Source organism: Burkholderia sp. Bp9012 (assembly GCF_003853825.1).
GTDB classification, from domain to species: domain Bacteria; phylum Pseudomonadota; class Gammaproteobacteria; order Burkholderiales; family Burkholderiaceae; genus Burkholderia; species Burkholderia diffusa.
This window is the reverse complement of sequence record NZ_QTQA01000012.1, coordinates 1-56083: the sequence shown is the minus strand read 5'-3', so window position 1 is coordinate 56083 and position 56083 is coordinate 1. Positions and strand designations below refer to the sequence as shown.

Annotated in this window: 59 protein-coding genes, 1 tRNA gene and 5 pseudogenes (1 of these 65 cut by a window edge); 17 read left to right on the top strand and 48 right to left on the bottom strand. The window is 60.4% G+C overall.

The annotated features are described in order from the left end of the window. Both DIE11_RS18105 and DIE11_RS18100 read left to right on the top strand, forming a co-directional pair. Window positions 1-167: the end of a helix-turn-helix domain-containing protein gene (locus tag DIE11_RS18105; protein ID WP_059606626.1), read on the top strand. It extends 316 nt beyond the left edge of the window; 167 of the gene's 483 nt are visible here — the last part of the coding sequence; its start codon lies off the left edge, out of view; the stop codon is at window positions 165-167. 206 nt (window positions 168-373) lie between these two features. Next, window positions 374-997, top strand: coding sequence for a phospholipase D family protein (locus DIE11_RS18100; RefSeq protein ID WP_059606624.1), 624 nt, complete (start codon window positions 374-376; stop codon window positions 995-997). Window positions 998-1179: 182 nt separating this feature from the next. On the opposite strand, the gene DIE11_RS18095 is transcribed toward DIE11_RS18100, so the two are convergent. After that, the gene (locus DIE11_RS18095) at window positions 1180-1398 is read right to left on the bottom strand and encodes a hypothetical protein (RefSeq protein ID WP_059606621.1); all 219 of its coding nucleotides are present in this window, start codon (window positions 1396-1398) and stop codon (window positions 1180-1182) included. A 293-nt stretch (window positions 1399-1691) separates the two neighbouring features. Here DIE11_RS18095 and DIE11_RS18090 point away from each other — a divergent pair, with 293 nt between their 5' ends. Further along, window positions 1692-2663: a diguanylate cyclase gene (locus tag DIE11_RS18090; RefSeq protein WP_124626092.1), complete on the top strand. Its 972-nt coding sequence runs from the start codon at window positions 1692-1694 to the stop codon at window positions 2661-2663. A gap of 73 nt (window positions 2664-2736) precedes the next feature. On the opposite strand, the gene DIE11_RS18085 is transcribed toward DIE11_RS18090, so the two are convergent. After that, the gene (locus DIE11_RS18085) at window positions 2737-3210 is read right to left on the bottom strand and encodes a VOC family protein (RefSeq protein WP_059606617.1); all 474 of its coding nucleotides are present in this window, start codon (window positions 3208-3210) and stop codon (window positions 2737-2739) included. 120 nt (window positions 3211-3330) lie between these two features. Beyond that, entirely contained in the window at window positions 3331-3639 is a 309-nt protein-coding gene (locus DIE11_RS18080) for a hypothetical protein (RefSeq protein WP_059606936.1), read from the bottom strand. Window positions 3640-3842: 203 nt separating this feature from the next. On the opposite strand from DIE11_RS18080, the gene DIE11_RS18075 reads away from it, so the two are divergent. After that, a complete protein-coding gene (locus tag DIE11_RS18075; RefSeq protein WP_059606615.1) occupies window positions 3843-4586 on the top strand; it encodes a DUF695 domain-containing protein in 744 nt (247 codons plus the stop codon). Window positions 4587-4997: 411 nt separating this feature from the next. Here DIE11_RS18075 and DIE11_RS36950 read toward each other — a convergent pair whose 3' ends face one another. Further along, window positions 4998-5906: a hypothetical protein gene (locus DIE11_RS36950; RefSeq protein WP_260437143.1), complete on the bottom strand. Its 909-nt coding sequence runs from the start codon at window positions 5904-5906 to the stop codon at window positions 4998-5000. Window positions 5907-5913: 7 nt separating this feature from the next. Between DIE11_RS36950 and DIE11_RS18065 the strand changes: the two genes are divergently transcribed. After that, complete coding sequence (locus DIE11_RS18065) at window positions 5914-6378, top strand: plasmid fertility inhibition factor family protein (protein WP_124626090.1); 465 nt, start codon at window positions 5914-5916, stop codon at window positions 6376-6378. A 909-nt stretch (window positions 6379-7287) separates the two neighbouring features. Here DIE11_RS18065 and DIE11_RS18055 read toward each other — a convergent pair. Then, window positions 7288-7632 carry a hypothetical protein gene (locus DIE11_RS18055; protein ID WP_124626088.1) on the bottom strand — a complete coding sequence of 115 codons (345 nt, stop codon included), beginning with the start codon at window positions 7630-7632 and terminating at the stop codon, window positions 7288-7290. A gap of 519 nt (window positions 7633-8151) precedes the next feature. Between DIE11_RS18055 and DIE11_RS18050 the strand changes: the two are divergent. Together DIE11_RS18050 and DIE11_RS18045 are read left to right on the top strand one after the other, a co-directional pair. Next, window positions 8152-8493 (top strand): annotated as a pseudogene (locus DIE11_RS18050) (cytochrome C); the annotation flags it as partial. Window positions 8494-8565: 72 nt separating this feature from the next. Next, window positions 8566-9165 (top strand): cytochrome c, encoded by a 600-nt coding sequence (locus DIE11_RS18045; protein ID WP_124626273.1) that lies wholly within the window; start codon window positions 8566-8568, stop codon window positions 9163-9165. A 108-nt stretch (window positions 9166-9273) separates the two neighbouring features. Here DIE11_RS18045 and DIE11_RS18040 read toward each other — a convergent pair whose 3' ends face one another. The 3 genes from DIE11_RS18040 to DIE11_RS18030 all read right to left on the bottom strand — a co-directional run bounded on the left by DIE11_RS18040 (window position 9274) and on the right by DIE11_RS18030 (window position 11889). Next, the gene (locus DIE11_RS18040) at window positions 9274-9621 is read right to left on the bottom strand and encodes a hypothetical protein (RefSeq protein ID WP_124626086.1); all 348 of its coding nucleotides are present in this window, start codon (window positions 9619-9621) and stop codon (window positions 9274-9276) included. Window positions 9622-9701: 80 nt separating this feature from the next. Then, window positions 9702-10322: a hemerythrin domain-containing protein gene (locus tag DIE11_RS18035; RefSeq protein ID WP_124626084.1), complete on the bottom strand. Its 621-nt coding sequence runs from the start codon at window positions 10320-10322 to the stop codon at window positions 9702-9704. 481 nt (window positions 10323-10803) lie between these two features. Further along, complete coding sequence (locus DIE11_RS18030) at window positions 10804-11889, bottom strand: NAD(P)/FAD-dependent oxidoreductase (protein ID WP_124626082.1); 1086 nt, start codon at window positions 11887-11889, stop codon at window positions 10804-10806. 502 nt (window positions 11890-12391) lie between these two features. On the opposite strand from DIE11_RS18030, the gene DIE11_RS18025 reads away from it, so the two are divergent. From DIE11_RS18025 to DIE11_RS36390, 3 genes are all read left to right on the top strand, one after another. Beyond that, entirely contained in the window at window positions 12392-13099 is a 708-nt protein-coding gene (locus DIE11_RS18025; RefSeq protein ID WP_124626080.1) for a succinate dehydrogenase iron-sulfur subunit, read from the top strand. A gap of 311 nt (window positions 13100-13410) precedes the next feature. Next, window positions 13411-13935 (top strand): aspartate carbamoyltransferase, encoded by a 525-nt coding sequence (locus DIE11_RS18015; RefSeq protein WP_124626078.1) that lies wholly within the window; start codon window positions 13411-13413, stop codon window positions 13933-13935. 170 nt (window positions 13936-14105) lie between these two features. Further along, window positions 14106-14300 carry a hypothetical protein gene (locus tag DIE11_RS36390; protein ID WP_059603045.1) on the top strand — a complete coding sequence of 65 codons (195 nt, stop codon included), beginning with the start codon at window positions 14106-14108 and terminating at the stop codon, window positions 14298-14300. A 307-nt stretch (window positions 14301-14607) separates the two neighbouring features. Here the strand turns inward: DIE11_RS36390 and DIE11_RS18005 are convergent. The 4 genes and pseudogenes from DIE11_RS18005 to DIE11_RS17985 form a co-directional block, all read right to left on the bottom strand. Next, a pseudogene (locus tag DIE11_RS18005) lies at window positions 14608-15821 on the bottom strand (IS3 family transposase). 498 nt (window positions 15822-16319) lie between these two features. After that, window positions 16320-16396: transfer RNA gene (locus tag DIE11_RS17995), tRNA-Met, on the bottom strand. A gap of 142 nt (window positions 16397-16538) precedes the next feature. Continuing rightward, on the bottom strand, window positions 16539-16838 hold the full coding sequence (locus DIE11_RS17990; protein WP_124626076.1) for an H-NS family nucleoid-associated regulatory protein: 300 nt from the start codon (window positions 16836-16838) through the stop codon (window positions 16539-16541). Between the two features lie 237 nt (window positions 16839-17075). After that, window positions 17076-17663 carry a hypothetical protein gene (locus DIE11_RS17985; protein ID WP_124626074.1) on the bottom strand — a complete coding sequence of 196 codons (588 nt, stop codon included), beginning with the start codon at window positions 17661-17663 and terminating at the stop codon, window positions 17076-17078. A 79-nt stretch (window positions 17664-17742) separates the two neighbouring features. On the opposite strand from DIE11_RS17985, the gene DIE11_RS17980 reads away from it, so the two are divergent. Beyond that, window positions 17743-18216, top strand: coding sequence for a DNA cytosine methyltransferase (locus DIE11_RS17980; RefSeq protein ID WP_260437142.1), 474 nt, complete (start codon window positions 17743-17745; stop codon window positions 18214-18216). A 184-nt stretch (window positions 18217-18400) separates the two neighbouring features. On the opposite strand, the gene DIE11_RS17975 is transcribed toward DIE11_RS17980, so the two are convergent. Then, window positions 18401-18637: a hypothetical protein gene (locus DIE11_RS17975; protein WP_059683247.1), complete on the bottom strand. Its 237-nt coding sequence runs from the start codon at window positions 18635-18637 to the stop codon at window positions 18401-18403. 73 nt (window positions 18638-18710) lie between these two features. On the opposite strand from DIE11_RS17975, the gene DIE11_RS17970 reads away from it, so the two are divergent. The 3 genes from DIE11_RS17970 (at window position 18711) to DIE11_RS17960 (ending at window position 20685) form a co-directional block, all read left to right on the top strand. Next, on the top strand, window positions 18711-18974 hold the full coding sequence (locus DIE11_RS17970; RefSeq protein ID WP_124626070.1) for a hypothetical protein: 264 nt from the start codon (window positions 18711-18713) through the stop codon (window positions 18972-18974). Further along, on the top strand, window positions 18941-19336 hold the full coding sequence (locus DIE11_RS36945; protein WP_260437141.1) for a tyrosine-type recombinase/integrase: 396 nt from the start codon (window positions 18941-18943) through the stop codon (window positions 19334-19336). Before DIE11_RS17970 ends, DIE11_RS36945 begins: the two co-directional genes overlap by 34 nt. 446 nt (window positions 19337-19782) lie before the next feature. Next, window positions 19783-20685 (top strand): HNH endonuclease, encoded by a 903-nt coding sequence (locus DIE11_RS17960; RefSeq protein ID WP_124626068.1) that lies wholly within the window; start codon window positions 19783-19785, stop codon window positions 20683-20685. Window positions 20686-21067: 382 nt separating this feature from the next. On the opposite strand, the gene DIE11_RS17955 is transcribed toward DIE11_RS17960, so the two are convergent. From DIE11_RS17955 to DIE11_RS17935, 6 genes and pseudogenes are all read right to left on the bottom strand, one after another. Next, window positions 21068-21766 (bottom strand): adenylate/guanylate cyclase domain-containing protein, encoded by a 699-nt coding sequence (locus DIE11_RS17955; RefSeq protein WP_124626066.1) that lies wholly within the window; start codon window positions 21764-21766, stop codon window positions 21068-21070. A 12-nt stretch (window positions 21767-21778) separates the two neighbouring features. After that, complete coding sequence (locus DIE11_RS17950; RefSeq protein ID WP_124626064.1) at window positions 21779-22687, bottom strand: TIR domain-containing protein; 909 nt, start codon at window positions 22685-22687, stop codon at window positions 21779-21781. 215 nt (window positions 22688-22902) lie between these two features. Continuing rightward, window positions 22903-23064 (bottom strand): annotated as a pseudogene (locus DIE11_RS36380) (DUF159 family protein); the annotation flags it as partial. Window positions 23065-23268: 204 nt separating this feature from the next. Then, entirely contained in the window at window positions 23269-24327 is a 1059-nt protein-coding gene (locus tag DIE11_RS17945) for a hypothetical protein (RefSeq protein WP_124626062.1), read from the bottom strand. Window positions 24328-24520: 193 nt separating this feature from the next. After that, complete coding sequence (locus DIE11_RS17940) at window positions 24521-25198, bottom strand: SOS response-associated peptidase family protein (protein ID WP_124626271.1); 678 nt, start codon at window positions 25196-25198, stop codon at window positions 24521-24523. Window positions 25199-25230: 32 nt separating this feature from the next. Further along, window positions 25231-25575 carry a ribonuclease E inhibitor RraB gene (locus tag DIE11_RS17935; RefSeq protein ID WP_124626060.1) on the bottom strand — a complete coding sequence of 115 codons (345 nt, stop codon included), beginning with the start codon at window positions 25573-25575 and terminating at the stop codon, window positions 25231-25233. 110 nt (window positions 25576-25685) lie between these two features. Between DIE11_RS17935 and DIE11_RS17930 the strand changes: the two genes are divergently transcribed. Then, a complete protein-coding gene (locus DIE11_RS17930) occupies window positions 25686-26177 on the top strand; it encodes a hypothetical protein (protein ID WP_124626058.1) in 492 nt (163 codons plus the stop codon). Between the two features lie 287 nt (window positions 26178-26464). Here DIE11_RS17930 and DIE11_RS17925 read toward each other — a convergent pair whose 3' ends face one another. Further along, window positions 26465-27097 (bottom strand): TetR/AcrR family transcriptional regulator, encoded by a 633-nt coding sequence (locus DIE11_RS17925; protein ID WP_124626269.1) that lies wholly within the window; start codon window positions 27095-27097, stop codon window positions 26465-26467. 280 nt (window positions 27098-27377) lie between these two features. Between DIE11_RS17925 and DIE11_RS17920 the strand changes: the two genes are divergently transcribed. Further along, complete coding sequence (locus DIE11_RS17920; RefSeq protein ID WP_124626056.1) at window positions 27378-28271, top strand: NAD(P)/FAD-dependent oxidoreductase; 894 nt, start codon at window positions 27378-27380, stop codon at window positions 28269-28271. 94 nt (window positions 28272-28365) lie between these two features. Then, complete coding sequence (locus DIE11_RS17915; RefSeq protein ID WP_124626054.1) at window positions 28366-29229, top strand: class I SAM-dependent methyltransferase; 864 nt, start codon at window positions 28366-28368, stop codon at window positions 29227-29229. A gap of 189 nt (window positions 29230-29418) precedes the next feature. Here DIE11_RS17915 and DIE11_RS17910 read toward each other — a convergent pair whose 3' ends face one another. From DIE11_RS17910 to DIE11_RS17770, 28 genes and pseudogenes are all read right to left on the bottom strand, one after another. Further along, window positions 29419-29898 carry a DUF2514 family protein gene (locus DIE11_RS17910; protein WP_124626052.1) on the bottom strand — a complete coding sequence of 160 codons (480 nt, stop codon included), beginning with the start codon at window positions 29896-29898 and terminating at the stop codon, window positions 29419-29421. Beyond that, window positions 29895-30314, bottom strand: a complete 420-nt coding sequence (locus tag DIE11_RS17905) for a glycoside hydrolase family protein (protein WP_124626050.1) — start codon at window positions 30312-30314, stop codon at window positions 29895-29897. The genes DIE11_RS17910 and DIE11_RS17905 overlap by 4 nt, the downstream gene beginning before the upstream one ends. Then, window positions 30307-30600 (bottom strand): phage holin family protein, encoded by a 294-nt coding sequence (locus DIE11_RS17900; RefSeq protein ID WP_059683600.1) that lies wholly within the window; start codon window positions 30598-30600, stop codon window positions 30307-30309. Before DIE11_RS17900 ends, DIE11_RS17905 begins: the two co-directional genes overlap by 8 nt. Before the next feature lie 55 nt (window positions 30601-30655). After that, window positions 30656-31372, bottom strand: coding sequence for a hypothetical protein (locus tag DIE11_RS17895; RefSeq protein WP_124626048.1), 717 nt, complete (start codon window positions 31370-31372; stop codon window positions 30656-30658). Continuing rightward, window positions 31372-31680: a hypothetical protein gene (locus DIE11_RS36940; RefSeq protein WP_124626046.1), complete on the bottom strand. Its 309-nt coding sequence runs from the start codon at window positions 31678-31680 to the stop codon at window positions 31372-31374. Before DIE11_RS36940 ends, DIE11_RS17895 begins: the two co-directional genes overlap by 1 nt. Further along, window positions 31680-35942, bottom strand: coding sequence for a phage tail protein (locus DIE11_RS17885; protein WP_124626044.1), 4263 nt, complete (start codon window positions 35940-35942; stop codon window positions 31680-31682). Before DIE11_RS17885 ends, DIE11_RS36940 begins: the two co-directional genes overlap by 1 nt. Beyond that, window positions 35939-36502, bottom strand: a complete 564-nt coding sequence (locus DIE11_RS17880) for a tail assembly protein (protein ID WP_124626043.1) — start codon at window positions 36500-36502, stop codon at window positions 35939-35941. The genes DIE11_RS17885 and DIE11_RS17880 overlap by 4 nt, the downstream gene beginning before the upstream one ends. Then, complete coding sequence (locus DIE11_RS17875) at window positions 36499-37251, bottom strand: C40 family peptidase (protein WP_124626041.1); 753 nt, start codon at window positions 37249-37251, stop codon at window positions 36499-36501. The genes DIE11_RS17880 and DIE11_RS17875 overlap by 4 nt, the downstream gene beginning before the upstream one ends. A gap of 49 nt (window positions 37252-37300) precedes the next feature. Continuing rightward, a pseudogene (locus DIE11_RS17870) lies at window positions 37301-37642 on the bottom strand (phage minor tail protein L); the annotation flags it as partial. Window positions 37643-38401: 759 nt separating this feature from the next. After that, window positions 38402-38737 (bottom strand): annotated as a pseudogene (locus DIE11_RS17865) (phage minor tail protein L); the annotation flags it as partial. Further along, the gene (locus DIE11_RS17860) at window positions 38734-40635 is read right to left on the bottom strand and encodes a tail fiber domain-containing protein (protein WP_185633782.1); all 1902 of its coding nucleotides are present in this window, start codon (window positions 40633-40635) and stop codon (window positions 38734-38736) included. The gene DIE11_RS17860 and the pseudogene DIE11_RS17865, both read right to left, overlap by 4 nt. Window positions 40636-40643: 8 nt before the next feature. Then, the gene (locus DIE11_RS17855) at window positions 40644-40982 is read right to left on the bottom strand and encodes a phage tail protein (RefSeq protein ID WP_124626037.1); all 339 of its coding nucleotides are present in this window, start codon (window positions 40980-40982) and stop codon (window positions 40644-40646) included. Then, complete coding sequence (locus DIE11_RS17850; protein ID WP_124626035.1) at window positions 40982-45082, bottom strand: phage tail tape measure protein; 4101 nt, start codon at window positions 45080-45082, stop codon at window positions 40982-40984. The genes DIE11_RS17855 and DIE11_RS17850 overlap by 1 nt, the downstream gene beginning before the upstream one ends. Before the next feature lie 10 nt (window positions 45083-45092). Continuing rightward, on the bottom strand, window positions 45093-45374 hold the full coding sequence (locus tag DIE11_RS17845; protein WP_124626033.1) for a DUF4035 domain-containing protein: 282 nt from the start codon (window positions 45372-45374) through the stop codon (window positions 45093-45095). Further along, window positions 45371-45835 (bottom strand): phage tail assembly chaperone, encoded by a 465-nt coding sequence (locus DIE11_RS17840; RefSeq protein ID WP_059683618.1) that lies wholly within the window; start codon window positions 45833-45835, stop codon window positions 45371-45373. Before DIE11_RS17840 ends, DIE11_RS17845 begins: the two co-directional genes overlap by 4 nt. 30 nt (window positions 45836-45865) lie before the next feature. After that, window positions 45866-46321 (bottom strand): phage tail tube protein, encoded by a 456-nt coding sequence (locus DIE11_RS17835; RefSeq protein ID WP_124626032.1) that lies wholly within the window; start codon window positions 46319-46321, stop codon window positions 45866-45868. A gap of 56 nt (window positions 46322-46377) precedes the next feature. Then, complete coding sequence (locus DIE11_RS17830; RefSeq protein ID WP_124626030.1) at window positions 46378-46722, bottom strand: DUF3168 domain-containing protein; 345 nt, start codon at window positions 46720-46722, stop codon at window positions 46378-46380. Continuing rightward, window positions 46719-47141 carry an HK97-gp10 family putative phage morphogenesis protein gene (locus DIE11_RS17825; RefSeq protein WP_124626027.1) on the bottom strand — a complete coding sequence of 141 codons (423 nt, stop codon included), beginning with the start codon at window positions 47139-47141 and terminating at the stop codon, window positions 46719-46721. Before DIE11_RS17825 ends, DIE11_RS17830 begins: the two co-directional genes overlap by 4 nt. Then, complete coding sequence (locus DIE11_RS17820) at window positions 47134-47460, bottom strand: phage head closure protein (protein ID WP_124626026.1); 327 nt, start codon at window positions 47458-47460, stop codon at window positions 47134-47136. Before DIE11_RS17820 ends, DIE11_RS17825 begins: the two co-directional genes overlap by 8 nt. Next, window positions 47460-48026: a hypothetical protein gene (locus tag DIE11_RS17815; protein ID WP_124626024.1), complete on the bottom strand. Its 567-nt coding sequence runs from the start codon at window positions 48024-48026 to the stop codon at window positions 47460-47462. Before DIE11_RS17815 ends, DIE11_RS17820 begins: the two co-directional genes overlap by 1 nt. Before the next feature lie 6 nt (window positions 48027-48032). Beyond that, window positions 48033-48215: a hypothetical protein gene (locus DIE11_RS17810; RefSeq protein WP_124626022.1), complete on the bottom strand. Its 183-nt coding sequence runs from the start codon at window positions 48213-48215 to the stop codon at window positions 48033-48035. A 59-nt stretch (window positions 48216-48274) separates the two neighbouring features. After that, window positions 48275-49582, bottom strand: a complete 1308-nt coding sequence (locus DIE11_RS17805; protein WP_124626020.1) for a phage major capsid protein — start codon at window positions 49580-49582, stop codon at window positions 48275-48277. 102 nt (window positions 49583-49684) lie between these two features. Further along, window positions 49685-50653 carry a S49 family peptidase gene (locus DIE11_RS17800; protein ID WP_124626018.1) on the bottom strand — a complete coding sequence of 323 codons (969 nt, stop codon included), beginning with the start codon at window positions 50651-50653 and terminating at the stop codon, window positions 49685-49687. Next, a complete protein-coding gene (locus DIE11_RS17795) occupies window positions 50650-51909 on the bottom strand; it encodes a phage portal protein (RefSeq protein ID WP_124626016.1) in 1260 nt (419 codons plus the stop codon). The genes DIE11_RS17800 and DIE11_RS17795 overlap by 4 nt, the downstream gene beginning before the upstream one ends. A 4-nt stretch (window positions 51910-51913) precedes the next feature. Further along, a complete protein-coding gene (locus DIE11_RS17790; RefSeq protein WP_124626014.1) occupies window positions 51914-52099 on the bottom strand; it encodes a hypothetical protein in 186 nt (61 codons plus the stop codon). Continuing rightward, window positions 52096-54858 carry a terminase TerL endonuclease subunit gene (locus DIE11_RS36375; RefSeq protein ID WP_185633781.1) on the bottom strand — a complete coding sequence of 921 codons (2763 nt, stop codon included), beginning with the start codon at window positions 54856-54858 and terminating at the stop codon, window positions 52096-52098. Before DIE11_RS36375 ends, DIE11_RS17790 begins: the two co-directional genes overlap by 4 nt. A gap of 3 nt (window positions 54859-54861) precedes the next feature. Beyond that, window positions 54862-55338: a phage terminase small subunit P27 family gene (locus tag DIE11_RS17775; RefSeq protein WP_124626012.1), complete on the bottom strand. Its 477-nt coding sequence runs from the start codon at window positions 55336-55338 to the stop codon at window positions 54862-54864. Window positions 55339-55491: 153 nt separating this feature from the next. After that, window positions 55492-55848: an HNH endonuclease gene (locus tag DIE11_RS17770; protein WP_124626010.1), complete on the bottom strand. Its 357-nt coding sequence runs from the start codon at window positions 55846-55848 to the stop codon at window positions 55492-55494. Between the last annotated feature and the right edge of the window lie 235 nt (window positions 55849-56083).

The window sequence follows — 56083 nt, the reverse complement described above, 5'->3', positions numbered from 1 at the left end:
ACGGCCAGGGGCCGCCGGTGCAATTGCGCCATCGCACCTGTGGTCAGCTGATGCACGCGGTCGCGGTGTGCTCGGCGTGTGGCGAGCCGCTTGACGCGCACGACGTGCAGCCGGAGCCCGGGCCCGGGTGGATCGCACGCGAGGCGGCCGGACCACTCGATGCCTGACGCATGGCGCGAAGCGGGTGTCGTGCCGCATGGCAGCGCCGCACGATCACGGAGCCAATGCAGTTACCGCTCGGCACGATGAACGTCATCACGTCGACCGCGACGGACCGTCACACGATGTCGCGCATTCGCATCCGCGCGTGACCGCGCCGCCGTGTCTGCGTTACACTCACGGCCCGCTGTCTCAAAATCATTCGCTGTCCAAGATGTTGTCGCGCCAACGCCTCGCCGCTGCCTGCCTCGCCGCCTCCCTGCTCGCCACGCCCTTCGCCGCCTTCGGCAAGACGCAAAATGAATCGCTGCTGCAGCAGGCGATCGACTTCATCGGGCGACTTCTGCCGGCCCCGACACATGAGGCGCCCGCCACGCAGGTTGTCGAATCTGCGTTCTCGCCCGATGGCGGTGCCGAGGCGCTCGTGCTGAAGGCAATCGGCGCCGCGCGCACCTCGATTCGCGTGGCAGCCTACTCGTTCACGTCGCCGCCCGTCACGCGCGCGCTGCTCGCCGCGAAACGGCGCGGCGTGAATGTCGCGGTCGTCGTGGACGACAAGGGCAATCGCGCGAAGAGCAGCAAGCAGGCACTGAACCTGCTCGTCAACGCGGGCATTCCGACACGCACGATCGACGCCTATGCAATCCACCACGACAAGTATGTCGTGGTCGATGCCGAGCATGTCGAGACGGGCTCGTTCAACTACAGCGCCTCGGCAGCCAGCCGCAATTCCGAAAACGTCGTCGTGGTCTGGAACAATCCGCAACTCGCGTCGCGCTACCTTGCGCATTGGCAAAGCCGCTTCGACCAGGGTACGCCGTACCGCTCGACGTACTGACCGTTCGTACGCGTGCGATCGTCAGACGCCGTTCGCATGCGGCGCGGCCGACGCGCATCGTTGCGCGCATTCGCGCCGGGATGTCGTCGATGATCGGTGCGCATAGCACGCCGGTCAATCTGGCCGAATGGCCTGCATACTGGGCGTGACGGCGCCGCGATCGGTGGAATCGGTTGATGAAATCAGTGGATGTCGGGCGATCGCTCCGCGATCTGCGTGGTCGCGACACACCGGCTCGCATGCGCACGCGCATCGCTGGCCGAAGACTTCGGTCGATCGCGAGTCCCGCCCGGCAGCGCGCCGAGCACACAGTCCGCACTGAAGGTCAGCGTGTCCTGGACCATCGGATAGAGCAGATACAGCGCCAACGCGAGATACCCCGCGTACAGAATTCGAACCATGGTGCGGTGGATGAGCGATTGATCTTGCCCTGTTTACGGCATCGCGCCGAAGAGCTTGAGCCGCCGGGCATCAAATTGCATGCCCGGCAGCGACGCACGACATATGAAGCGTTCGCGTCGCATCGACATGGCAACTCCGCACAACACGGCGTGCAGCGCAATGGCGAATGCGCGATACTGTTCGGCGTGCGCGGCGATATCGACACGAATGCGCCGACGGGCTTGCGCACGCGCCGAGTGACATACAGACGATCGATAACCGGCTCCGCAGCCGGGACCAGAGACAAAAACCAATGCAGATTGCTTCCAAACCGGTCGACGAGGCGGCCCGGCTCGAGACGCTTCATTCATTGTCGATCCTCGACACGCCGCCGGAAGAACGGTTCGACCGCCTCACGCGCCTCGCGCGCCGGCTGTTCGACGTTCCGATCGCACTCGTCAGCCTCGTCGACGAGAATCGCCAGTGGTTCAAGAGTCATCCGGGTCTCGACGCCACGCAGACCTCGCGCGACGTCTCGTTCTGCGCACATGCGCTACTCGCGGACGACACGATGGTGATCCGGGACGCGCGCAACGACGATCGCTTCCACGACAATCCGCTGGTCACCGGCCAGCCCGGCATCCGCTTCTACGCGGGCCGGCCGCTTGCCGCGCCAAACGGCGCACCCGTCGGCACGCTGTGCCTGATCGACACGCGGCCACGCGAACTCTCCGTCGACGAACTCGCGCTGCTCGGTGATCTCGCGCACATGACCGAACGCGAAATCGCGGCGCTGCATCTCGCGACGACCGACGAGCTGACCCAACTGACGAACCGGCGCGGCTTCGAGATTCTCGCGCGCCACGTGCTGAGCCTGTGCGAGCGCGTGGGCCGGCACGCGGTACTGCTCTTCTTCGACCTGAACGACTTCAAGGCGATCAACGACCGCTTCGGCCATGCCGAAGGCGACCGCGCGCTCATGGCCTTCGCGGACACGCTGACCGGTGCACTGCGCGACAGCGACGTGATCGCCCGACTCGGCGGCGACGAATTCGTCGTGCTGTTGAGCGCCAGCGATCCGGCCGACGTCGGCGAGCCGATCGAGCGCGTCACGCAGGCACTCGCGCTGCGCAACGCGGCCGACGCACGCGGCTATGCGATCCAGTTCAGTGTCGGCTACGTGGCATACGATCCCGCGCAACATCGCACCGTGGCCGACCTGCTCGAATCGGCCGATCGCCACATGTACGACGACAAGCAGCGCCGCAAAGCCGGCGGCGCCTGAGCACGGATGAACCGCTCGCCGATACGCGCCGCCGCCGCCGTAAGCCGCGTTCGGTCCGATACGCGCCGTTCGGTCAGCTTCCGCAGGGGGGCGCGCTCGCCATCGCTTCCGCGATCTGCTCCGGCGTCAGGTCGCGCTTGTGGGTCGCAATCGACCAGCGATGGCCGAACGGATCCTCCACCTGGCCATAGCGATCTCCCCAGAACATGTCGGCGGCCGGCATCCTGACTGTCGCGCCGGCCGCGACGGCCTGCGCGATCGCCGCATCGGTGTCCGGTACGAACAGGTGGAGGCAGACCGGCGTGCCGTTCAGCGTCTTCGGCCCGAGTGCGCCGTGCTCCGGCATTTCATCGACGAGCATCAGTGTCGAATCGCCGATTGCGAGGCACGCGTGCGCGAGCCGGCCGTCCGGGGTCGGCAGGCGAAACCGTTCGGTCGCGTTGAACGCACGCTTGTAGAAGTCGATGGCGGCGGCGGCGCCTGCGCAGATGAGATGCGGTGTCAGCGTGCGCATCCCTTCCGGGATCGGGTTGACGGACGTGGCCATGGGTATCGCTCCTTCAGTCGGTTATCGTGGCGGAAATCGGGACGGACGCACGATGCGCACGCCTCCGATGCTACGACGGGCGGACTCGACGGAAATCGACACGCCTGCAGACATTTTTTTTCAGATCTGCGGTAGGTCACGCAGCGTACGCGACTCGCTAGTCGCATCGATGTCGAGTTCGATCCCTTCCGACGCGTCGCGATAGAGCACGCGCTTCAGTCTCGGCCCCACCGCCGTCCCGTCCGCTTCGTCAAACACTGCGCGAACGTCGTTGCCGGCTGCAAGCGCGCGCGCAACTTCCGCCACCAACGCCTCGCTCGGCGTCGCCGCCCACGACCGGTCCGCCGGATTGACGGCCGCCCAGCGCACGTGCGTCACACGCGCGCTGAGCACGTCGATTCGGACACCATTCACCGCGAACATCGACATCGGAATCTCCTTCGAAACGATTGCGGCCGGACGAACGCCGGACGATGGAAACCGGCGATGGCGCGACAGCACGCGAATTTGACCGCCGCCAGACCAGCCTGACGCACGATCATCCCCGCACGCGGCTTCGGCCAACGCGATTTTCGATGATACATTGGGACGCTTTGCAACCGTCAACAGACAATCGTGCACGGGAGAAACACATGACCGACGCCTGGGGAACCTTCCCTGCCAGAATGGGCGACCATCAGGCCTTCATCAGCTTCAATCACGGCTTTGCGGAAATCGCCGAAAGCGATCCGCGCACGTCGCTGTTCAGCGTGCGCGTCACGTTCGCGCATCCGACGCCCGACGGCCTGCCGAGCAGCGACGAGTTCGCCGGTCTCACGAAAGTCGAAGATCTGCTGGACGCCGCAGTGACCGCGAAAAACGGCGTGCAAGTCGGCCGCATCACGGTCGAAGGCAACCAGGATTTCCTGTTCTACGTGCCGTTCGACGAGGAAGCCGCGGCCGGGATCGTCGACTCGCTGGCCGAGCACACGACCTACGCGCTTCAGTACGCATACCAGGACGATCCGGACAAGGAAACGTACTGGCGCACGCTCTACCCGACCGACGACGACTGGCAACTGATGCGCGACATGCGCGTGCTCGATGCGCTGCGGCAGAAAGGCGACGTGAGCGACGCGAGCCGGCGCGTGATGCACTGGGCTTACTTCCCTGAACCGAGCGACGCGCACCAGTTCGCCGACTGGGCCGAGTCGAAAGGTTATCTGGTCGAATCGGTCGCGCCGACCGAGGACGGCAAATCGGCCGTGAGGTTTGCGCACGAAGGCACGATGGTGCTGGCCGACATCACGCACCATACGCTCGAGATCAATCGCGAGGTACGCTCGCTCGGCGGCGAATACGACGGCTGGGAAACCAGCGTCGAGCAGGCGGGCTGATCGCGCCGTCACGCGCGTTGCGCGCGTGTCGGACCTTGACGGGTTCGGTACAAAAAACATCCCGGCAGCGCGACTGTGCGCCGCCGGGACCAAGGCATCGCCGGCCGTAACCGGCAATGGGCCCAAGCAACCGCTCAGGCACGAGGAATGCGATTCATGCGGCTCGGGCGAACGGATGCCGTGGCGCGAGACGCCGCCTGCCGAACGCCTGTCCGTTTCCGCCGACGCACCGTGCATGCGTCGTGCGAGGAAAAAGCCCCCGCTCCTGCGCGAGCGAGCGGGGAAATGGTTGACCGGGCCGGGGTAGAACGGTCAACCGGCCAGATTGTGATCGTGCCCCGTGCAACCGTCTGTGCGGCAACTCACCCTTTCATACGGAGAGTCCGTGTGCCTGGCGCAGCATGCAGCACGTCACGGTCCAAGCGGGACGCCTGCGGCCGGTGCGGCAATCACGAGGATCACGGGAAGCGACACGATGGCCCCGATCATCATTACGCCGTCGGCCGCCAGCGTGACGGGGGGCGCGAGCACGCGCAGGGCCTTGCCGCCCTTCGTGAGGCGATCGTCGACCTCAATCTTGCAGGTATGGGAAAACGACCACGTCTTGCCCCGCTCAAAACCGCCGGCCCGATAGCGCGTACCGTTCAGCGCGCCGTCCATGCTCAGTTCGTTCCAGTCGAGATTGCTGACGATTTCAATGACGACCTCACTGACGATTTTCGCGGTTGAAGCATCGGCGGCAGCAGCCTGCGCCGCAGGGATTTCGATCAGTGGCGCGCCCTGCGGGCTGACCAGCTGTGCCAGCCAGTCGACGAGATTGGCGCGCGCGTCGTCCTCGTCGGCGAAGTCATTGCGTTTCAGAAAACGTTCGAACATGACCGACGCGAACGTCTTGCCTCGCGAAATGGAATCCAGCTGCCAGTCGACCACGGCGACTCGCCCCGTTTCCCGCGTTTCGAGTGTCGACGTGAAGCGGTAATCGAGATATTCGATCTCAAGTTTCGGGGACGTGACTTTCTCCGGCCAATCCGCCCGCTCGGTTCCTATGACGCGCTGCGCCGGTCCGGCTTCACGCGCTGCGTGAATCTTGTGTGAATCCGGGGCTGCTCGTCGTTCCGTGCAGGCAGTATCGCGATATTCTCGCGAGCTATCGACCTCGACTGAAAATACATGGCCGTCGCGTCCGGTATCCGTTGCGTGATCGATTCCGCGCCGCGGTCGTTCGCGCGTGATTTCGCCCTGTCGAATCCGGATATCCGACTGCTCCGCGGCTGCGGCCGTGCTGCTACACTCCCGCCACAAAAATCGCTTGCCCCCCAAGGAAACAATGTCACTCGCTCGGGCACAACATGATGGTGTCGATGTCTGGATCATCCAGCTTTCGGGGCATGCCGCCTATGCCTCCACGCATCTCAAGCGTGTATTCGCATCCGACGACTCGCGACATCGCGTCGTGACGGTCGACCTGACGAAACTGCTCGCCTGCGCCGATCGCGACACGACGGACTATGTGTTGCCATCGGTTCAGTACTGGGCGCCCGGCAAGGCCGCCGGCATCCGCGACTTCCTCGACCCGGCCCAAGCCCGGATTCCCGAGATGCCCTTCATCACCTTTCGCGAGACGAGAACGCGGATGCTGTTCGGCATTCCGGGGCTGTCGAAAGTCGGCGTCGCGTCGTTCCGAAACGGTCAGCATCGCGCGCGATATCTGGCGTATGCCGGGGCAACGAGCCTGCCGGTCGAGGTACATGAAACGGAGGCGGATTTGCTCATGCGGTATTGCGGCGAGTGACTGGCGCGATGCGCCATCTTTTCCGTCTCTTGCGGAATCGGTCGTGCAACGTGCGAACGCTGGACCCGGTGCCGGCAGGCCGTCAGGTTTCGATCACATAGATCCGGTCAGCGACTTCCGTCGAGCCAATGAAGCTCGTTTCAGCGCCTGCCAATCGCATCCATTGTGCTCGTCGAAGCCAATCGCGCTGACATTGCCCTCAAGCCCCGAAAGATGAACCCTGTCCGCACCGATATTTTTGACGGTGGGTTGAATCGCGAGTCGCACAAGATGCTGCACGAGGGCACCACTGGCAAAAAAATGTCCCGACGCCTTCCGGGTCGTCGGGACCGAACGGCCCTGCAAAGCTGAGGGCACGAGGAATCGAAATATTACACCAATGTAAGACTGTCAATCTTTGGTGGTTTATGCCAAGTCACTGGCTTATTCCGCCAATCTGCAGGTTTCAGCTCAGCATCATGTGATGCCCGAATCACTGGCCGACGTTCGAAGAGTCAACACACAATGAGTCGGCGACGGTTTAGTCGCGTCTCAGTTTGCCCTCGGCTTCCTCTTGACGCGCAAATTGAACCTCCCACTGCCTCAAGCTCCAGAGGTGCCAATAGCGCGGATGAAACACCATCGTCCAGAAAGTAATGTTGCACGGCAGGCCGATTTTCCGGCAGATTTTTGCCATTTGTTCCGTCCGGAAATGATGTGCTACCAATGGTGCTGCACATGCAATTATGAGTAACTCGAGCCAGAAGTTCTGAATCATATTTCAACTGAATGTGTCGGACTGGAAGAGCCACGATTCCCGGAGATGGTTCGCGACGGTTTTTTTCATGGCCTTTGTATCGGCGCCTCTCGGTCGCTGCATTGTTTCGAAGATCAAAATTTGCGATCGACCGAACATCAGCGTGAATCCCGTCAGGAGGCGGCTAAGACGCGCAACGCCGGGTATGTTACGACGGCAGTTCCGCCCGTGATTTTCCGGGTCCACAGGATCGAGAGGGGCTTCAGGAGCAGGTAGAACGGGAGCAGCGCCATGCGCTCGCAGCGATCGATGCGGATATCCTTGAGCGTGCAGCCCATCACACCAAACACATAGATCAGTTGAAGCGGCGTGAACGGACTCACGTGGCCAGAACCGGGCGACGCCCCGTGAAACTGCGAGCGCGAATGCAGATTCGAAACATTCGGCGTTGAAACGATGATGATGCCATTCTGCCGCGTTACGCGGACCAACTCCGAAATTGAATTCGCCGGATGCAATACGTGTTCGCCCGCTTCAAGGCAGGTGACTGCACCGAGCTACGACGGAATCGTCGTAGCCATGGATGTCTGCCTGCACTACATCATGGCCGAGCGCATTCAATGATGCGGCGAACACGCCGGAACCTGACGGTATATCGAGGATTCTGGTCTTCCCGTGGCATCGGGCTGCGAAATACTGGAGCACCTGCTTCATGTATTCCGTTTGACCGTGAAGGTAGTAGCTGTGGTCGCGATGTTTCATTTTATGGTGCTGGCGGCGATAGGTATAAGTCTGTATACCAGCCGACAATCGCGACTCATATTAGATATGTCTGAAAAGTGATTCGTTTGACAGAAAAATGGGGGCGATCTTACTTTTCTTGGTATCGCCTTCGGGTGTTGTGCTTCAGCGAACCGCGTTTTCGCTGTATTGTCGCGTGCAGCAGAGACCGATCAGCCGAGGCAAGCGACGCCTGGCCGGCGAGATGCAACGCTCCACGGTTGGCCGTGCAATATTCGTTGCGGCTCAACTAGTGACCTGCTCCCACCAATCCGACGGACCACCTGAATACCCTCAAGCTCAAGGCGTCGTATTACTACCAGCGCAAGTACGGTGCCACGCTGGGGTACTTCTCGACGACAGGAAATGCGGATGCGGGGCTATACGGCGCCGTTCCAGTGACAGGGAGTGCATATGGCTTGCCCGATACGCGAGGCATCATCCTCGAACTCGACTACCTGCCGATGCCGCAAGTGAAGCTGTCCGTGCAGTACACCTGGTTCCTCAAGTTCAATGGCGCACGATTCAACTATGACGGAAGCGGACGGAACGCCAGCGATAACAACACGCTGTATCTGCTCGCCTGGCTTGTCTTCTGACCCGCGAGGTAACTCATGCGCACGATTTTCTGCCGCTCTGGAGCCGTCCCGACGAACTTGCTTCGCTTGCCGATGTCGCTGGTGCGGGCTCTTGGCATCCTCGCGATCCTGATCGGGATGCCATCAACCACGCACGCCGAAGATGGCGCGCGCCTCGCCACCCAGCTTTGCGCTGCTTGCCACGGCGTACACGGGCATAGCGAATCGCCGATTTTTCCCCGGCTGAGCGCTCAGACACCGGAGTATCTGACTGCGCAGCTCAAAGGATTCCGTGAACATGCGCGCGGCGAAACGGATGCCCGTTCGTACATGTGGGCAATCGCGTCGCAACTCGACGATGCGACGATCGCATCGCTGGCCGACTATTACTCGCACCAGGAGCCGGTGCGCGGTGCACCGGGCGACGCGGCAACGATGTCGAAGGGACAGGAAATCTTCGAACATGGCGTGCCTGATCGCGGAACTCCCGCGTGCTCGTCGTGCCACGGCGCACAGGGCCAGGGAATCGGCCAGTTTCCGCGCCTTGCCGGCCAGCACAAGGAGTATCTGCTTCGTCAGATCGAAGTCTTCAGGAACGGAACACGCGCAAATGCGCCCGTCATGACCGCTGTCGCGCATACGCTGGACGCCGATCAAGCGAAAGCCGTCGTAGAGTGGCTGGAGTCCCATTAGTCCTCGCCGCCCCTCGTTGACGGGCGGAAGTCGGATGGCCGCTCGCGACATCCGTAATGAGATGCTCGCGATTTCGGCCAAACGACAGTTCGCCCCGCGCCGCTTGTGCTATAGCGCGTACTGCAATGCCAGGTCGAAACCGATTACGACCAGCGAGCAGCCGAGGCCGGCCAGGACGTTTCCGACACGATGTTCGAAATCGTGATGGCGGCTGATCCAGGCTCCAATCAGGAAAACGCCTTCGAAGACGACCTGAAGCGCAACAAACACGAGCATTAACAGGAACTCGTAGCCCATGAACCGAAAGTTCGAGAAGTTCACGCCGTATTCGGCGACCGACCTGCCCACCCTGAGCACTTCATATGCCAACAACAGGATCGGAAAGACGTAACTGGCGACGTAGGTGGGAACACTTGCGTGCCGCAGTTCCAGATGAAAGTGGTGAATGGCTTGCATATCTCCTCCTGCGTCGGCTTCCGGTACTCAAAAGCCTTCCTGCATTTCGTGGTGGCAGATCCTGCTGATCCGCATGTGCATCACATGACCGGCCGTCCATCGAACGACGCGACTGAACAGCCAGCGTCCTGATCCGGGATGGTTTGGACGATCATCGAGAACAATTTGCCCAGATCTTCTTCAAGCTTTTCTCCGTCGAATGGATCGCGATTGGCGCCAAAGGCGGCGTCGATCTCTGCCCAATCATCCATTGTCAACAGACGTTTGGCGGCCGGCAGAATCAGTGTCTCTTCCAGACACCGGTGGTCCGCATAGAACTCCGCATAATCGTCCATCAGCGCGCCCAGCGTACGAAGCGCTGGCGCGCCCTTCAACTCGTACCGGGTCAGCGCGTGCTCCAGATTTCTCAACTTCAATTCGCCTCGATCGTGCTGTGACTCCAGTTCATCAAGGACGCTGTCGAACTCGTCGGTTCGATCCCGCAATGGCCTGAACAGGTAGCGATCCTCTTTGGGATGGTGTACCTGTTGCGGGTATTCCCGAATGTAGTAAAGCATCGCCCGAAACACCATGAGGCCCGGAACGGGTGCCCCTGCAACAAGCAGATGGACAAAGCGCTGCATGCCCCCGATCACGGTAAGCAACTGGTCGTGCTCCTGGAGGATGACGGTTATAGCGCTACGCGCCCTAAGCAACGGCATCTCAACCTCCGCACCGGAAGGTGAAGTTTGTTTGCGAATCAGCTTACTGACTCACCCCGACAGCGAGCGAGAAAGCCTGTTTCGATACTTCAATGTTGGTCATCCGCCGCCTGACATCAAAGTGCACCAACACCACCGCGTTGATGGAGATCAACGATCTGTGCGGGCATCATCACCGGGATGTGTTCCGATGGCGGCCTGCGCCCCTTTCAACCGACTATAGGGCAAATGATTCCTTGGCATTTGTCTGGTCTTTATCAGATGCATCATCTGTTCCTTGACCCGGCGAAACCTCAACGGCAGCTTCCGAGGTACTCCAGCCTTTCGCTCAACCAAGCAAAGCAGCCGCGGCGGTTTGACACCGTTGTTGTCATTCGAGGCCGATTGCGTCCTGCTTTGGACGAATGACGACGCGTTTAGCAACGTCGACACGATGCTTGATTCCTCGCCTTCCCCGTCGCGCCTAGGTCGGTCCATGTCTCTAAAGCGCGGAGAAATCCCGGGCGCCCCGCGAGGGATGAACGGCGGCCACGCGCTCGGCGAGCTTTGCATCGTAGCTCGAGTGCACATGCACGCGTTTCTTGTCGGGAAACGCATAGACGTATGCTTTGCGCAGCGCGAGCGATGCCTCATGAAACCCGGACAGGATCAGCTTCTGCTTGTTCGGATAACCGGCGATGTCGCCTGCCGCGAAGATACCTGGCCGTGAGCTTTCGTAGTACGACGTATCGACGACGATCCGTCCGGCCTGCACGGCGATCCCCCAGTTGGCGATCGGACCAAGGTCCGCGACAAGTCCGTAGAGCACGAGCAATTGATCTGTGTCGAGGCACACCGAGCCACCGATCTGGCGAACCTCGATCGATTCGAGTATCCCCCCGGGCGCATTCAGCCCAGCAATCGTGCCAACCACGAAATCCATCTCGCCCGCCGCGACCGCCTGCTGCAACCGGGCGATGCTCGAGTCCGTCGCGCTGAAGCCGTTCCGCCGATGAACGAGCGTGACGCGCCCCGCGACCGAGCGCAGCGCCAGCGCCCAGTCGAGCGCGGAGTCGCCACCGCCCGCGACCACGACGTTTTTTCCTGCGAAGTCGTTCACGTCGGAAACGCTGTAATGGATGCATCGGCCTTCAAGGAACGACGCCTCGTCGAGTGCCAGCCGTTGCGGCACAAACGCTCCGTTGCCAGCAGCAATCAAGATCGCCGCGGCGTCAAACGCATACCCTTTGTCGGTGCGAGCGAGCCATCGACCGCCCTCGAGCCGGTCAAGCGTCTCGATACGCTGACCGAGATGCATCGGAGGATCGAAGGGCCGGCATTGCTCGACGAGGCGATCGACAAGATCGCGTGCAGTGCACGATGGTATGCCAGGAATATCGTAGATCGGCTTGTCCGGATATAGTGCGATGCACTGGCCACCCGGGCGCTCGATCCCGTCAACGATCCGGCACGACAGGCCGATCACGCCTGCCTCGAACGCGGCGAAAAGGCCCACGGGACCTGCACCGACAATCAGCACGTCGGTTCTTAAAGGACTCGCAAGCGAGGAATTTTCCGGTGATGTCACGTGTCCTCCTCGTGAATGTCATGCGGGGCGCAGCACTACGCCTGCATTTTTCCCATATCGAGCCGGTACAAACTCGCAACGACGCCATTACCGCACCCGTCGACTACTCCAAGGTTCAAGGAACGCGGCCCCGCCGGCTCCAAGCCGTCATCGCAAGTATCCATTTGTATCATGGCGTGATATACATGAATACATCGACGTGGAGCAAATCCCTGCGGTTTCCTCTCGATAAAGCGAGAGCGAGTGATCTATGACGCGATGTGACTGTCGTAGCACCTCGGGCGAAATAGACCCGACCCGTTTTCTACATTGCGCCCAATTTTTCGCAGAACGGCCGTGGCTGCGAGTGGTGGGGGCGTCCGATCAAGGCGAACAATGAATTTAGGGCGCGGGTGACCGGATGCTCCGTTTGGAATACCGTCGGTCTGCAATCGACAGGAACGAAGTGACGGGGAGATAACGCGCGCCGAATACGCGATCCGTTCCACAAAGGAGGAACATCGTGAGTAGAACAAGGACGTTTGAAATCTTCCGCTACGATCCAGACCGGGATGCCAGGCCGTACATGCAAACGTACGAGATCGAGGTGCCCTCGACTGACAGGATGTTGCTGGATGTCCTTGTCCGGCTCAAGGCACGGGACGAGACGCTCAGCTTTCGGCGTTCGTGCCGTGAAGGCGTGTGCGGCTCGGATGCAATGAACATTAACCGCAAGAACGGGCTCGCCTGCATCACCAACCTCAACGACCTTCCCCGCCACACGGTCCTGCGTCCGCTGCCTGGGTTGCCGGTCATTCGCGACCTGATCGTGGACATGACCGCATTCTTCAAGCAATACCACTCGATCAAGCCCTACCTGATCAACGACACGCCCCCGCCGGAGCGGGAAAGGCGCCAGACGCCTGAGGAACGCGATCAACTCGACGGTCTGTACGAGTGCATCTTGTGCGCGTGCTGTTCCAGCGCATGTCCCTCGTACTGGTGGAATCCCGATAAATATGTCGGTCCTGCCGGGCTCCTGCAGGCCTATCGCTTTCTGGTCGATTCCCGTGACGAGGGTACGAGTGAGCGGCTGGACAATCTTGACGATCCGTATCGCCTCTTCCGGTGCCGGACGATACTGAACTGCACGGACGTCTGTCCCAAAGGCCTGAATCCGGCCAAGGCGATCGGGGAGATCCGCACCATGCTCGCGCGCCGGACGATCTGAGTGACGCAACCTGACGCTGCGATACTTTTATGGCAATACCCCGTGCGACACCGGGGGAATTGATCGACGTTCGACCGCTCAGTGATGCATTGCCGGATTCGAAATCGATCACCCTCATGCGGTCGGACCACTTGGAGGTTGTTCGGCTCGTGCTTGCAGCACGCAAATGTCTGTCTGCGCATGAGCAACGATCGCAGACTATGGGTTTCGATCCGGGAACCGCTGGACATACGAATTGACCAGGGTGATCCACGCACTGACGTATGGGAAACTTGCATCAGCTTTCGCGGTTTCCAGGGAGGAGCGAAGCAATGAAAAAAATCATGACAGCGGCGGCAGGCGCGCTGATCGGTGTATCGATCGCGTTTGCAGGGGAGCCGGAGCAGACCACGTCGCACGAGGACACGATGTCGAACCACGACATGACATCGCACCGGGCGGAGGTGGCCCGCAAGGGTGCGACTGTGATGCCGTTTGATCTGGCGCGGACCACCCATTTTTTCGACGATACCGGAAGCGGTGGGATTGAGACAATCACGGCGAACGACAAACACGACACCAGACAGGTCGCGCTTATTCGCTCTCATCTGGCAATCGAAGCTCAACGTTTCCGCCGCGGCGACTTCGCCGATCCTGCGGCGATTCACGGCCACGATATGGCAGGGCTCGCCACCCTGACAAGGGCGGGTGAGAAGCTTCATATTGAATACAGGAGCCTGCCCTCCGGAGCGAGCCTGACTTATGCAAGCAACGACCCGGACGTGATTGCCGCTGTTCATGCGTGGTTCGCGGCCCAGCGTTCCGACCACGCCGCGCACTCCCATCTTCCCAAATAGCTCGGGCGCAATGTAGCCACCGACCATCGGCTGCGCGGGGACGTCGGTAACGAGAACGACATGATCCAAGGACAAAAGTCCGTTGTCTGGGCGAAGCCGACGTTTGAACGTCCACGTGAAAGTGTGGGCCAACGTCTGTTGCTGGCTGACCTCCGTCGGTACTGAGCCCCTTGACCGCCAAGGCCGAACGCACCGAGCACACCAACCAGTTAATCAAGGCCATCGGGTCGGACGGGCGGCACTTCTTCTATAACCCGCAGCACGACCGTTACGCACGCATCGAGCTCGACAGCCGAGGACGCGTGTGGTTCGTCGACGATTACACCGGTAAGCGCGTCTGTACGCACGACACCCGTGGCCGCTAGCGCAGCTTCACGCACGGCGGCACGCTGCGCGGTCTGGTTGAGCGCATGCGCGACTACGTCACCACCGGCTGGCAACTGCCGCGCGACGTCATTGCTACGCCGTACATGGGCGACGACGCGGGAGATAACGTATGGTGTTATGAGCGCGAGGCCGCGGCCGCCGTGCGCGACGCCGCATTTATCCTGCCGATCATGGCGCCCGCGCCGTGGCCCAGCGATACCCCGCGCGACTACTACGTCATCTGCATGCACCGCACAATGCGGGAGCACCGCCTCTGGAGTTGCCCCTGTGATCCCGGACAAAGCATCACACTAAGGTTGCCGAATCCATTGAGCGCCGGAACTCGCGAGGCGAGCGATACTTCAGTGCGCTATGGGGATGCTTTTCGTTGTAGTGCTCGAACGCGATGGCCACGTTGCGTGTGGCAGTCGCTGCGCCGGCTTCGGCACGAAGGCAACGTAGTCGCGCTTCATCGTCTTCACGAAGCTCTCGGCCATCCCGTTACTTTGGGGCCTGCACACCGGCGTGGTCAATGGCTTCAGGCCTAGAGCCGCTGCACACCGGCGCGTATCGTCGGCCGTAAAGCCCGAACCGTTGTCGCTCAGCCACTCGATTTCGGACGGCGAATGCAATTCGTTGCAAGAACCGATTTTCCACTGCAGCCAACATCCCGTCGCGCACGATGTCGCCGCTGTGGCCTGCCGTCGTAGCTGCCCCGCTCATCGCTTCGCGGTCGCAGCAGTCCGGCGCGAACGTCACTCGCAGCGGTTCGTCGCTGTCGCAGCGAAACTCGAAACCATCCGAACACCACTGCTGATTACTGCGCGGCACGCGCCACTTTGCCATCGTGCCGACGCTGCTGCGGCCTAAGCGTAGCTGGACGACGTTGCATCAGCAGACCATGAGTGCGCATGATGCGATAGATGCGCTTCGCATTGAACGGCACCTGTCCGGCAGCAATGCGTTCATTGCGTAGCGAGCCCCACACCCGACGATAGCCATAGCTGGGCAAATCGCCGACGACTCGGCGGATTTCTTCGACCACGCTCGCATCGTCGGTCTGTCGCGATTGACGGCCATCGCGCCACGTCGTCGGACCCGACAGCCATGCCGAAACGTTCGAGCGCGACACGCCGAGAACTTCATAAACCAGTTTCACTGGTCGTCCTCCGGCAGCGAGGGCGAGTGCGCTATCCATTTTCTTGCTCGGCCATACTCGACTGCTTCGCGGAGAATCTCGATCTCCATTGTCTTCTTGCCGAGCATCCGCTGCAGCTCGCGAATCTGCTTGAGTGCATCGGCCAGCTCCGATTCCGGGACCACTTCCTCACCAGCTTTGAACGCTGACAGGCTCCAGCGCTGGTACAGCTTGCGCCAGTGGAACAGCAGGTTTGGTTCGCGCCGTGCTGGCGCGCAACCAGCGAAACCGACTTCCCCGGCTCGAAACGTTCGCGAACCATCGCCAGCTTCTGCACCGCCGTCCAGCGCGGCCGACGCTCCGGGCCCGTCAACACTTCCATCACTTCCTACCTGGTGTTAGTCAAAAGCACAGTCTTATGCCTGCCTGCTAGTTTAAGTGAGAGGCTATGTCCGGTGTTTCAGGGGGCTGCTCCAATTGCCGCGAACGGTATCTGGCTTCCACTTGACGGCCTTGTGCGCGTGCTGATTGCAGTGCGTCTCACCATCCGCAACAAGCGCACCGCATCCCCGGTGCTTGCAGGGCTTCGTCTGTCGGGCGGGCATAGACGTACCTCATGCGGATTGGACGCGTAAACGAAAAAGCCCGCGAGGCTTTCACCATGCGGGCTTCAACAAATGGTCGGGTGATGAGATTCGAACTACCCACTCCAGCCGACAAGGCCAGGCGGCCGCTCCAATCCAGGCCAGTGCCCAGCCAACCAGGCAAGCCTCTCGAGTCGTCTTCGGCCTCTAACTTACACCCAGCCTCAAATGCTACTCGATCATGTGATGGCACAAAGCAAAAAGCCCGCTTGCTGTCGCAGAGCGGGCTCCGGTATTGGTTGCGGGGATAGGATTTGAACCTATGACCTTCGGGTTATGAGCCCGACGAGCTGCCAGACTGCTCCACCCCGCGGCCGAGATTGTAGGCGAACTGGCGCATCACTGCAATCAAAAAAGCCCGCTTGCTTTCGCATGCGGGCTTCGCTTGGACGCACATCGCGCCCGACGTCGTCAATACAACGAAACGCGAGCGAGTTTACAGCCCCAAAGTTGATTTACTCCTGGATCAGGAATCGATTCCGATTCTTGACATCCTTAATCCAAGCCGGCGCACGGCCACGGCCCGACCAGGTCGCGCCAGTCTTCGGATCGCGATATTTCGCCTCCGCCGGAGTCTTCGGTTGCTTTGCCGACTTGCCACGACGCACTCCGAAGATGTCCTTTTCGGTGATACCGTACTCCGCGACCTTGGCACGAATGTCATCAATAGTGGATTGCATCTCAGCCCGGCGCGCAGCCTCTGCTTTCTCGGCTAATGCCTCCGCTTGGGCTTTCAGTTCCTTGTAGGTCGCCATGCATTCCTCCAATTGTTGTGTCGTGCATATGATAGACGCTTTGGCTTAAGCGAAGGAGCACATCGATATCCTGCAAGTGCGGATTCCAATGGAAACCTCGGTTACCCACAGGAAATCGCACAACTTCAATTTCAGAGGTACGACACCTGATCGCAAGTACGCTCGTCGACCAGACCGAGCTACTCGGCCCACTGCCGACGAAGTCGCAGAATTTTTGCAAGCCGGTCTCGACAAAAACTACTTCTTGCTTTCGACGAATGTACTGCCGTTGTAGCGATACTCACGGGTGGCGGGACCAGCATCGTCGATATTGGTCCATGCAATCTTGAAACCCGGGGAGCCGTCTAGCCATTCGATCGCGAGGTACGGTGAGCGATTGTTCACGTCGGTGTCGAGCGACACGCTATTCAAACAGCTTTGCACGGGCATCGCATACTTCGAGGCGGCGACATTTCCCTTCATTTGGAGGACGTAGAGGGTACCCTCCTCTCCTGAGCCGCAGAAGCCCATCGGATTGTTGCTGGACGACTGATTCACAACAACCAATACGAATTCCTTCCCGTCGGCGACCTTCGAGCTCGCCGATGGGAATCCGATACTCGACGCAGAAGCTACGGCCCGACGAAGTGCGAGCGGCAATTGCACCGTCGCTGAGCGATGGTGTCCAGCATCGACCTCAACCAAGTGCTTACCGTCTTGTTGCATCTCACGGCCATTCGATAGCCGGATCGAATTGGGTGCTGCAGTCTCTGCGAACGCGCTTGCGGCAATCGAAAGTGCCGCTGCACACAACCACCACTTAGTTTCGGAGAATGTGATCGGCATAACAAATACCTGAATAGGTCCATCGATGGCCTTTGCTCTGACCGGCCTTCATCTTTTTGTACTTGTCCTTGTCGCGCTCATGCAACTCCTACGGTGGACACGAATTGCCCGGCTCGACGCGTCGATCGGCACGATCACGACGCAGGACCATCATCACCAGGTGACATCGAACCTTGTGAAGTCGCGCGGCACGAGCCGCGAAGGCGTGCCGCGCGACGACCCGCTGCACACGGTCAGCGCCGGCGGCACGCATCCTGCCGAGGTGCGCGCGCGCCTGATCAAGTACTACAGCGAGGGCGGCCAGTGGCAGGACGCGCGCACGTCGCTGCACACGTTCCCGACGCGCGATCGCATCGGCCTGGTCACGATCCACGGCAAAGACGACGCGATCGTCGACATCGGCATGCGCATGCTCACACCGCGCGAGCTGGCCCGCTCGCAGGGGCTCCCCGACAGCTACGTGCTCGACCCGGTCGTCAACGGCGAGCCGCTGTCGAAATCGGCGCAGGTGCGCATGATCGGCAACAGCGTGTGTCCCGACGTCGCGGCCTGACCACCGAGGACCACATCATGACCACCCCAAACGAAAATAGCCCGCTCACGCTGAACGCGAGCGGGCAAGAAAACAGAACAGCAATCGAGGCACGAGGACTGTCCTCAGGAGATAACGGCACGCCGGCCTAGAACCTTAGGCAAGGAAAGGGCCTAGCTCTCGAATTGACGGCCAAGGACGCAGATCACTCGGCGGGACCAAGCAAAACATCAATCGCCGCCTGACCCGCGATCTCGGCCACGAGGTATGCCCAGCGTCGGGTAAATGGGCCGTTTCGAATCTGTATCCGATGTCCACGCGCACCAAGGATACCGAGATTGTCGTGACCCTTTATCTGGAAGGTGACGTCGTACATGTCCGGAGCGGATGAGGTCAGTTGGACATCAATTTCAAAGCCGCGGTACTGGATTGTTCGCTGCATGACAACCTCCGCAATATGACTGGGAGCCTAGCACGAATGCAATACAACGCTCCGACGTCCTGAGGACCACACCATGACCACCACCGACATCGATGCGACTCACGTCTCGCGCTACCTGCGCATCGAGCGCGCGGCTGCGCCGGTGCGCGCCAACCGCGAAGTCGCGCTGCTTTCGAACCTGATCGGCCTGGCGATCGACCGCGGCGAGGCGAAGCACAACCCCTGCCGCGAGGTTCGGCGCAACGAAGAGCAGCCGCGCACCGAGCCCCCCCCGAGCCGGAAGACTTACAGGCGTTCGCCGCCTTGGTCGCGTCGCTCGCCGGCCAGAAGGCGGTGATCGGCATGGCAGCAGAGTACGCGGCGCTCGCGGGCAGTCGGAAAGTGGAATTCCTCGACCTTTCCTGGCCGCATATTGACGAGGCGGCAGGCGTGATTCGAGTGAAGCGGGCGAAGCAGCGCGGAAAGAACCGCGGCGAAGTCATCGAGCACATCGAGATCACGCCCACCCTGTCGGAACTCGTTGCGCGCCAGCGCGCCGCTCGGCAGGACGACTGTCTGTACGTGTTCTCCAATCGCTACGCGAACCACTACTCGCCGGCCGGCTTCAAGACCGAGTGGTCGAAGCTGATGAACAATGCGTTGGAATTGAAGAAGATCGGGAGGCGCTCACGTTCCACGACCTGCGCGCGTATTACGTGACTCGGCACAAGGCGGAACGTGGCGAGTTGCCGGATCCGCATGCGAATCCGGCGACGACGGCGCGCGTCTACGATCGAACGAAGATGGTGAAGCGGGGAGGTATGTAATTCCCAATTAGGGAATTCCAAAACAAAAACGGCACTGTCTTTTTGGACAGTGCCGTTTCTAACTACTGGATACCGCTTGGAATTCTTTGGGGTGGCTGATGGGACTCGAACCCAATTAGGCGGGGTGCCAAGGGGGGCGCCGGGGACATATGCCTTTGTTTTTACTATGATTTTTGAACTCTCGCGGCGATCTATCCCCCTTCGATCCCCGCGGTTGTCCCCGAAATTGTCCCCGAAGCGGTCGCGAACCTAAATATTCGCGCACCCTGATCTGCCCCTTCCACTACCGAGTAAAGACAGGTAACGTTTCACGGACACAACAACCGGGGCTACGGGGCAATGGAGTTCTATTGGGTAAACGTCGGGCTGACGATCAATGAAGTACTCAGCGGCAATTTTCTCTGGGCACCACAATACACGATCACGCAATCGGGCAAGGAACAGCACCTAGAGCACTGGGACAATGTTGCGAAAGTCAAAGCTGGAGACTTGATCTTCTGCTGCCACAATCAGCGCATTTCTCATATTGCCAAGGCGGCCAAAGACTCGTATTGGGCTCCCAGACCTCCGAGTCGCTCCTTCTCCGAATGGAATGCCGGCGGGCACCGTGTCGACGTCCAACTGATCGAACTGAACACCCCGATGCTTCGTGACGAAGTCTCGGGCGAGTTTATGTCGCGGTTTGACGAGCACACGTCACCATCCCTGTTCACGAGAACCGGCACGCTCAAGCAGATTTATATGGCGCACTTGCAGCAAGATGCTGGTGCCTATCTGCTTGAGTCATCGCAGATGATCGAACGCTTCGAAGACGCGCTGGTAACCGACGGTGGAAACGGGAAGAAGGTATCGAAGACGACGCGCGATGCGATCGTGAAAGCCCGAGTCGGCCAGGGAAAATTTCGGGCAGATCTGCTCAAGAGATGGGACAACCAATGTTCGCTCACGGGCCTTGCAAACACCGACCTTCTCATCGCCTCGCACATCCACGCTTGGAGCCTCAGCACGAACGACGAGCGGATCGATCCTGACAACGGGTTGCTGCTCGCCCCACATATTGACCGGCTGTTCGACAAGGGGCTGATTTCGTTTGACCAGGATGGTGGCCTGTTGGTAGGACCGAAGCTGTCCAAACGCGACCAACAGGTCCTCGCGCTCGACCGGTATCCGGCGCTACGTAAACTCACAGAGGGCAACAAAACCTTCCTGGCACGCCATCGCGACCGATACAAGTTCGATTAGATCCATACCGGATTTGAAGGCCGATTCGAATGTATGCAAGATCAGTTGACAGGTCGTAAACTCGCGAACTGAAGCCGGTCTGGGCATTCGTCAATGCCGTAGATGCTTATAGTGATGCGTCATTCGAAGGCAGGAAAACACACACCCACTTCGCTGAGAACTCAAGGCATCTGTCTACCGGCTTGGTAGCGATCTTCGAGCGGACGTAGGGCCACATTCGTCGACCTCCCTCGAAGTAACGTTAGGGCTTACCGCACATACCTACTTCACAAAAGTTACGCCGAAACTTACGCTCCGAATCCTACGAGCCATGCATCGCGCGAGGTCGACCGCCCGCCTCATGTCGGGCGGCCGCGAGTAATCGATACACCCCTTGATGTCGTTAGGAAATGCCCCACCAAAACTGAGAGCGATATATGTCCATTTTATTCATTGGCGTCCACGTCCTCGCCTCCCACATCGCTCTCGAGTCGGAGGATGTTTTCAGCTTCTCTGACAAACTATCATACACCGCTTTCGTAATGCGAGTCGGATAATCACTGCTGAGAGAGTTCAATTTCGCTGCGTAATTTGCTGCACGCCCCACCCAAACAAGATCATTGTCACCCCGCACCCCAGTTCGAACTGCGCGCAAGTCACTGACATCGACACCAACGGTATGCTTAATTGAAAAATCTGTATTCCATCTCTCTTTCATACTGGGCTCGATGACATAAATCACAGCCCATCTCAATTTAAGAGCAGCCCGTACCGCACGATCGCATTTATTGTCGCCAATGAAGATCGCCATTATACGATCACCATCATATGCCGTGATATCCCCACTTTCACTTCTAACAATCTTCGCAGCGCAATGCAGGAATGCCTTGTAAATTTCCGCGCTAAATTGCCATTTCTTCTGATCGACCATGTTCGTCGACCCGTCTAAGTCAGCGTAAAATACAACCGCCTTCTCAAGCAAAGTTGCCTTATTACCAAGACCAACATCACTAGGAGTGGGAACAACTCTCCCCGTAGTTTCTACCCACTGACTTTTGAAGATTACATTGACCTCAGACGTCAAATCATCTTTTAGTGACATTTCAAACCCCTTTTACTGAGGCCCAAGATTTTTGATATGGGTGCGCAATGCATTGACGGCTGGCGCGATATGTGAGGCCTCGTCTTTGCCGGGCACATATCGATAACCGATTGTTGTTACGCCTGCCACATCACTCGGAAGTTTCACCTTTTCATCGCGCGGTTCCATCAGAATTGCTCTCGACCGCCCGAGGCGCCCCATAAAAAGCCCAAGTTCGAATATAACGTTGTCCCGCGGAACCGGCCATTCTTTGTCGCGAATTTCCGCAATATCATCGCCATGCGCAATTGCAATTGCAAAATCAGCTTGATCAACCTCACCTTCCAATGTATCCAAGGTGTAGTTAGTTACCTTGAAAACACCATCACTCCAGATAATTACATCAAGCGGATCATGCTCAAGTCCATTATGGATAAGACGCGCCACAGGCAATGCCTCGACCGAGCAAATAATGAAAATTCTAATTCTCTCATTTGTCGACCGAACAAAAATATTCCTCTGCAGAAGTCGATGGGACAACTCTTTCGCAATAAATTTATAAAGCGTTGGAAATTGCGCACCAAGCTCATCGAACTGAGCTTCACTTATCCTTGCAACAAGCGATTTTTGAGTCGCGGTTACGGTGGCGGATCGTTCCTGAGTCGGTTCGACTGCGGCCATCTCGCCAACGTGATCGCCAGTACCGCGCGTGGCCACCTTTCGTCCGTTTACATAAATCGAAAACGAGCCAACCAGAATAAAAAAAATGTCGTTTGTATAGTCACCTTGCTTGATAATCGATGTTCCATCATCAACTTCAATAAGCTCGGAGATATCAGCGAGTCGCTCTGCAAGCTCGACATTTCCCTCCAAGAGTCGCTGACTCTTAAACGCTTCAACACGCAACCGGCGGCCCGCGTCGCCGGCGAAACGATTCATCATGGTCGTCCTCGATTTTTAGTTAACCGCTCGCGTATATTACGATGCCTGTCTCGGACAGTGTTATACGATTAACTACCCACCTGCAGGCCGTTCGCACGTCAACCCTGCGCAAGCTTAAATTTTGATGAGCTCCCTGTCCCTGTCGGGGGACCCAGCGATACCCCATTCCCGCCTTATGCAGCAAGCCTCTCCGTCGAATTTGGCGTAACCCCGAATCACTTTGGCTCGGCCGCTATCTCATCGGCCGGATAGAGCTGCAGCATCGCGCGCGCGGCCTCGATATTCAGCGTCGTCAGCCATTCCTCCCTGTCGTCCGGCCGCAGGATCACGACCGACCGCTTCTCGTCGCCAGACTCGTGCATCCGCGAAACGTTCGGGTGATGAGGCTCAAACCCACGACGCTAGGAATCACAATTCTTGCATATTTTCCATATAAATCAGTGAGTTACACAAGAATTTTGGAACATGGGTATCTACGTAATCCTTACGTGACACGAGGACCATCCTTCATCTTCCAATAATATCCCCCTGCACACACCAATCTTTCATCTCGGGACAATTCGTTGATACTGACGCGACGCTTAGGGATATCCCGGATATCCCGGATATCTGGATTCGGCGTTTTCCTTTGCAAGCTCGGCGCGGGTTTTACCTACTAGAACGCAGAATTTCTCAAGAGATTCATCGAGTTCAGCGATATTAATATCACTACCACCTTCCTTTCTTATTAGTTTAAGACGAGACAGCACATCTATCCCCTCTTTCGAAAGATCGTCCCCGATTATTTTCTTGAGCTCATTCGCCGTTTCTTCGTCACCATGCTGAGTTACGAACCCCTTCAACTTTGCTCTCTTCGCCGCCCCAGCAAGTCGTTTTGCCACTTCAGAAATCGGATAAAAACCATTTTCCACATATTCGTCTGCAAGCGCGTTCATGCGCTGATCGAAAACATTCTCACGGCGAATTTCTCTGATCTGCTCCGCCCGCTCCGCCTTCGCCTTTCGATTTTTTAATGCATCAAACGGAACCGTTATAAGTGCCATTGTCAGCGCGAAGCAGACAAGCAGCGATATAAACAGGACACAATATACCGGCGCCCTAGCGATTTGAATCCATATCGACGTGGCTCCAGTAATTTTTTGCCACAAAGATGGACCATCTGATGACGAATCGGCGTTAGTTAGGTTAATCGACTTAATTCCGGCAACCTTCCCTTGAACCTGAACATCTGGCCGAGCATTATCCGCACCAAGAATCAAGAAGTTTATAGCGATCGAATCACCCGGCTCCATAATAATTGGTGAAATCTCAATGTAATCGCCGACGACGATCACTTTTACATAATTGGCGAGATATGTATTCGAAGCCATGATGGACGGACGATCAACTATCTGCGCCCCCCTTACGATGAGTCGAACTGGTGCCGCAGAATCGAAATCGTCCTTTTTTATCCCCACATTCCCATCATTTCGCAACGTAACTTCCGTCGACCATAGACTCTTTTTCGCCTCGCGAAGATTTACACCATCATAGGAGATATCTAATCCACCGACCGGCTTGACCACGTCGAATACTGGAGACAAATTGCTAATCGCCGCATTTAATATAGGTTTCTTCTCGTAGAAGAAACTCGAATACACAGCAATTCCGATACTGATTAACGCGACGGCCGCCATAACTCCCGGCGACTTTATCCAATTCCAAATTTTCGATAATAGCCCAAGTTTCACTGAGGTCCCCCGTGCGCAACGCCGATCTTGTTATGACACTCTCCGGTCTGTAGCACTCATATCCGAAGCTGGGCATCATATTAATACCTGCGGCGACGTTACGTTACGTTTTCACTGCTTCCGTTAGCATTTCGTCAGCGTTGTACAGCGTCAACATCGCGCGCGCGGCCTCAAGGTTCGACGTCGTCAGCCACTCTTCCCAGTCGTACGGCCGCAGGATCACGACGGCCCGCTTCTCGTCGTCCGGTTTGTGCATTCTCGAGAAGATCGGATGCCCCTCACCGTTGACAGTGATCATCGACATCGTGTGATGCTCGATGCCATCCTGGCCCTGCAGCGTCCGCCAGATCCCGGCGACGCACATCGTTCGCCAATCGGCCAGCCCGATCCGATGCCAAACGTTCTTCCCCGTCTCGTAGCACGGTTCGTAGATCCATTCCGCGGGAATCAGGCAGCGCCTGCCGGCACGCCAAGCTGAGCCGTATAGAGGCGACTTCCCGAGATTATCGTCGCGCACGTTCATCGTGCTGCGCATGATCGGCGGTTTCCTGCCCTGTTCCTTTGCCTTCTCGATATTCGCTTTCTGCAGCGCGCGTGGCCAGAAGCCGAATCCTGCGACCAGAGGTTCGATTCGCCCATCGACGCTCGCGACGATTGGGGCCAGATAGTCTTGGTAGATCTCGGGTTCCCACGGGAAATGCCGGTAGATCTCGCTGAACGGCTCGATCCGCAGTTCTCGGAGCTCGTAGTCCTCGTGCGGCGCTCGGTAACGTGTGCACATCGCTGGACACCTCCAATGTGACAGACCGCAAATTACTGGCGCTTCTGGGCAAGACATCCCCATCCGTCATATTCCAGGCCGTAGAGCATGCAAAGACATGCCATGAAACCGGAAACGGACAAGATATTGTGTTGCTGGATGGGCATGTTGATCACCACCAGGATACGATAAATTTCTCCTAACTGATTGAGAGACGCTCGGCCGTACTGATGGTCATTGACGAAGCTTGCAACGATCGATGCCTTCTCCGCGGATGAACCACGTAGCAGAAATTCCACGTCACGCGGAATGCTGAAGTCGTCCCCGTCGGCATCCAGCACGCGCAGAAGCTCGACGTCAGCGACGGCAGTATCCATCAGCGTTGCGACTGTCGACACGATCCGGTCCCCTTTTTATCTCAGACCTAAATTGATCGTATCACCACCAGCAGCTTCATCCGCTCCCTATTTCAGCGACTTGACATCGGCATCGTGCAGCGCGATACACTGTGTTTTTATACAGTGGTGGCGACGTGATCAAGCCGCAGTGGGCTTACATCTGGGAGTACGGGTTCCAGGGCGACAAACAACGCCTGAGGACCCCGGTTGAGCTCACAAAACGTGAATTCGAGTGCTGGATCGAGAACGACGAGCGATCGGTCTTTCTCGCCCCTTACCACCCGATCGAGGCGACTAGGATCGATCGAAATCGGGTGCCTCTCACGGATCCGCGCTTCAAGATGAAGGCGGCGATACCCGAGTTCGATGCGCCAACGGACGCCGAGCTACGCGCGCTTTGGCGCGAGTACACCGACCTTCAAGTGCGCTGGCTGATACTTGAGATCCGCGCGCTTCGCAAATCGCTTGAGCGGGTCGAGGAATGGTACGTCTACACAGACAAGAACGTAGCGAACAAAGGCGATCTGGCCGGCGCGCAAGGTCAGCTGTATCGCCTCATGCATCTGCTTAGAGCAGAGATGACACGCGCCGGTATGCGCTAATGCGTGTAGGTCTAGACCTGACCTCTCGGTCAGAGTCAGATCAGGTCTGAGATTGCTTGGACGTCACCTCATCAAGGGCCGTGATCGACCCTTCTCTGTCGTTCCACTCAGGCCGCCGTAGCGACCGCTATCGTGTGTAAAGCGGCCTCTGCCTGCCCGCGCGGGCGGCTTTTGCGCCATTGCAATGAGCCTCGCCCATCAGTCGTCCACGCGTCATCCAGAGGTTGCTCGGGGCGAACAGCGTATGCAATTGCTGCGTGTTCCTCATCGGCCGCGATAGCGCACCTTCAGATGCCACCGTGCGCGGCGATGAACATGGCGACGGCCGACCGGCAATAGGATTCGATTTCGTTGTCGTCCTCTGCTCTCGCCTCATCGAAGCGTGCGATAAGTAGAAGATCGGATCCTTTGAAAAGCGCGGCAAACAAGCGGGCGGACTGGAGAGCATCGGGCACGTTCAGCATCCCTTTAGCGTGCAACTGACGCAACACGGCCTCGATGTGGGCGATGACATGGGCCGGCCCGGCTTCGTAATGGAGCTTGCTTAACGCCTTTTGATTCGTCTTGTCGGCCAAAACCATGGCTTCGACACTGCGGACGTCCGGGCTCAACAGCGTGCGAAGCAGGGAGGCCCCGACCGCCACCAGCTGATCTTCGGCCGAACCGTCAACACCTTCAGAAAGGGCCTGCGGTGCAAATTGATCGCAGCGTGCCACCATGGCCGCGCTGAACAGCGCCTCCTTGTTCTCGAAGTGCCGATAGATGCTCAGCTTGGATATCTTCGCCCGCTGCGCGACCTTGTCCATGGTCGTCGCTTGAAAACCCAATTCCACGAAGAGTTCGCACGCCGCGTCGACGATCGTTTGGCGAAGCGCCTCGTTGGCGGGCCGACCGCGCCGGCCCTGGCTATTTTCGGTCACGACAATTCCAGTACTTGACAGTATTAAAATTCGTGCATTAGGATACCACTCAGTATCGCAATGTGCAAGCCAAGGGCAGGTTTCACCCGGTTGTCGAGATCCGGTTTCCCCGGGCAGCCCGGCGATATCGAGCGGCATTGTCGAGCCGGCCAATACAGCATGGGCAACTTTTTCGCCAATGCCGAAGCCCTGCTCGCTGACCGTCTCAAGCGCGTATCGCCGAACGATATTGCACACCACGCTCGGCCCACCCTCCCTCCACAACACGGAGCCCATCACCATGAATGACGTCATCATCATCGGTGGCAGCTTTGCCGGCCTCGCCGCCGCCCTGCAGCTTGGCCGTGCTCGCCGCAAGGTCACTGTTCTCGATACCGGCCGGCCGCGCAACCGCTTTGCAGGCCACTCGCATGGCCTGCTTGGCCACGATCACAAGCCGCCGCTGGACATCCTGGTCGAGGCGCGGCAGCAACTGGCGCGCTATCCGACGATCAGTCTCGTCAATGCCCGGGCCGAGAGCGTGTCTGGTGCCATCGACGATTTCTGCGTCGTCACTGACGATCACGAAAGCCTGAGGGCGCGCCGCTTGATCCTGAGCTATGGCGTCGCCGACCAGATGCCTGAAGTTCCGGGCTTTGCCGAAAGCTGGGGCACGTCCATCGTGCCCTGCCCCTATTGCGACGGCTTTGAAGTCGCCGGCCAGCATTGGGGCCTCGTCTGGTCCAGCCCGCAGTCGTACCAGTCTGCCAAGTTGTTCCGCGATTGGACTGACAAGTTGACTGTCTTCGCCGATGGGCATGACATTGCGCCCGATATCCAGACCGATCTGGCGCGCCGCAACATACCTCTCGTCGATGGCCGGATCATCGAGGTCGCCCATCAGAAAGGCCACATCACCACCGTCAATCTCGATACCGGTCGCAACGTGGCGGTCGACGTCCTGTTCGCCAATCCGCGCAACAAGCCGTCGGCAAGCCTGCATGAATCACTGGGCCTCGCCACGGTGGATACGCCCACCGGCATCGTTCTCAAGGTTGACGAGCGCCGCCAAACCAGCATGCCCGGCATCTACGCCGCTGGCGACCTCGCCACGCCCTTCTTGCCATCGGTTACCCAGGCATCCTCGCAGGGCGCGATGGCGGGCATCTTCGCTCAGCAGTCGATGGTGGTTTGAGAGCACAGATTCCCTTCTCTTGTCGTCGCCGCCTTCGAAAAGGTTGGCGTAGATCGACGCGGTGATGGGTGGATCGTCGAGTCAAGGAGATGACATGGCAAAGCAAAGTGCGGATCAGGTGGCTGACTGGAATGGTCAAAGCGGAGAGCGCTGGGTCGCCAACCAGGCCCGGCTCGACGCTCTGGTGGCGGTGTTCGGCCAGGCCGCGATCGAAGCCGCCGCGCCCGCGACGGGCGAGCGCGTGCTAGACATCGGCTGCGGCGCGGGCGCGTCGACTCTGGCTCTGGCAGCCCGCGTCGGCGCGGGGGGCCAAGTACTGGGCGTGGACATATCCGAACCGCTGATCGATCGAGCGCGCGCGCTTGCGCGACACGATACGCCGGCCCTGTTTCAGGTGGCCGACGCCAGCAGCGCAGAGCTGCCCGAGGGCGCGTTCGATATCCTGTTCTCGCGTTTCGGCGTGATGTTCTTCGACGATCCGACAGCGGCGTTCGCCCATATGCGACGCGCACTCCGGCCGGGCGGCCGGGTCGCCTTCGTCTGCTGGCGCGGTGCGGCTGAGAACGATTGGATGCGCCTGCCGGTGGGCGCGCTCAAGGGCATCCTCCCGCCGAGTGCGCTGCCCGATCCCGAAGCGCCCGGCCCGTTTTCGTTCGGCGACCGGGAGCGCGTGGCACGCATCCTGACGACGGCCGGCTTTACCGATATCGCTATCTCGCCCTTCGACGCGGTCGTCCCATTCGGCGAGGGCGAAACGCGGGACGCTGCGATCGACGACGCAGTGAAGATGACGCTTGAGGTCGGCCCGCTCTCGCGTGCGCTCGCCGATCAGCCCGACGACATCCGCGCCCGCGCCTCGGCCGCGGTTCGTGCCGCCTTCGCGGGCCTCCCCGGCGACCGGTCGGTGATGATCAACGGCGCGGCGTGGATCGTCATGGCACGCAATCCGGCAAGCTGACAGGTTACGTCGACCAATGTGTCGAAACCGGCAACTCCTCGTGTCTCGGGGAGGGGTTACGTTGAGCGCCGAACGGCCGGAACGCGGCGCTGATTGGCCATTGAGGGCGAAAAGAGCAGTGACTCTTGATGGCCGAACTGAGTCAGACCATCTGACGCTGTCTGCTTGGTCTGGTCCAGCCTTATATAGCTAATGTGCCACAGCCGTCAGGGCGTCGTAGTCGCGCTCGCACTGCCGGCCGGCGATGCCTCGCTCGTCAGCGATTCGCGCGAATTCTCCCGCAGCCTCGTCAGTCCGGCCGAGCACGTCGGCGAGCAAATCGAGGGCGTTGCCGGTTGCCGGGCCTCTGGCCGAAGGGGCGGAACCGCGCGATCGCTCGACGAGTTCGGCAACTTGCTTGCGCAGGCCGTCAGCAGTGGAAGCAGCAGCGGCAGCAGCAGCGCGCGCTTGGTCTCGTTTTTTCGAAGCATCTTCAGCGTCCTTCTGTTGTTGGCGAGCGATCCGGTCGCTCTCGTTACGCTCAGTGACGAGATCCCGAATTCGCTGCGCTTGCGTTTCAACTGTGTGAGATTGGTCGGAGTCGCGATGCCCCTTCGAATACCCGCCCGCAGCACCAACGAACACTGCGGCGATAACGACCAGCCATAGGCGAGGATCGAACCAGGTCATACGCCGCTCCGCATCATCGATGCGAGGCGCTTTGCGCGATCCCCGACCTGCCGCGCCCACAGGCTGTCGAGCATTTCGGCTGAGGCCGTGCTCCAGTCGCGGCGTTGCGCCGCCGCGAGAAATTTGCGAAACCCGAGCAGCTTCCCTTGCATGTTGAACGCCATGTTCATCATCACACGCTGGCGCACCGGATCCAGCGCTCGCCACCACGGCAGATTGCGGTCGAGCCATGCCTCGGTCTCGGCTCGATCGTTCTCATACATCAGATCGATCTCGCTGTCCCGGAAACCCTTGTCAGTCAAATTGCGGCCGATACCGCCTGACACCTTGCCTACCGTGTCGGTGTAGATGCGGTACTTGCGCCCTTCGTCGCGCATCAGTTCGGCCTTCAGAGCGGCCGCGTCGTAATTACCCATTCTTGCTCTCCCCAAACAATTGTTTTGCCTTTCTGCGCAGCAGCACCTCAAGGTACTGCGACCCGACGATGCCAAACGCACTCCCGAGGCCGAGCAACGCGATCGGCGGCAGATCCGGGATCTGCAACAGCGCCAGGCCGGCGACCATCGACGTCGCCGAACCGAGCACCGCACGCCCAGCTACGAGCCGAAACGTCAGCTGTTCGCTACCGACCAAAACCTTCGCAATTCCAATCAGTCCGCCCATGAGGATTAACTCCAAGATCGTCTTTTCGTGCTCTTGCATTACTACTCCCCGATTCCTGCCCCGTAAAAAGAAAGGCCGCCAAATTGGCGGCCCGTCACACAATCCCTGTCGCATCCAGCACCATGAACATGTGATGCCACTGCTCTTTAAATCCCGTAAAGTTTGGCTTCCTCCCGCCTCCCCACATCGAGGTTCCCCATGCGATCGTGTCGCCAGTCACACGAATCGACGTCATCTCCAGACCGGCAGGGTCATAGCTCCAGCCGACATGCACGGGCGCGATAGCCGAAATCAAAACAGGCCTGCCGTACGATCGTGACTTCCACTCCGGCCTGGGCGCCCCAATCGTCACAAATCCGGTGCCAGGCACGTAGTGATCGACGATCACATCAAGTACACGAAGGAACGGCACCGACGTGTCCGCGATGAGCTTCGTATCCGGCGCAAACACCTGAAACCCGAAACCACTATTGACGGGGGGTGTGCGATCGAACAGAAAAAAATAGACGACGCAAGGGCGCTCAGTTGCGAATCGAATCGTATAAACGCCACCGTCGACGCTCACGTTCCAAACCGAAATCCCGACGCCATCAGATGCGTACACGCCATACATCGGCCCGACTGTGGAGTTGAACGAGAATGCGACGCTCGGAAGCGTCGTGCGGAACGGCTTCCCCACATCGTTGACCGCAAGCGGTAACGAAGTGTCTACCGCCTGCCCTGACATCGCCCGCACCATCTGATAGTTCGGTGTCCTCCCATCGATCTGATAAAGGCCGCTGTCCGTAAATGCCTGAAATCCTGCGTCCATCAATACACCCCGAAAACAAGCCAACCAGGCACCGGCGAGTATGCGTTCGATCCGCTGCTATTCCCGCTGTACGACCAGCTGATTCCGAATGCATCGATCGCGACAACCGGCGTAGGCTCTGCACCGCCGACACGCCGAAAAATCCATTGCGGCATGAAGGCCCAGAACGGCGTGCCCCCTGACAAATCAGCCGGATTGGACCCCACGCCGCCTCCCGTGTACACGATCCCAACGACCCGCCCGGCCCGCGACGTACCGTCGAGGACCATGCGGCCTGCGCCATCCCAAACCCAGAACCCCGCGTCCATTACCCCCATACCCCCCAACGAACACGCAGAACGCCGTTTGCGTCATACACGCGCCCGCCATTGCTATCGATCACCGTGCGGTTGCCGCGACCATCGGTCGAGTTGATTTCGAACCAGCCGCTCTTGTCGAGCCGCCAGCCCTGCTGCCCCGCGATGTAGTTGTCGGACTGGATGTAGCTGCCGATCATCGCGTTCGTGATCCAACCCGAGCCGATCAGCGCTTGGCGCAAGAACACCTGCCCGCCCTGCACCACGAACGGAACGATCGACGCGCCACCGTTATTCGGGTCAACTACCGCGAAGCGGCTCGCCGACACCAGCACCTGTGACTCGACAATGCCCTCGTTGTTGTTGACACCAATGCCAATGCCGGCGATGTAGGTACGGCCGTCCGTCGTCACCTGCGTCTTGATCTGGTACGAGGCGGAAACACGGCCATTCAGATCCGCATACGACTGCGCAACCGTCTGGACCGCCGCAGCGTTCGCCTTCGCCTGCGCACGAACGGTCGTGATTTGCTCGGCCTGCGCACTCACCGCATCGACGCGCGCCTGCTCCTCCGTTCGAATATCGGCATACAACCACGCCTGACCGTTCTGCATCTGGGCAGAGACCGAATCAATTCGCTGCCCCAGCGCCATATCTGCCTCGGCGCGCGCAGCCTGCTCCGAATACACGCCGGCCATCACGGCAGTCGAGCCAGCTGCCTGCCCGGTATCGCCCGCCATCGGTCCGCTGATCTGCGCCGAGACCTGGCTGACTTGCTTCGACAGCGCCGAGTCGGCATCGGCTCGCGCGGACGCCTCCTCGCGAATGGCCGCCGAATTGGAATCGACAGTTGCTTTCAGCGATGAAATCGAATCGGCATTCGCCTTGTCGCCAGCCGCACGCGCGCTCTGCTCCGCAACGATTGCTGCCGCGTTATCGCCAGTCGTCGCCGTCACAGCATCGACACGTTTGCCCAGCGCCGTATCTGCATCAGCCCGCGCCTGCTGTTCTGACGTGATCGCCGCCTTGTTCGCACCGACGTCGGCCGTCACCGCATCGACACGCTTACCGAGTGCCGCGTCGGCGCTGGCGCGCGCAGCCACCTCTGACGAAATGGCAGCCGCGTTGTCGTTCGACTTCGCGACAGCAGAGTCGATGCGAGTCGACAGCGCGCCATCCGCATCGGCTCGCGCCTGCTGCTCGGCTGCAATCGCGGCCTTGTTCGAACCGACGTCGGCTGTCACTGCATCGACGCGCTTGCCAAGCGCCGTGTCGGCTGTCGCGCGCGTAGTCGCCTCCGACGAGATTGCCGCGGCGTTGTCGTTCGACTTCGTGACGACGGCATCGATACGCGTGGAAAGCGCACCGTCGGCGTCGGCCCGCGCTGTCGCCTCCTGCTTGATCGCGGCCGCCGCATCTCCGACACTCGCCGTCACGGTATCGATTCGCTTGCCAAGCGAGTCGTCAGCCGTTTGTCGAGCCGTCTGCTCTGCCGTGACGGCTGCCCCGCGCAGACGTGCTTCTTCGGCCACTGCATTGGCCCGATCGGTGGCCTCTTTCGCGATCGCATCAGTGCGGTCCTTCACCTCCCTAGAAATGGCTTCCGCGCGTGCCTGTGCCTCGCCCGCAACGGCCGTCGTTCGATCAGCGACTTCCTTTGCTATCGCATCGGCGGTGTCCGAAACACCCTGCTGAATGCCAGGGATCGCATCGATCGGCTTCCGCAGATCCTCACCAAGTGCCGAGTGTGAAATTCGGCCCTCGAAATACCTTTCATACTCCGATTGATCTGTCGAAGGCTGCCCCTGCACACCCGGTCCGGACGCCGGGTACCACGGCCCAACATTGCCCGACGTATCGACGAGTCGAGCCCAGAAATAAAACACCTGCCCGACTGCGAGCCCCTGCATGAACGTCGACGCCTGTGGATACGCGTAATCCGAAAGCTTGATTGCGGCAGTTCGATCCGGCGTGCGGCTGTACCACACCTCCGTGCGCTGCGTATCGCCGGCAGTGCCATCGGCAGGAAACGTCCAATCGAGATTGATTCCGTAGACGACGCTGGCCGCCTTGAGCGATGCTACCGCCGGTGGCGGCGTCGTTTTCCCCTTCAGCTGCGTTTCCGCGCTGACGGTCGGCAGCGACGTGACACCCATCACGTTCTGCGCGCGCACGCGGGCCACGTAGCGCCCCTGGTAGATTCCCGGCACCTCGACCTGCAGTCCGCCGGTCCGCGCACTCGTCACCCACTCGCCGTTATCCTTGCGCCATTCCGGCAGGTACGTCACAGCGTTGTCCGCGGCATCCCACGCGATAACCATCGTCGTTTTCGAAATGCCCTGGTCGACCGCCGAGTAAGTCGAGATCCGCACGTTCGTCGGTGACGCCTGCACCGATGGCGGAATGATTGTCGGCGGCCGCTGCTGGATCTGTGCGCCATCGTCGATCGCCGCGTATTTCCCCGGCTCGTGCATTGTCGCCGTGATCGTGTACTCGATTCGGCCTTCGTCGTCGCTTTCCTGCACACCGACGACCCGATAGAGCTGCGCCGCGACCTCGCTGTTTTCCAGCATCCACACGGCACCAGGCACAGGATCGGCATCGAATCGCCCCGCCAGTGTGAGCACATCGCCATCGACAGACTTCACCGCTCGATACTGCGCAATGCCGGACGGCAGGATCGCCGTGAAACGATCACCGGGCGCCACGGTCGGCGCCTTATCCAGCGTGACGACATTTCCGGCCGCAGACCGAATCCGGCCACCGATGCGTCGCCCCGCCTTCCGCGGATCGGCAATCGCGATCACCTGCCCAGGCCCAGCCAGCACACCATCCATGCCGACCTTAAACGACACCGTGCCAGACTCGTAGCGTGACGTCAGAAGAAGCCAGCGCCCAAGCCGATGCGCCTGCGCCTGTGACGTGCACCCGAACGCCGTTACCTGCGTCTTGATGACGCCGTAGCGCGCGATACCATCATCGTCCGGCACGTATTCGACCACCTGCTTGTACTGATTCGTCGGGTCGTTGTAGCTCACGAGCGCAACGGTGTATCGCGTCTTGCGCTCACTGCCGACGTACCGAAACGCACCATCAATCACGTTCGCAGCCGTATACACGTAGACCGGGTCCGAGGGCATATCCGCCGACGCGACCACCGCACCCGGCCCCCAGTACGCCATACCGCGAAACACGCCGGCGATGTCCTGAAGTACCTTGAACGCGTCGGCCGCCGACTGGATCACGCAGTTGCACGTGAAGCGCGGCTCGACACCGCCCCGGCCATCCGACACCATGACATCGCAATAGCGCGCGATCTCGTACAACCCCCACTTATCGATCATCGACGCGTCGACGGCCTTACCGAGCCCGTAGCGATCATTCAGCAGCAGGTCGTAGAAAATCCATGCCGGATTGTTCGTCCACGCCAGCTTGAACGTCCCATCCCATGGACCGGAATACGTCCGCGTCTCCGGATCGTAGTTGGACGGCACACGAATGATCAGGCCACGCACGTGATACGACCGCACCGGCACCTGCGAGAATGACCGAGCGTCGAACGTCATGCCGACGAGTGCCGTCATCGGATAACGCATCTTGCGGTCGATCACCTCCGTGATCGCTTCGATGTTCACGGCATCGGCGATCAACGAGCTGTGCGCGTTCGGCGTGATGCGTCGCACGCGCACCAGCCAACCGGTTTTCGCGCGCGGCAGCTCGATCCGGTGCGAACGCTCATAGAGCGACGTCGTCTTGCCGTCGAATGCCCCCTTCAGCACTTCGGCATACGACCCGCCATCGACCGACAAATCGATCGCATATTCCACTCGATAGCCGAACACGCCAGCCGACGGATCGCTTTTCTGAAGCGCAGGCACACCGAATCGAATACGAACCGCCGTAAGCTGAGTGTTCTGCACCTGCCGCACCCACGGCGCGTCAGACATCAGCGGAACGCCGATAGCCGATTCACGTTCAACCGCCGGAAAGCCCGGCATGAATTCCTGATCCAGCGTGCCCGTGCGAACGTCGACGCTGTAATTCTGGAAATTGACCGAGCCGTCAGAATTCTGGATAGGCGTGCCATCGAGAAACACCGACTGCATGCCCTTCACCAGCCCGACGATCGGGCCTTCGGAAATGATGTCGAGCACCTTCGCGCGCGCGACGGAATGCAGGTTGTCCGGCGATTCTCCGCCCCCACTACCGCCTCCCCCGCCCCCTTTCGCGCCGCTGATCCGCTTCAACCCGGATTCCGCATAGATCCTTTTCACAGCTGATCCTCTGTATAGATGCCCGAGCTCGCGACCTTCGAACCGACGACCATCTCTCCGTACACGGGCGGCACCGGTTCCCCCTGGGCGGCACTGTTCACCGCGCCGTTGAAGTAGTACGACGTGCCGTTGTCCGCGACACCAGCCAGCCCGGCTTGTTGCGGACTCAGCATCTGCGTGATGCCACCGAGCGCCATCGATACGCCCAGGCCGATCAGCGTTGGTTGCTGGAACACGAAGCCAACCACTGCCAACGCAGCGCCGAGAATCGTCTGGAATAAGCCGCCGCTCTTGCTCCCGATAATCACGGGCGCGATACGAATCGCGTCATCGCCCACCGGGGCGCCGAGATCGTCTCTGCTCAAGTTCCGGCGACCGTTGAATACCGCAAACGTCAGCCCTTCCGCGCGCGCCTCGAGCAGGAAGCGCTGAAAGCCGGGAATCAACACGGACAGCGCGCGCACCGCCTCGGCAGTCGAGGACACGGCCAACCAATGAACCCGGCCGAACCGAGCCCCCGCGATCCCGTAAAGCTTCACCTCACGCAATTTCTCGTTCAATCGGCACCTCCCACGTATCGCAGCACCGTCGTTAAACAGTCTCGCCACATCGAGCCCCACACAGCGCGACATGACAATCGCCCGTACATGTGATGCGCGAACATGCCGTCACCGAGATACACGCCGGAGTGATTCGGCACACCGTTCTTGCTACGGATTTGCATCAGCAGCACGTCGCCCGGCTCGGCCTGTGCATCGCGCCCCAAGTCGAGAAATCCCGCGTCCTGGTAGTGCGCGACGTACAGGTTCGAATACCCGTCGTTCCACCACCCATCCTTGCGCGCGAAATCCGGCAGCGAGACCCCGCGCTCGGCGAGATACCAGTCGCGCACCAGCGAATAGCAATCGAGCACGCCATGCACATACTCCCGGCCATACAGCGGCGCAACGTACCCGCTCGGGCCGAACTCGCACCAGTTGTCTATGCCGATCGAGCCGTTCACCTGCACGCCGAGCGAGACGATCACCCACAGCGGGATGCCTGCGCGTTCGCACATTGCGCGGTCGCCCATGCTGGGCTGCGCCACACCGTTCGGATGTGAATGCACTAGTGCGAGGACTGCACCCATTTCCTCGGCATCCGCGTAATCCTCGGCTGCGAGTGAGAATTGCTCAGTTGGCGCCTCCGCCGTGTTTCGGCCTGGCAAATACACCTCACCGGCCGCCGTTCGCACGACGAGCCCGCAGCACTCGCGCGGGTACTCGGCGAGCGCATGTTCTGCAATCGCCTGCTTGATTCGTTCGTCCATAAAAAAACCCGCCGATTGGCGGGTCCGTGAAGTGAGGTTGTCCGACGGTCTAGGCGAGCGTGTCGCACAAGAAACCGCCGTGGGGCAGTGGATTGTTCATGCCATACCGGCATTCGCACCCGCTGATTTTCTGGCTACACCGATCGAGCGCCGGATCGCTCACGGGTTTGTCGTTCTTGTCGAAAAACACCATCGCTGTATATCCGCATTCCGGCCCGCGATAGCGCCATTGGCACATGCCAACGATCTGTCGTGCGGGCACCTGTTGACTGCCAAAATCAAGCGGCGACGACAGCGTAAATTCGACCTGTACGCCTGGCTGCTCGTCGCTTTTCTGCTCGATCCTCCATTGCTCGACGGGCCACTGCTCATTCGGATCGGCCGTCGGGTTGTTCCCCGCCACACCAGTTCCCGACCACATCAGCACGGCCGCTTTCACCGGAGCAGCCGCCAACTGCACAATGCCGGATTCGTTGATCGTGTAATCCGTCATCGACGCGGGAGACGCGCCGGTCGGGATATACGTCCCCGTTTCTGCACCCTGCACCTGCATTGCACCCCATACGAGCACATCTGCACGCGCCGATCCCTTGTTCGCGCGCAGGTCGAGGCGAAAACCTCGCACGGTATCCATGGCCGGTGCCGCGTGCTCGAAGTACGTCCACGTCGGCGTGACGTTTGCGATGATCGGATAGGCGTTGTGAAAGCTCAGTTGCAGTTGATACGTGGAGACGTCATCGAACGATCGCAGCCACACTCCCTGCGCAAAGGTCTGCCCCGTGATCGTCGATTGTCCTTGCGACAGTTCGCTGCGATCGTTGTCGCTCGTACCCGCCCCACGATCGAAAACGACCCGACACGCACGCCCCACACCATCCGGCGCCGGCCCAGCATTCGGCGTCACGACAGGAGCGGAGCCGGTTCCCGAACCCAGCTTCGACCATGCGGGCTGCGCGAAATCATCCGAGAAGCGAATGGTGTTCGTACGCGCCGTCGAGTACAGAAGCCTGTTCCCCTGCCAGTCGCTGCGCCGGATCGCCGTCACGTTCACGTCGCGAACGACAGACAGGCCGCCCGGACCGGCGAGCTGAAACGCGCGCGTCGCACCGTCACCGATCCCGAACTGTTGGTTCACCGCTATCTGGTCGACCGGGAAGTTGATCGCGTCGAGGTACTTCGCAAGCGTTCGGCGCCGATAGACTCTCGCCCCGACCAGATCGCCCAGCGCGATGCACAGCGCCGTGATCGTGCCGTTGACGTCGCCGACCGTCAGCGTCGGCGACGGTTGCCGCGCATCTGACGTGCGCGCGAACCCGCCCGTCTGAATCGGCCACGGTTTGTACTCCTTCCCTTGCCAGAAGATCGACGTCGACTGCAGGTGTCCGTGGAACCTCATCACGTCGCCACCGATCGCCGCACAGTCGACTTCGAATAACTCAATACGCCGGCCGGGCTCGAGACTCTGAATATCTGCCGTTATTGTCATGCTCGGCTCCGAAGCTCTGCGACGCTGGCTTCCACCTCAGCCATTCTCCTGAGCAAACTGCGCAGAACGGACGAATGGATGGGAATCACCTGGTCGTAGTTGAGTGAAAATCGAACGCCCTCAGGACTCGTCCACCCATCATCATCGACGGTCTCGTGAACACGCTGGTCGCTTGCCAAACGAAGTAGTTCGGGAAAGCCGGCCTTTCCCACCGCTTGCGCCAAAAAACCGAAGTTCTGCACTGCGTCCGGCCCACCTTCCTCGCCAACCCAACGGAAGGACACCGGGTCGACATTCCGCACGAAATCGATCGCACGATTGGGGTCGATCTCGGCGATGTCCGTCTTGAGGCGAGCATCCGACACCGCATCAAACTCGGCCGCCACGATTCGTCCATTAGGGCAGTGAAGCGCGACGCCGACGTTGCCGCCCGCGCCGGTACTCACTCCGGCCCCGCCTTGCGACAAGTAGCCATAATTCGGTAGGTACACTACCTTAGCGCCGTTGAGCTGGAGCCATCCACCCAGCGTGGCGCCATCGATACCCTCGTGAACAATACGATATGCGTTTGCCCCCATCGAGCGACCACCTACTTTCCAGTAGTTGTCGGTGTCCAAACCGAAGTACGCAGCGAAATTGCCCTCGCGATGAAACTGGACTACAGCGGACGCAGATGAATTTCTGTTGTTCGCTATCGTCAGGCATGCGTCTTGTCTAGCCGCATCGATGCCAGCAATGGTCGGCATAGTTCCACTCGCAAAGTAGGTGCCGGCAATATCATTGCTGGCTCTACGTGCGATGTAGTTCGACGGATCGAGATTTCCGCTATCCCACGGCACCTTGCCGGCAAACGTCGGTCTACCAGCCAAGGCCGGCGCCCCAGCCAAATATGCGAGAGTCGCCTCCTGCGAATACGCCGAGATCGACGTGCCGAGTTCGTATTTCAGATTGGCGTACGACGCCGCACCAACCGGCCCGGCTGGCGACGCAGTGACGCCGATGCGAAACCGCATCTTGACTGTTCCCGTCGGCGCAGTGCCGGTCGCCGTCCGAAATGTCGGTGCATTGCCGAAGGGCACAACAGCCGGGGAAATCACGCTCAACAGCACATTCGACGCGTCGACAAACTCAACGCCGATCGCCGCGCCACCTGCCGTCATGCCGGCCGATCCTACGATCCCCTGAATCGCGACCTTGAGCCCGGGTGTAGCAGGAAGGTAATCGCTGTAGTTGTACAACGGCGAACCGTTGAGGACGACCGCGTTCCTGAAGAACGAACCGTTCCCGCCACTCGAATCCCGATCGGCCGTGAAGTTGCTGCCGTTCCAGCCGATATTCCCGAGCTCGCCAGAACCGTTCACGAGCAGATTGGCGCCGGCCATGCCGCCGACCTTCCCGGTCGCGGGCAAGTCGCCAGCAACACCGCCGCCGACGGATAGCGTTCCGCCGACGCTCAGAGCACCATTGATCGACTCATCGTCGCCACTCGCGCGGCCTCGCATGAGCACCCGCCACGTTTTCACGCCATCGGTATCAAACACCGCCGCCTCGCCGGGATTCAGCCCCGACAACCCAACCGTATCGCCGGATCCGTCGCCCGGCGCAAGAAGCACACGCTTCGCGCCAATGTTGACCAGCCACACGACCGAGTCGGCCGCATACTGAGCTGCCCTTCCCAGCTTGACCGTGCCGCCTGCCGCAATGTTGATGCTCACCCGCTTGCCAATATGCGCATCGCCAAGGGCTTGATTTGACGTGATCGGCACGGCTGAGACAATTGCGGCCTGTGCATTCAGCACATCGACGTTCGCGTTGAACTTCGTGTTTGCAGCGCGCTGATCATCGCCACCGACACCAGCTGGGGGCGTGCCAAGGTTTGCTTTTTGAAGATTTGCCATGCCCATTCCTACGGTGCGAATGTCTGTTCAAACTGTGCGGTGATCGTGTACGACTTGCCGTCCTTTACCGGCTCCGAATACTTCTCGCACACGAACCGCCCCTGCTCGCGAAGTGGCGGCGCCCACAAAAACGAGATCGCGCCGGCATGTGCGTCGAGGAACGCCAATATCGCCGTGATCTTGGCCGCACTGCCGACGAACCGCAGGTTGTATGTCGACGACCGATTGTTGAGGCCGTCGGCCGCACGCTGCGTGTACCCATCGCCGAACTCGGCTTTTCGCACATGCAGCGTCGTGTCGCCGCCGAAACCTTGCACGGTCGGCGACCAATTAAATGTGTCGGTCATCACCCCATCCCGTTTTTCAGTTTCCAGAGCGCTCCACCTTGGCGGCTCTCAGTGGCGATGAGCCCCCGCACCATCTGTGTGAGTTTCTTCACGAACTCGGCGCTCGCCATCATCTGCGACGCGTCGCCGGTGCCACCCTCGATCGTCACCGGGATATTCAGCTCGACCCCTCCGCCCGGCGCGCTGAGCGCACGACCCCCAGCCGAGCCGCCGCCAACGAGCCCGCCGTTCGCAAATTTCGCGAAACCGAGATCCTGCCCGCTGTTGATCGCCTCGAGCAGACGAAGCACGCCCGGCTTACGCACCGCCGCGGCCCTCACCACGAATTCCTCGTTCGAAAGCCACGCGGGGATGCTGTCACTCGTCGACGTGCCGGGCCCGGTAACACGCCCGCCCGTGGCGAGGTGGAATCCGTAAGCATTCCCACCGCTACCCGCAATTGCATCCGTCAGGCCGCCACCGATACCGCCCAACAGCGACGACGAACTGAAGCCACCAGCCGCCGACGCGCCCAGCCCCAGGACAGAACCAAGGGCGCTAAACACCGGCGCCATCGCAGCCCGCGCAGCGAACCGCGCCAGATCTGCAATCATGCTGTCCACGAGCCCGCGGAAATCCAGCTTGCCGGTTGCCGCGAACGATGCGACCGCATCCTCGAGGTTGCGAAACGAACTGGTGAATGCTTCTTCCGCCCTGCCTGCGGCGTTCTCCGCGGACTCCTGATACAGCGCGACCGCGCGGCTCGCGCCGACGCGCCAATCACGCTGCATAGTGAGCCGCTGATCGAGATAACCGCGTTCGCGCTCGATCTGCTCGGCCTCGGCCCGGTTGATGCGCTCGATTTCGGCCAGATATTCCGGCGAGCCGAGCGTGCCGTCCTTGCGCGCGCCCTTCGTGAAATCGTCGCGTCGACGTCGAAACTCATCGCCCACGCGGCTCATCGCCTGATTCAGCTCGCGCGCGTTGTCGCCCATCGACATCGACGCGAGCTCGCGTTCGACCTCGCGCTGACGCTCCGACGCGTAGTCGGCCAGCTCGGCATCGATCTGCGAGCTCCGCTCCTTTAGCTTGTTGATCGCGTCGTGATACCGCACCTCCTTCTCAAGCTGCACGGCGCGGTCGTATGCCGCACGAATCGACGCCTGATCGCGGATCAGGCTCTTGTCCCCGTCGGACAGCTTCGCGCGCTTGCCGGCTAGGTCGGTCAGTTTCTGGTCGAAGCCAATGCGATCCTTCTCGGACTGCGTGAGCTTGTCGGTCGCGACCGCCTCGACACGCAATTGCGCGATCCGCTGCGCGATGTTGTCGAGCAAACGCTGGCTTTCCGACTCGCCTCGAGCGCCACCCGAGCGCGCCTTGTGTCCCAACGCCGGCGCATTGACGGTGATGCGCGCGACCTGCGCGGCCGACTCCGAAACCGTATCGTCGAAAGCCTGCTTACCGCGCGCCGCAGCCGCCGCGCGCGCCGCATCAGCGTTGAACCCGAATTTCTCGAATTTCTTGCTGACGAGATCCGCCTGAAATTCAGCAAGCGCCGCCGCAACGACCATCTGCTGGTTCATCAGCGCAAGTTCGCGCGTCAGGTTGTCGATATTCCGACGTGCGCCCGCCTCGGCCTTGGCATCCTTGTCCTGAATCGCCTTTTCGAGCGACTTGTACGCGTCGGCCCGGCCCGCAATCAAGCCGGCCTGCCGTGCCTCCGCCGTGTTGGCGCCCTTCGACTTCGCCTCATACTCGGCGCGCTGCCGCGCAGTCATGCCGATCACGTCGGACGCTTCCTTCAGCTTCTCGACGTACTTGTTCCACGCCTCGGCCGCCATACCGCCGGCAAAGAAATTGTTTTGCTCTGTGAGCAAGCGCACGCCGTCGGCAGCACCTCGCGCAGCGGCATCCATTGCGGCCAGGGTGCGCGCGCCCTTGTCAGCCGCGGCGCCAGCCGTGTCGATCGCTGACGCGGCCTGCACCAGCTCAGCACGCAGATCGTCACCACCCTTCGTTGCGTCGACGAACACGCCGACAAGCCGCGAAAGCTCGCGCGACTTCTCGTCGACGCCAAGATTCTCCGACTTGAGCCGCTTGAGCCCCTCGAGGAACCGGTCGAGCGCCGCCTGATCTTCGTCTGTGACGATCGGCACGCCGTCACCGAACCCCGGCACGATGACGCTTTGCGATGCGCGCACCGCGAGGCTGTTGTATGCGTCGGCGACGTCACTTCGGGCCGATGCCTGTGCCTGCTTCGCACGATTGCGCTCGACCTCCTGCAGCAACGGCGACAATTGCCGGTATTTCTCGATAATCTGGTCGAGCGACGCCTGCATGTCGACCAGGCTCGACGTCGCGCTGCTGGCGTGATCACGGAATACCAGCCAGTTGACCGCGGCGCCGAGCGCTACCGTGCCAACCGTCGCGATAATGCCCGGCAGGCCGCCCATAACCGACAGCAGACCGGTACCGACTGTGCGCATCAGCGAGCCCGCACGTGCGGCAGTAGTCTGTGCCACCGCCGCACGCTCGGTTGCCGCGGCCAGGCCTGCCGTCGCCGCTGTCGCGCCGCGCTCGGCCCGCTCGCGTGCCTGCGTTGCAGCCGCAACCTCGCGCTCGGCGACCGCGAGCCCCTTCTCGGTTTCGGCCAGCGCCGCCGCGTAGCGCGTCTGGTCGACCGTACCCTTGGCCGCCGCAGCTTCCAGCGCCACGCGGCGCTGCTGCGCCAGTGCGAGGGATGCCTCGGCCCGCTCGAGCTCGCCCTGCGCCGCCGCAGTCTCGCGCGCGATCACCGCTGCGTACGGCGTGCCGGCGATCCGCGTGCCAATCTCCTGGCTGTTCGCCAGATTCGACCGCGCGGTCGCGACCTGCGCCACCGCGCTCGCCTCAATCGCACGTGCCTCGGCGAGCTTCGCCTGCGTGTACTGGATCGAGCCGGCCGTCAGCGCCGACTGCATCGCGAGACTTTCGCGCATAGCGCGCATGCCAGCCAATTCAGCCTGTGCCGCAACTTCGGCCGCCTGAGCGTTCTGTAGTTTCGCGGCAGCCGCGTCACGGTCGCCCTGCGCCCGGCTGATAGTCACCAGTGCAGCCGCATTCTCTGCCTGCGCTTTCGCGAGTAGCGCTTGGCGCTCGGCATTCCACGCAATCGCCGACTTTCCCGCGGCTACTGCAGTCTGCACGAAATACACCGCGAGCCGGCCCGCGGCAAGCGACGCACTGATCTTCACGATCTGGTCGATGTGCTCAGCAACATAGATGATGCCTTGCGACAGCTTCGCGCTCGCGCCCGTGGCCTGGTCCGCTTCACCGATGTATTTCAGGATCTCCGTATGCAGACGCGTCATCGACTGATCGACCGTCACCTGCATCTTGGAGAACAACGCGTCCGTGCTCGCCTCGGCGTTCTTCAACGCATCGATGAGGTTTTCGACGGTCAGCTTGCCAGCCTCCGCCAGCCCCTTCAGCTCGGACGAGCTTCGCCCCATCCCGCGCGCGATTGCCTCGGCGACGCCGGGCAGTTCTTCAAGCACACTGTGCAGATCCTGGCCGCGCAACTGACCAGACGCGAAAGCCTGGCCAAGCTGCACGATACCCATCCGCGCCGTATCGGCGGAAACACCGGACAGCGCGACCGCCTTGCTGATCGTCTCGACCAGCGGCCCAACCTGCTTGATCGATAGGCCAAGATGACCCGTGTTGTTCGCGATGCGCTGATACAGCTCAGCGGTTGCATCGAGCGGTTGGCGTGCCGTACGCGCGATTTGAACCACATCGTTTTGCGCGATCGCAAAGTCGATCTGGTCTCGCGTGACGATCTTGAGCCGGTTGCTCAGGTTCGTCCATTCGTCGGCATATTCGACGAGCTGGTGCACGCCGAATGCCGCAGCGGCTGCCTCGGCATACCCGCGAATCGACCCTCGCGCGGCCTCGATCGCGCGCACCGTCACCTGTACGCTTGCCGCGTTCGAAGCGAATGCCGCGTCGGCAGCCCGGCCCCCATCCCGGACTGCGTTGAAATATCCGCCGGCTGACGATGCCAATCCGCGCATCCGACGGTCATATTCCGTCGTGTTGGCGGTCACGCTAACAATCAGTTCGCGCAGACTTGTTGCCATATTTTTCCGCCTACTTTGCCATGCTCATGAGGGCTGCGTAGAACGCATCATCAGCAACCTCTTGAACTTCATCCGATTCGCTACCACCCCAGTTCGGCAACATGTCGGACACCTTCACCTTTGCGCCCTGAGCCTGGAACACTGCCGACGCGACCATCGCGGCATGCAAGTCGTACCGGTCATCGCTGATCGGCGATTCGGCGTCCAATGCCTGCCACAGCACAAACTCGGCCGCTGACATCGACGCGCGCAGCTCGGCAAGCGTCTTGCCAAGGCGCAGCGCCAAAGTCAGTTCAAGTCGGAGGTCGGGGTTTCGGCGGAAGGCTTTTTTCCCGCTTCGTCCGGGTCGACGTTGAGGTCGCCGAGCACGATCGCCTTGGAGACGATACGATCGTGTGCGGCACCGTACGCTTCAGCGACATCCTTGGCATCGTCGTCCTCGAATTCGCGGCGCCAGCCTTCCGGCGTCTCGATGAAAAGGACGCGCACGAACAGACGCGCGTATGACGCCTTGTAATCTTCGGCGCTGACGCGCGCATACTTCGCGCGCGCCGTGTCCTGGTCGTCGTCCTGCTCGACACCCGCCGACGCGCGAAGCGGTTCGAGCCAAAACGCACGGTCCTCGAGCAGAGGCTCGCGCACGGCGACAGTGACGCCGTCCCACTCCGGCATCGGCACAAATTCGTGTTTCCAGCCGGCCAGCGGGTTGAGAATCGCGGCGCGGATCGCGCCAGCTTTTACCTTGTTCGTCATCTTCTATTCCTTGATGGTCCGCGACGTCGATCAACCTGCCGACGGCGGAACTTCCTTCGGCGAACCGCTGACACGTACGCTGTACGTCGACGTCACGATTCCATCGACGCCTGCCGACCACGTGTACTGACGCACCATGCCGACAAACTGGAATTGCGAGCCGTTCCGGAACGTCACGCGGAAAACGTGCTTTTCACCGGTCCCGCGAGCAGCCCGCAGAATCAGCTGGCCTTCGTCGTCGGACGAGTAGTTCCCGTCGACCGAGAACTCGCCCGGATCGGGCAAGCCCAGCTCGTATTCCTTTTCCTCGCTGGCGAGCGTGGTCGAATCAATTTCCGACGACTGTCCGCCCTGCCACTGAATCGTCTTGCTCGTCGTGTTGAGATCGACGAAAACGAGCGTCTTGTCGTCGAGGTTCGTCGACACGGTCTTCGATACCTCCACCTTCGTTCCTTGCGCCTTGATGCGCTTGCTTTTCTCGGCCATAACCCCTCTAAATGAAAAAGGCCCGCACTTGGCGGGCCAAACAGCAAATGAATCGATCAGAACTGCACGGATATTTCCAGGCTCACCCGAAAATCCCCGGTATCGCTCGAAAAATCATCGGGCAACTCACTGACGCCGCCAACGGCGAACTTCCCGCTCGACGACGCCCGGTCGATGACCTGATCGGCCAGCGCATCAGCCTCCGTGTAGGTGCTCGCGTACACGTCGATCTGAAACATTCCCGACTTTCCACCGGTCGCCCCGCCGAGTGCGATATCACGCTCGCCGCTCACGCGAGACACAACGAAATACGGCGACGTCGCCTTCGAACCGGCGACGCCGACGTAGCCCTTTGCGCCGCCTACAGTTCCAATCGCGTCGCGAATGACGAGCGCGCTCAAGCCCCACCTCCGATAACCATATCGATTGCACGCGCGATCTCCGTTCGAATCGCACCCTCGGCCTGAGCGATCGACGCGTCGAACGCCGGCCGCATGAACGGCTCGGCCTTCATGTTCTGCGTACCAAGTTCGACGAATCGCCAGTAAAACGCATTGGTCGCCGAATCCTCCTTCCCCTTCGCTCGAACGCGAACGCCGGCAGTCGCCGCACCGGGCGACTCCTTCTGTCGCAGGGATGCCGAAACGATGTTCCGCTTGAGCTTCCCCGTTTTCTTCGGTGCGCGCGCTCGGGCCTCGTCACGAATGACCTTGGCACCGGCCAAAGTTGCGCGTCGGAGCGCCTTCGTCGACTGAGACTTCGCCAGCTTCGTGAAGTCGGCCTGCAGGTCAGCCAGTCCGAGAATCTGGACACTAGACATACTTCTCTCCCACTTTGACCGACAGGTCCAGATAACCACGAGTCCGAGCGGGCAGCACCGCCGTGATGTCGTACAGCCTGCCGTCGTAACGCACCCGCATCTGCTCGTCGATCCCTGCTCGATAGCGAATGCGCATGCTGGCGACGGTCGAGCCACGAATCGCGCCGGAGATGACGTGTTCCTTTCCGTTCACGAACAGCACGTCGGCCCACGGCTTCGAATGCACGACCCACGCGCCGGGCAACGGTTCGCCGTTCTCGTTTTCTTCCCCGCTCGGTCGCTCAATGACGACTCGCTCTTTCAGTTTTCCGGCTTTCATCAGAACCTCGGCGGAACGGTGATCGAATCGAGCAGGAGGTCCGCATAGCCATCTGGCAACTGTGCGATTGCTTGCCCCTCTGAGAACAGCTCGCGGTGGTCGTAGGCCCATGCAGCCGCAAGCAGCATCCACGACCGCACCGACGGATGCTTTTCGATGTCGACACCAGCCTGATACGTGATCGTCACTGCTCGCGCGTTCGGCCAGTGAGTAGCACCAAGCAGCGCGCACAACGTTTCGCGCCCGAGCTGGACAAGCTCATACCCTTTCGGGTCGAGTGTGGACGCCGTGCCGGTGCCGTCGCGCATTTCGATGCTGTCGACGCGCAGCACTTGACCGACCGACAGCGGAAAGTCACCGACCGGGAAGCCCGCCAGCCGCTCGAAGTAGCGAGCTTTTCGAATTGCGGCCCCCGACTTCCGTTCGGCCGCCTGGCGCGCACCGGGAATCACCGTGCGCTCAATGAAATCCCGTTCATCGCCGTCATCGATTCGACACTGAATCGCAACGTCCTCGAAGGTAAGCGGCTCCGTGTCGTCCAGGTATTCGACGAGAACAGCAGCCATCTGGGATTACCCCTTTGCCGCGGGCTTGCCCGTGTCGGCCTTCTGCGAGGCTTTCGCCTCCTTCGATTCCGGCGCGGATGCCTCCGCGATTTCAGCATCGACGAGCCGGTCTGCGTACGCGTCCTCGAACCCCGCGATATCGCCGGGCGTGTACTGGGCGTAATGCCGCTTGAACTTGATCACCTTCATATTTTTCTCCGAACGGCAGCCCGATCACGACGGATCAAGCCGCACGATTGCGACTTCGCTTACGCGCCCCAGGTCACGCCGGCCAGCACTGAAATCGACTCGACGTGACGCGGGCCGAAGTCGTTCTTCGCGATCACACGGATCAGCGTCTGGTCCCGCTGGAACGCGCTGATCATGTTGCCGTCTGCGTCCTTGTAGGTCGCCTCCTTGCTGTAGTCGATTTCCAGCGTTTCTTCTTCGCCGATGAACACGTCGCCGAAGTCGGTGAAGTAGATTTCCGACTCCTTGCCAGCTTCACCGAGATTGATCGGCACCTGCGTCGTCTTGCCGACCGGGTAGCCCTTGAGCATCCCGTTGGCGAGCTCCGGATAGACCTTGTTGCCGTTCCCGTCGCGCATACCTTCGAGGAATCGGAACGTGCGGGGAGCCATGATCCAGCCGGGTTGCGTCAGATTCGCGTCGGCGTTTTCGAGCGCGAGAATGGCCTTGCCGAGATCCGTCTCGATCTTTTGCAGCGTCGAGCCGTCACTCGCGGTGATGACGTTGCTGGCGAGAGCCCAGAAGCGCAGCCCCCTCGGGGTGTTCGCCGTGCCATCGTCGCGAATGAAGGCCTTGTCTTCGCGCGCGCCGATCGCGGATGTCAGGTCGCCGACCACGATCTGATCGACGTTCGGATTCACGCCGGCGTACTTGATCAGATCGTTTGCGATCGGCACCAGCGCGGCCATCTTCTTCGCCGTGAGCTTCAGATCGTCGAACTGTTGTTGAGTCGTCGGGATGTCGGTGTCGGCGCCGATGTAACCGACGATCGCGCCGCCCTTGAGGCGCGGGATGGTGATGTTTCCGTTCGAGAGCGGCAGCGTACGAGCGCCGAGCTTCCGGACAACGGACTTCGGGCGCAGCAGTTCGATCACCTCGCTCGACAGGTTCTCGGGCACCAGGACACCACCCGCGCCCGGCGAAAGGGTGTTTAGCGACATGGCGACGTCCTCGCCGAAGCCGCGCTCGATTGCAATCTTCGACGCGAGCTGCGCGTCGCCACGCGCTGCAGCGAGCGCGCGAACCATGCGGGCCATCTTCGCGCCCTTGATTTCCGGGGCTTTCGGCTGCGCGGGCACGGACGCCGAAGCCGGCGCAGTGACTGCTGCCGGCGTCGGATCGACCGGCACTGCGGCGGCGGCGGCCATGCGCTCCGCGGCTTCCGCGCGCTCGATTTGCGCAGTCATATCGTTGAACTTCGAACTGAGCTGGTCGAATTCGGCCTGTTGTTCGACCGACAATGCGGTGCCGCCCAACTCGATCTGGGCCAGCGCCTGAACATGCTGGTTGATGGCAGCGCGTTCGCGGCGGAGTTCATTGATGTTCACTTACCCTTCTCCTAAAAAAAATGCCACCCGAAGGTGGCAGTGCTCAACTGAGACGCGAACGCGCTCTGACGTTGATCGTGGAATTCCGATTGTTTGCGACTGTTACATCATGGATTGCATATTCATTGCCGCCGCACGGGCCGACACACTACGTCGGGAGCTCCCGCTCTGACGCTCGGCTCGCGATGCGCGCACTTCCGCAGCAATTCGGTTGATCGCTGCCTGAGGCGTCTCGATGCTGTCCGCCAGCCCGGCGTCGACGCCTTGCTGCCCGAAGAAGATGCCCGCCTGTGTGTCCTTCACCGCCTGAGTGCTCAAGCCACGGAAGTTCGCGATCGCATCGACAAACTGCTTGTAGCTGTTTTGCACCATGCTGGTAAGGAACGATAGCGACTGGTCGCTCAGCGGCTCATGCGGCGTGAGGTCGTTCTTGTGGTCACCGGCAAACACCGACGTCACCTTGATCCCCTGCTGCTCGTCACGCTGCGAAACGTCGAGATGGTTGGCGATCACGCCAATGGACCCGACGCCCGACGTGCGGCTGACGATCACCTTCGAAGCCGCGGCCGCGATGAGATAGCCGCCCGAGAAGGCCGAAAAGTTGACGATGGCCGTGATCGGCTTGACCAGCGATGCGGCGCGAATGTCGTCAGCCAGTTCGAACGCACCGGTCGCGCTGCCGCCATTGCTGTCGATATCGAGCACGATGTGCTCGACAGCCGGATCAGCAACCGCTTGATTCACGGAGGAACGCAAGCCCTCGTAGCTGGTCATCGGCTCGCACGGATTCATGTGCGCCGAACGCGACACAAGGATCCCGGACACAGGAATGATGTCCATGCCGGTATCGGCAACCAACGCTCGCCGACGCTCGGATGCCGCCGCCATCTGTGCACCGCTGTCGTAGTCGTCATCCTCCATGATTTTCGGCTGCACGCCGTTAACGGTCAGGTTGACGATGTTGAGGTTGAGCGCGTGGTTCGCCCACTGAACCGCGAGAGACATCATCGGGTCCGTGACGAGCTGCGGCTGATTGAAAATCAGACTTGCAAGTCTGAGGTGCGGCTTCAAGATAGGATCCTCCCAATTTCGTCGATCTGCGCTTTTGTCGGCTCGGTCTTGCCAGCGGGGAATTGCTGCGGCTTTGACGCATCGACCATGTTCATCGGACTCAGGTAGATGTCGCCGCCGTTGACCGGCGGCATGTTCTCAAGCCGCCGAATGTCGTTGATCGACAGCCAGCCCCACTGGCGCCCGACCGCATATGCGGCGTACCGCGACGACTGATCGCCGCGCAGCAGCCCCGCGAGGTTGTATTCGATGAAATACTGCTTGCGCTCCGAAGGCAGCAAGAGGTCGCGCGTCTTCGCCTGCTCATGCCGCTTGACCCACGGCAACAGCGTGTAGATGACGAACTGGAGCGACTGATGCTCGATATTGCTGAATGTGGCCCCCTCGAGCTCGTTCACCATGTGAGCCGGGATCTTGTAGATCCGCGCGATGTCGAGCGCCGACAGGCGCAGTGCGTCGATCAGCGCTGCGTCAACGTTCGTCATCGACAACGGCTTGAAGGTCATGCCTTCTTGCAACAGAGCGACTTTCTTCGCGTTTCCGGACCCGCCAAATTTCGCGTTCCAGCCGTCCGTGATTCGGTCCACGCTGGCCTGATCCTTCAGCGCCGGACTTTCTTTCGGCCTCTCGATAACGCCCGATAGCGCGGTGCCATTCATGAACGACTTTCCAGCGTACTGTTGGATCGCTTGCGCATGCCCGATTGCGTTTGCATGCAGCAGAACCGGTGACAATCCGGTGTAACCGTTGATCGACATCCAGCGAACGTGATGTACCAACCGCTTCGGCATCGGTTCGGAACCGTAGACTTGATAAACGGGCATCAGGTCCGAGCCCTTCATGACCGTCACCGCCTCATTGTCGAGCGGATACAGCCCTTGGATAACTCCGTCCTGATCGCGATCAATGAAGCTGTAGCTATTGCCGCGCAAACCTGCCGCGACCTGCGATTGCTCTTGGTACTCAAACGGGGTCTGCCAGGGGTTCGGCTCATATTTCAGGATCGAATACAGCGGATGGTCGACTGCCGGCTTCCTGTCGTCGCCCGAACGTTCATACAGTTCGATCGGCAACTGCGCGATGCTCTCCGAAAGCAGCGTGACGCAGTTTTGCAGGACCGTCAGCGACAACGCGCTCGCCGGCGTAACCACCTGGCCGGCATCCGACCGCGCGCTACCTAACAGTGCCGACAGCCATCCTCCTCCGGTCATCTGCGTCTGACTGCCATGGGACAGCAATTGCCTACTGAAGAACATCGGGCTACTCCTTCGGTTGCCCGACTCGCTGTACACGAGCCGCCGCCATATCCGCCAAGAGCGCCCACAACAGAAGCAGGACACCCGCGACAATCAGCCCGATCGGCAGACTGATCAGCGCCACGCCCGTCACCAGCAGCGCGAACCCGAGCAGGCCGGCCACCCAGGCCGCAATACCAATTGAATTCAAACGCCTACTCCTTGATCGTAGATCGACTCAGAATTGACTCGATCGGCCAGCATGGCCCGACCTATCGCCATGATCAGCGCAACCGCGCCGTCGATTTTGTTGTCGTTGCCCTGCTTGATTGGGCGCACGACGTCGTCATTTCCCGGCAGGTTCTTGCCGATAACGTTGCTGACGCACCAGGTCATGATCGGGTTGCCGTCGTGATGGAACCGGCCGGACGTAATCGCCGCCTCCAGCTCCTTCATCGGGTCCGACATGTTCGTGTAGTTCTGCACGATCGTGACGGGCGTCAGCCCTTCGTCCTCGAGCTGGTGAGATAGGTTCGTTGCGCCATGCGGGTCGAGCGGCGTGCATTGCACCGGGCACACCCGACTCGCGTCCTTCGCTTCTTCCAGAATGTCGCGATAGTCGATCTCCGCGCCATCCGTTTCGAGCAGAAAGCCTTGATTGACCCACGCTTGATACCGCTCTGCCATACGACGGTTTTCGGTGTTTCGCACGGTGTCCTCGGGCACCCAGAATCGCGGCGCCACGCAAAAGTAGTGCCGCCGCCCGTCGATATCGCGCCAGAGAAGGCGAGCCATGCTGTTCAAGTCAAGCTTGCGCGCCATGTCGAGCGCAAGCACGCAATCTTGCCCCTCGAACTGTTCAAGGGTCAGCGTGCGGTCTTCGCAGGCTTTCCAGTCTTCGAGGTTGAAATAGCCCGTCTTCGCCGACGTCCAGACGTTCAGATGCTTCGTCTTGAACGTGTTTGTGAAACGCGCCGACTTGATCGCGCGCTGCTGCTGGCTCTCCAGATACTCCTGGTAGACAGAAACTCCGATATTCGGATTGGCCTTTGCCAGCACTCGCGGATCGGTCCAATCGTCCCCTTCGTCAATCGTCCAGATCCACCCGAAAAGCTCGTCGTCCGGAACCGTCCCTTCGAGCATTTCGATCACCTGTCGGCGCTTGTCGTAGCACGGGCCTTCGATATTCGCGCCCGACGTCGTGATGATGAACATTAGCGGCTGCCTGCGCGCGCCCATACCCGTGATCATCGTCTCGTACTGAGCATTCGTATCGTGCTCGTGATACTCATCTTCGATCGCGCACGATGGCGAGGCGCCATCGCCCGGATTGCCGATGATCGGCTCAAAACGACTACCGTCCTCGGGGCGGTTTAGTGCCTGCGCATTGACCTCGATGCCAAGGTGTTCGACGAGCATCGGCGACCGCTTAACCATAAGACGTGCGGGACGGAAAACTTCCCAAGCTTGCCGCTCGGTCGTCGCGCCACAGTACACCTCAGCACCGAATTCATCGTCGGCAGTAAACATGGCGATCCCGACGCCAGCAGCAATCACGCTGTTGTGCGTCAGAACCATCCCCCGGCCGGCCAGATACACGCCCGTCTCGACTTGAATGCAATTTACGACTCGATCACCGACCGGCGTCGCCGAAACAACCGTGCGAGACGCGCTACGCCGCTTCTTGCCATGCGGCGCAAGCTGGCGAGATCGTTTTCGCTCGAGATGCGCAACGCTAAGCCCATCGGGGGGCCAGAATTGAATCTCGTAGTTCGCGCCGCAATCCTTGCCATTCAAGCTCGCGCGATCCATCCGCATCGACGGCTTCATCCCAAGCGAGCGAAGCAACTCCATGACGTTGTCCGCCAGGCGCGCGGAAATCGTGCCGAACACCACCTGCCCTTGTACCGATACATACCCGTCAGTATCGATTAACCCTCGCAGCAACTCGAGCCGCTGGTCAAAGGATGCGCGGAGATACTGAGCCGGGATATGCTTGCGATTGGGCCAAAGCAACCCCAGTTGGCGCAGACGCGCTGCGACGCATTTGTTTCGAGCCTTTTGCGAGCGGTCACCGTCGCTTAACCGATACAGCTTCGTTTCATTGCGATAGCGCCCCACCTCAATACACGGCACACCAGAACGACGTATTTCCTCCGGGATTCCTGGATCCGCTGAAGTGATGGTCGCAGATCTCGAATGCCCATCTCCCAGCCACGCGCCGAGCACATACGGCGGCACCGGCAGTTTCGCTTCTGCCAGTTGAAGAGCACCTGCGAGCGCAATCCGATGCACGAAGTCACCGCGCGCGCCTCCACGAAGTGTTTCAGCAATCTCGCGCGTCTCCACCGTCGGAAGCGGCGCGCGGCTGCCTTTCGGGCGCTTCGTGTACCAGGTTCGCTGTGTTACCCACTCGTGCCGCTCATGAGCAACTATAGTCTCGCCATCTGACAGTCGGAGCTCAATGCAGGGGCCTGCGTAGTGCTCCGTGACAGCAAGCACTCGCTGGGGAGACCCGTCCGCAGCAAACACAATGTCACCTGCGCGCAGATCACCGTGCCTCTTCCAACCGTTCGGAGTAGCTACCGGAGTGTCAATAGCCAGCGCCTTCCCATTCTTTCGCGGCACCTCCCAATACGACTCCCGGAAGCGTCGAAACCCCGTCTTCTTCTTGACCCAACCAAACGTGCACGCCAGTCCGAAGAGTTGCCACGGCTCCAGCGTGACGAGCTGGCGCTTGTACGCCCATTCACCTTTCGTATGCGGCAAAAGCTCAATCAGCCGCAGCTTCTTTTCAGCTTTTGCGGGGTCGAACTTGTACTTGAACGAAGCTGACCTGCTCGCAACAACGTCGTCTAGATGGCGCTGGCACGCCAGCTTCACCCACCGACATGCCAGAACCTTCCCGCGCACAACGTCGCGCGCGAACTGGTTCGCTCGCGCGACCAGCGGAAAAGACTCTCGTGCCATCTTTCAACCCAGCAAATCGGCAAATGGATTGCCGGCGTTCTTCTTTTTCGGACCAATTAGCCGCTGACGGCTCGACGGATCGAGCCCGAGCATGGCTCCAAACGTTGCCATTTGACCGGCGGCCTCCTTCACGACGGTAGCGGCCGGGTTTTTCACCGGACCACCCTGCGCCCCCATTACCACCGGGCCTTCGCGCGCAAGCTGCTCTTGCGCACGCCGCCAGTTGCCATATGCAGCGCAGAAGATCTCGACGTTATGCAGATCCGTGAACTGAAGGATTTTCTGCTTGCACAGCAGGGGCGCTACGCGCTCCCACATTTCCACCGCCTGAGGATCCAGCCATTCCGGCGGTTCGATATTCGTGACCAAACCGAAATCGGGTTCCTGGGTATTTAACTGCCGCTTACCCGGATTCCCGGCGGCCTCCTTTCTTGCGACGGGCTTCGGTCGACGTCCGGAGCGGCCCGCGACTCCGGGCATATTTCGCTCAACCTTTAAATTTCATTTTTCGCGGGTGTGAAAATTTGACGAGGCAGGCGGTCCCGAAGGCGACATCTCTGCGGCTTTTTTACCCCCCCTCCCCACCTGCCCCGGCCGCCGGGCGGTCGACGACAGGGCTGGACCGCGCCCGCGTCACTGCAGCCGCTCGCGCGCCGTCTTCGTCGCATGACAGTCGCGACAGATTGCTTGCAGGTTCTCGTCGCGGTCAGTTCCGCCTCGCGCTTTCGAAACTACGTGGTCAACCGCAGTCGCCGTCGTCACTCGCCCAACTTGCAAGCACGGCTGACAAAGACCGCAGTCGCGACGCAAGATGCGCAATCTGATCTTTTCCCACGCACTTCCGTATCCCCTAGCATGCCGATTACCGCGAACGGTATCTGGCTTCCACTTGACGGCCTCGTGCGCGTGCTGATCGCAGTGCGACTTACCATCCGCAACAAGCGCACCGCATCCCCGGTGCTTGCAGGGCTTCATCGGTCGGGCGGGCATAGACGCACCTCATGCGGATTGGACGCATAAACGAAAAAGCCCGCGAGGCTTTCACCTTGCGGGCTTCAATAAATGGTCGGGTAATGAGATTCGAACTACCAACTCCAGCCGACAAGGCCAGGCGGGCGGTCCACCCCGGGTCAATGCCCAGTCAACCTGGCAAGCCTCTCGAGTCGTCTTCGGCCTTCAACTTACACCCCGCCTCAAATGCCACTCGATCACGTGATGGCACAAA

What these genes read in the sequence shown, in the direction of transcription:
- DIE11_RS18100 (WP_059606624.1), top strand. Translation starts at nt 374, where the DNA reads ATGTTGTCGCGCCAACGCCTCGCCGCTGCCTGCCTCGCCGCCTCCCTG.
- DIE11_RS18095 (WP_059606621.1), bottom strand. Translation starts at nt 1,398, where the DNA reads ATGGTTCGAATTCTGTACGCGGGGTATCTCGCGTTGGCGCTGTATCTG.
- DIE11_RS18090 (WP_124626092.1), top strand. Translation starts at nt 1,692, where the DNA reads ATGCAGATTGCTTCCAAACCGGTCGACGAGGCGGCCCGGCTCGAGACG.
- DIE11_RS18085 (WP_059606617.1), bottom strand. Translation starts at nt 3,210, where the DNA reads ATGGCCACGTCCGTCAACCCGATCCCGGAAGGGATGCGCACGCTGACA.
- DIE11_RS18080 (WP_059606936.1), bottom strand. Translation starts at nt 3,639, where the DNA reads ATGTCGATGTTCGCGGTGAATGGTGTCCGAATCGACGTGCTCAGCGCG.
- DIE11_RS18075 (WP_059606615.1), top strand. Translation starts at nt 3,843, where the DNA reads ATGACCGACGCCTGGGGAACCTTCCCTGCCAGAATGGGCGACCATCAG.
- DIE11_RS18065 (WP_124626090.1), top strand. Translation starts at nt 5,914, where the DNA reads ATGTCACTCGCTCGGGCACAACATGATGGTGTCGATGTCTGGATCATC.
- DIE11_RS18045 (WP_124626273.1), top strand. Translation starts at nt 8,566, where the DNA reads ATGTCGCTGGTGCGGGCTCTTGGCATCCTCGCGATCCTGATCGGGATG.
- DIE11_RS18040 (WP_124626086.1), bottom strand. Translation starts at nt 9,621, where the DNA reads ATGCAAGCCATTCACCACTTTCATCTGGAACTGCGGCACGCAAGTGTT.
- DIE11_RS18035 (WP_124626084.1), bottom strand. Translation starts at nt 10,322, where the DNA reads ATGCCGTTGCTTAGGGCGCGTAGCGCTATAACCGTCATCCTCCAGGAG.
- DIE11_RS18015 (WP_124626078.1), top strand. Translation starts at nt 13,411, where the DNA reads ATGAAAAAAATCATGACAGCGGCGGCAGGCGCGCTGATCGGTGTATCG.
- DIE11_RS17990 (WP_124626076.1), bottom strand. Translation starts at nt 16,838, where the DNA reads ATGGCGACCTACAAGGAACTGAAAGCCCAAGCGGAGGCATTAGCCGAG.
- DIE11_RS17985 (WP_124626074.1), bottom strand. Translation starts at nt 17,663, where the DNA reads ATGCCGATCACATTCTCCGAAACTAAGTGGTGGTTGTGTGCAGCGGCA.
- DIE11_RS17980 (WP_260437142.1), top strand. Translation starts at nt 17,743, where the DNA reads ATGCAACTCCTACGGTGGACACGAATTGCCCGGCTCGACGCGTCGATC.
- DIE11_RS17975 (WP_059683247.1), bottom strand. Translation starts at nt 18,637, where the DNA reads ATGCAGCGAACAATCCAGTACCGCGGCTTTGAAATTGATGTCCAACTG.
- DIE11_RS17970 (WP_124626070.1), top strand. Translation starts at nt 18,711, where the DNA reads ATGACCACCACCGACATCGATGCGACTCACGTCTCGCGCTACCTGCGC.
- DIE11_RS17960 (WP_124626068.1), top strand. Translation starts at nt 19,783, where the DNA reads ATGGAGTTCTATTGGGTAAACGTCGGGCTGACGATCAATGAAGTACTC.
- DIE11_RS17955 (WP_124626066.1), bottom strand. Translation starts at nt 21,766, where the DNA reads ATGTCACTAAAAGATGATTTGACGTCTGAGGTCAATGTAATCTTCAAA.
- DIE11_RS17950 (WP_124626064.1), bottom strand. Translation starts at nt 22,687, where the DNA reads ATGATGAATCGTTTCGCCGGCGACGCGGGCCGCCGGTTGCGTGTTGAA.
- DIE11_RS17940 (WP_124626271.1), bottom strand. Translation starts at nt 25,198, where the DNA reads ATGTGCACACGTTACCGAGCGCCGCACGAGGACTACGAGCTCCGAGAA.
- DIE11_RS17920 (WP_124626056.1), top strand. Translation starts at nt 27,378, where the DNA reads ATGAATGACGTCATCATCATCGGTGGCAGCTTTGCCGGCCTCGCCGCC.
- DIE11_RS17915 (WP_124626054.1), top strand. Translation starts at nt 28,366, where the DNA reads ATGGCAAAGCAAAGTGCGGATCAGGTGGCTGACTGGAATGGTCAAAGC.
- DIE11_RS17910 (WP_124626052.1), bottom strand. Translation starts at nt 29,898, where the DNA reads ATGACCTGGTTCGATCCTCGCCTATGGCTGGTCGTTATCGCCGCAGTG.
- DIE11_RS17905 (WP_124626050.1), bottom strand. Translation starts at nt 30,314, where the DNA reads ATGGGTAATTACGACGCGGCCGCTCTGAAGGCCGAACTGATGCGCGAC.
- DIE11_RS17900 (WP_059683600.1), bottom strand. Translation starts at nt 30,600, where the DNA reads ATGCAAGAGCACGAAAAGACGATCTTGGAGTTAATCCTCATGGGCGGA.
- DIE11_RS17895 (WP_124626048.1), bottom strand. Translation starts at nt 31,372, where the DNA reads ATGGACGCAGGATTTCAGGCATTTACGGACAGCGGCCTTTATCAGATC.
- DIE11_RS36940 (WP_124626046.1), bottom strand. Translation starts at nt 31,680, where the DNA reads ATGGACGCGGGGTTCTGGGTTTGGGATGGCGCAGGCCGCATGGTCCTC.
- DIE11_RS17875 (WP_124626041.1), bottom strand. Translation starts at nt 37,251, where the DNA reads ATGGACGAACGAATCAAGCAGGCGATTGCAGAACATGCGCTCGCCGAG.
- DIE11_RS17860 (WP_185633782.1), bottom strand. Translation starts at nt 40,635, where the DNA reads ATGGCAAATCTTCAAAAAGCAAACCTTGGCACGCCCCCAGCTGGTGTC.
- DIE11_RS17855 (WP_124626037.1), bottom strand. Translation starts at nt 40,982, where the DNA reads ATGACCGACACATTTAATTGGTCGCCGACCGTGCAAGGTTTCGGCGGC.
- DIE11_RS17850 (WP_124626035.1), bottom strand. Translation starts at nt 45,082, where the DNA reads ATGGCAACAAGTCTGCGCGAACTGATTGTTAGCGTGACCGCCAACACG.
- DIE11_RS17840 (WP_059683618.1), bottom strand. Translation starts at nt 45,835, where the DNA reads ATGACGAACAAGGTAAAAGCTGGCGCGATCCGCGCCGCGATTCTCAAC.
- DIE11_RS17835 (WP_124626032.1), bottom strand. Translation starts at nt 46,321, where the DNA reads ATGGCCGAGAAAAGCAAGCGCATCAAGGCGCAAGGAACGAAGGTGGAG.
- DIE11_RS17825 (WP_124626027.1), bottom strand. Translation starts at nt 47,141, where the DNA reads ATGTCTAGTGTCCAGATTCTCGGACTGGCTGACCTGCAGGCCGACTTC.
- DIE11_RS17820 (WP_124626026.1), bottom strand. Translation starts at nt 47,460, where the DNA reads ATGAAAGCCGGAAAACTGAAAGAGCGAGTCGTCATTGAGCGACCGAGC.
- DIE11_RS17815 (WP_124626024.1), bottom strand. Translation starts at nt 48,026, where the DNA reads ATGGCTGCTGTTCTCGTCGAATACCTGGACGACACGGAGCCGCTTACC.
- DIE11_RS17810 (WP_124626022.1), bottom strand. Translation starts at nt 48,215, where the DNA reads ATGAAGGTGATCAAGTTCAAGCGGCATTACGCCCAGTACACGCCCGGC.
- DIE11_RS17795 (WP_124626016.1), bottom strand. Translation starts at nt 51,909, where the DNA reads ATGTTCTTCAGTAGGCAATTGCTGTCCCATGGCAGTCAGACGCAGATG.
- DIE11_RS36375 (WP_185633781.1), bottom strand. Translation starts at nt 54,858, where the DNA reads ATGGCACGAGAGTCTTTTCCGCTGGTCGCGCGAGCGAACCAGTTCGCG.
- DIE11_RS17775 (WP_124626012.1), bottom strand. Translation starts at nt 55,338, where the DNA reads ATGCCCGGAGTCGCGGGCCGCTCCGGACGTCGACCGAAGCCCGTCGCA.
- DIE11_RS17770 (WP_124626010.1), bottom strand. Translation starts at nt 55,848, where the DNA reads ATGCCCGCCCGACCGATGAAGCCCTGCAAGCACCGGGGATGCGGTGCG.